The organism is Youngiibacter multivorans (genome assembly GCF_017873395.1).
In the GTDB taxonomy this organism is placed as follows: domain Bacteria; phylum Bacillota; class Clostridia; order Clostridiales; family Clostridiaceae; genus Youngiibacter; species Youngiibacter multivorans.
Genome location: NZ_JAGGKC010000032.1, coordinates 1 through 43,933, shown reverse-complemented (window position 1 = coordinate 43,933; position 43,933 = coordinate 1). Strand labels below are relative to the sequence as shown.

Below are 43,933 nucleotides of genomic sequence, written 5' to 3'. Positions count from 1 at the left end.
TTTCCCTTGCCTTACTTGCGAAAGGCATCCCTCCTCTCCAATTCCTCCAATTTTTTTAGCAGGTCTCGTTCCATCCTCAACATGTAGTTTTCATGCTCCAGCTTTGCTATTGTTATCTTAGCTTCTTCTTCAGGAGTTCGAGCCTCCTGGTCCTTTTTACGGCGTCCTCTCAGGTCCTTAAGGCCGGAATCGCCCTTCTCGGCATATTTCTTAACCCAAGTATAGACCTGCTGATATCCGACATTGTACTTCTTTGCAATTGATCCATAGTCGTATCCGGATTCAATACAATCCTTGACTATCTGAACACGCTCTTCCAGGGTAGTTTTCCGTGAACTCTTCATGCGGCTTCCTCCACTCATATTTTTGAGATTCTTGCCGCTATTATACAACCTTATCCAATTACGTAGTTGATGTTTTGAACGAATTTTGAATTTTAAGCAGATTGAGTAATAGCTACCTTCCCCTGAAAGATAAGCTTCCACAGCGTCTCTTTTCAGTTCTGGACTATATTCACGGTTCTTCCCTGTGTTGAGCAATCCGCTAAGACCTTCTTGTTTATATAGACGGATCCATTCTCTAAACGACTCCCGATTTACTCCTGCCACCTCGGAAGCCATTGCTGCAGATATTTCCCCCTTCAGGTATCTCTGTATTAAAGCTACCTTCTCTTCTGGAGATCCCTTTGTCCTATGAGACATAATAAAAGCTCCCTTCATGATTAACAGTGGTTTTCTTTTTCACTGTCTCTCATAAAGGGAGCATATCATAAATGATCCGGTCCTTCTTCATCGATTATTTCCAATTTGAGAAATTCAGTGCCATTGAAAATGTCATATTACCCGCCTGAACCAGTTTCCTGAACGGTATCTCGGGTAGCAAAGTGCGAACTTAACCAGGTCCTCTGCTATCGACAGCGAGTATGCCACGGTTACAGGCAGCCTGAAAATAAGTGCGGCAGCTGCCACTGCAGGTACCCCTACGATCCAAAGGCTTATAAGCTCAGCTCCCATGGCAAACCTGGTGTCCCCTCCGCCCCTGAAGAACCCTACCACAAACAGCACATTGAATATCCTAACCGGAATTATTGCTGCAACAATAGTCAGCAGGACACCTGTATTGGCAAGTGTATCAGGAGCTACGCTGTAAAGCGACAGGATGGGTCCCTTCAGCAGAAGCATGAGTCCTGATGTCGATAGCCCCAGAAAGAGTGTTAGCCTCATTATCCGTCTTGAGTAATCCTTGACCAGGTCGTATCTTTCCTCTCCTATCCTGTTGCCGATCATTATTGATGCTGCATTGCAGACTCCGAAGGCGAATACGTAGAATAGCTGACTGACAACATTTGTTATCTGGACAGATGCGAACGCATCAACACCTATCTTAGAGTATGAAAAATTATACATTACAATTCCTGCAGCCCACATGGATTCGTTGATGATTACCGGGGATGCGACCTTGAAGAACTTTGACATGTCTGCCTTTGTGAACGATAAGAGCTCTGAAAGCTTTGCCTTCAGTACATTGTCCCTGCCATAAACCGCCCTTATCAGGATAACGAATTCAATCACCCTGGCAATTACAGTCGCAATGGCTGCTCCTGATACTCCGAGTGCGGGAAATCCCAAATGTCCGTTGATAAGTATGTAATTAAGGACTGTGTTGGTAGCCAGGGCAACTGAGCTTGCTGCCATAGGCACCATCGCCTGGTTTGTCGCCCTAAGCGCAAAGACAAGCGAGAACGAAAGGCTGTTGAGAGCATAGCTCAGACCTACTATCCTCAGGTATGCCGTACCGTCTGCAATGACATCAGGCTCTGTCGTGAATATCCTTAGAAGCGCACCCGGAAAAATGACAGCAGCAGCAGTAAATACCATGGCTGCAGACAATGCGATGGCACTTGCCATTCCAAGGAATCTTCTAAGGCTTGAATAATCCTTGCTTCCATGATGCTGTGCATAGAATATCGAGGCTCCGCTTGAAAGCCCGAAGATTATGAGACTGTATATGAAAAAAACCTGGTTGGCAAGTCCGACAGCAGCTATGGAATTTTCTCCAAGCCTTCCTATCATCAGGTTGTCAACCATATTGAGTGAAGAGCTCAGGAGATTCTGTATTACCACTGGAATGGCAATTGTCATAAGACCCTTGTAGAAGGTCCTCTTTTCATCTCCAGGCTTTCCGAATATCGTATCAATCATGAAATCACCCCGCGTTGTCTATTATAGATTACCTGCAAATAACATTCAAATAAGAATAAAGTGTTAAACAACATCCAAGCTATTGAAAATACGTCTATAAGTACTCTATAATCTATATGAGTTGTTGATTCTTCAATCAATATCAACACGCTACTTTTAAAAGGGAGGGATATGGAATGAAGAGCTATGTTTGTACAGTTTGCGGATATGTATATGATCCTGCAGTAGGTGACGAGGAAAACGGAGTTGCTCCAGGAACAAGCTTCGACGATCTACCAGCAGATTGGGTTTGCCCGCTTTGCGGAGTAGGCAAGGACCAGTTCGAGGAAGAGGCATAGAAAATGTAATGCCCCGGCGTATGCCGGGGCATTTGCTTTATACCCTAATCACTCACTTTTCAGTCATTCCATAGGATCATTTGTTGGATTCGAGATAGTAATCCTCTCCCAGCTCCTCAAACAGGATCTCGGTCAGATGGTTGCACTGTTCCTTGTCCATCGGTTCAACTCCGTCAAGCTTGTACTTGATGTGCATCTCCTCGTACTTGTTCTGACCAAGCGTATGATACGGCAGAAGCTCAACCTTTATCACGCCCTTGATCGGCTTAAGCTTATCAGCCAGGCGTCTTATATGATCCTCTCCGTCTGTTATTCCCGGGACTACAACATGTCTTATCCACATCTTTACCCCAGCCTCCTGGACCGCATCAAGGAACCTAAGTGATGTGCTTCCGGTTCTCCCTGTAAGAAGCATATAGTTTTCAGGGTCGATGTGCTTCATGTCGAACAGAACCATATCTGTATTTTCAAGTATCTCTGAGTATTCTCCGAAGCCGTAGCCTGCAGTGTCTATCACAGTATGGATGCCCTCCTGCCTGCAAAGCTTTAGACATTCCAGGAGAAATTCCGGCTGCATCAGCGGCTCTCCGCCTGAAAATGTGACTCCTCCACCTGATTTCTCGAAATAAGGCTTGAATCTCTTTATCTTTTTAACCAGGTCGGCAGCCTCAATGAGTTCTCCGCCTCCCATAAGCCAAGTATCCGGGTTATGGCAATACAGACATCTCAGCTTGCAGCCCTGCAGGAACACTACAACCCTTATTCCCGGTCCGTCCACAAGACCCATGCTCTCCATCGAATGTATCCTGCCCTTCATATGCCTCACCTCAATAAATCATTATCTGTACATCATACAACAAAATAATACTCATAGAAAGGGGGAAGGACCCCATAAAGGAGCCCTTTTCAATGTTTCTATCTACATCTTTTCGTGGAATGTCCTTGAAATTACTTCCATCTGCTGCTCTCTTGAAAGCCTGTTGAAGTTAACCGCATAACCTGATACCCTGATTGTCAGTGTAGGGTACTTTTCAGGATGCTCCATAGCATCCTCAAGCTTCGCCCTGTTAAGGACATTTACGTTCAGGTGATGAGCCTTCTGTGCAAAATATCCGTCAAGCACTGATGCAAGGTTGTTGACTCTTTCGAGTTCGGTCTTTCCAAGCGCATCTGGAACGATAGAGAATGTATTGGATACTCCATCCTCGCAGTTGCCTACATAAGGTATTTTTGCAACAGAGTTGAGTGATGCAAGCGCACCCTCGAGGTCTCTGCCGTGCATTGGGTTAGCTCCTGGTGCAAGTGCTTCTCCAGCCTTTCTTCCATCAGGTGTCGAGCCTGTCTTCTTTCCATAAACCACGTTTGAAGTGATTGTCAGGACTGAGAGAGTATGCTTTGCATTCCTGTAGGTCGGGTGCTTCTTGAGCTCGCTTGAGAACTTCTCAGTAAGAGCTACCGCTATATCATCAACCCTGTCGTCGTCGTTTCCGAACTTAGGGAATGATCCTTCGATTTCAAAGTCAGTAGCAAGTCCGCCCTCGTTCCTTATTGCCTTTACCTTAGCGTACTTGATAGCAGACAGTGAATCCGCCGCAACAGACAATCCTGCCACTCCGAATGCCATCAGTCTCTGTACGTCAGTATCATGAAGGGCAAGCTGTCCTGCCTCATACGCATACTTGTCATGCATATAGTGGATTATATTCATTGTGTTGACATACAGGTCTGCAACATACTCAAGTACTGTGTTGAACTTTTCAGCAACTGTCTCGTAATCGAGCTCGTCGCCCTTTATCGGTTCAAGTCCCTTGATTACAGTCTTTCCGGTCTTTTCATCCACTCCGCCGTTTATAGCATATAGAAGGGACTTCGCAAGGTTGCACCTTGCACCGAAGAACTGCATCTGCTTTCCAACTGTCATCGCAGATACGCAGCACGCTATCGCATAGTCGTCGCCATATCCGGGTCTCATTATGTCATCATTCTCATACTGAATTGAATCAGTCTTTATCGACATGTCTGCACAGTACTTCTTGAAGTTTTCTGGGAGGTCCTGTGACCAGAGAACTGTCATGTTTGGCTCAGGTGAAGTTCCCAGGTTGATGAGTGTGTGCAGGAACCTGAATGAAGACTTTGTAACAAGAGGCCTTCCGTCTATTCCTACTCCTCCTATTGACTCAGTTACCCATGTTGGGTCTCCGGCAAACAGGTCATTGTACTCAGGGGTCCTGAGGTGCCTGACAAGTCTGAGCTTTATTACGAACTGGTCTATGTACTCCTGAGCTTCAGCTTCAGTTATCACGCCATCCTTCAGGTCTTTCTCCAGGTAAACATCAAGGAACGTGCTTGTTCTTCCGAGAGACATTGCAGCGCCGTTATTTTCCTTGACAGCTGCAAGATATCCGAAATAGAGCCACTGTACAGCTTCCTTGGCGTTCTTTGCAGGAACTGATATGTCACAGCCGTACTTCGCTGCCATTGCCTTGATGTCTCCAAGTGCGATGATCTGCTCATTCAGCTCTTCTCTCTGCCTTATAAGGTCATCGAGCATTGCGCCTCTGGCATTCTTCAGGTCCTTCTTCTTCTCAGCTATCAGCTTGTCTATACCATAGAGAGCTATCCTTCTGTAGTCACCTATTATTCTTCCCCTTCCATATGCATCAGGGAGTCCGGTCAGAAGTCCTGAGGATCTCGCTGCCTTTGTCTCATCACTGTATGCATGGAATACGCCCTGGTTGTGAGTCTTCCTGAATGCAGGGAAGTACTTCGCTACATCCGGGTTTACCTCGTAGCCGTATGCTTCAAGGGACTGTTCAACCATCCTGTATCCACCGTAAGGATTCATCATTCTCTTCAGCGGTGCATCGGTCTGAAGTCCAACTATACTTTCATGGTCCTTGTCAATGTAGCCTGCTTCAAAATTGTTAATTCCGGAAACCTTGTCTGTATCTACACCAAGTATTCCTTCCTTTATTTCCTTGACTATGAGCTTCGAGGATATTTCCCAGACCTTCTTTGTGTTCTCAGTCGGTCCTGCGAGGAACTTGTCGTCACCCTCATATACTGTGTAGTTCTTCTGTATGAAATCTCTGACATTGATTTCGTTCTGCCAATCTCCGGCAACAAAACCTTCCCATTCTTTGAACAATTGAATTCCTCCTATACCCATTCCCGGGCTCATTCACCAAGTGTCTTTTGCTTACAATGAAAGTATACAATAACTTCAAGCCTTTGTTAAGCTTTTTTCACGCGCTCGAAATATTCCGACAACTATAAAATATCCGATATACTCTTGACAAATCAAAATATATATTTTCTTAATCATAGCTCAAAAACAGTTCGATACAGTTTTTATAACAGATTGACGCTTATTTATGGCTATTTTCTGCTCTGTACTAAAATTAGTAACAGTTTTCAAGTAAAATAAAGTTTCCGACAAACACCAATTTTTATTGAAAATCTCATTAAAATGCGAAATATTACAACTGATAATTATATTCATTCTAAAAAAGTGTAATTGTAACGTTTTCATGATAAATACTTAACATTCAATTGTATTAAGAAAGCAGTATCTTGCGATACTGCTTTTTGAAAGTTAATTGACCTGGTCTTTGACCCCACACTCGCCTGCTGGAGCTTTTGCTACCCGGACTCAACCTCTCACTACTAACCCTCTCATTTCTGGCAGGACTAACATCTAAACCGCACCATGATTGTCGGGCCATTAGCCTGACTTACGTGGATCCTTTTGCCTGCGACTGGCTTGGACTTTCAACCACAAACTTAACTTTCATTTACCCATTATAGATAATGGATTGTTAATTTTCAAGAAGTTTTTTTTGTCTGAAGCTTTTTTTGCCTGCAAGCCGCTTTTCACATACGGTCTGAAAAACTGTTCAATCCCTACTTTACTGATGCAAGTGCGAATCTCAAAGTATCTACATTGACGATGAAACCAACAAATGGAATATACCTTGTGACTTTCCCCACGATCATATCCTCTACTACAGGAACTTCATCCTCAGCAGCCATTCCATCACCCTGGGTTATTAGCAATATCTTGCCTTCAGCTGAGACTTCTACCCTAACTACCCTGTGACATTCGATGGTTCCCTGAGAATCCCCGGCTTTGAAGGTTATAATGTCATTCTCATTGATATCCTCAACTGAAGCATCAACTGAAATTACTAAGTCTCCTAGTCTCAGCGTCGGCTCCATCGCTATCGTCCTTACGGCTGTAAGCTTATACCCTGCAATCGCAGGCACTCCATCGCCTATGTTTGATGCGGCATAGAAATATGCTGTAGTACCTGCAATAAGCACCAGCATGAATGCCATTACTCTTGCAATAAGTGTGAATATTCCCCTACCGCTCTTTGAAGCGGTTTTTTCCTTTTCAGCTACAGCCTTTTTCTGTTTTTTCTCTTTCTTGAGGCCGATCTTCTCTACTTTCGATGTCTTTGCTCCATAATCCTTCCTGAGGTGCTTCAGAAGATCAATTTCTTCCTGCAGCTTTTCTTCCTTGACAGACCTTACCTCCGGTTTGGATTCCTTTGCTGGTTCTGCTTTGGGTTCTTCGATTTTCACTTCCTGAATAACTGACATATCTTCAATATTATCAACTGATATCAAATCAACCGGTATTGAAGCTTCCTCACTTGGTATATTCAGTTCCTGCATGTCAACAGAATCAGTTTCGGTCTTTGTAAGCTCAAATATCGGAACGAGCTCCATCTCTTTGTCTTCAAGACTTACCTCTTTCTCTCTCTCAAGCATCTGTTCCCTTTGCCTCAGAAGCTCGTCGTATGACAGCCCGTCAAGAATCATTTCCGGTCCTGTGACTTCTGCTTCCATAGCTTCAGTATCTTCCGAAACAGTATTTGTAATGAACTCCTCTTCAAGGGCTTTTGACTCCGCTTCTCTCTCAAGCATCTGTTCCCTTTGCCTCAGAAGCTCGTCGTATGACATTTCGTCATGTATCATTTCCGGTTCTGTGACTTCTGCTTCCATAGCTTCAGTTTCTTCCGAATCAGAATTTATGATGTGATCCTCTTCAAGGGCTTTCGACTCTGCTTCTCTCTCAAGCATTAGTTCCCTCTGCCTCAGAAGCTCGTCATAAGAAAGGTCATCATGTATTGATTCCAGCTCCACAGCTTCTGCAGCCATAGCTTCTGGCTCTGTCGAATCAGAATTTTTGATGAGATCCTCTTCAAGGGCTTTCGACTCTGCTTCTCTCTCAAGCATTAGTTCCCTTTGTCTCAGAAGCTCATCGTATGACATTTCGTCATACGAGATATTGTTTGTGTCTTCTTCTGCAGTCTGAGCATCTGTACTTTCTTGCCTGCAGGGATCTTCATACTCAGAGCTGCTGACATCCTCTTCATCAACTACCTCCCTGATTGATACATCCGGCAGGTCATCATCAAAAAGCTTTGATGACGGTGATGATACATCATGTATGCGCCCGAATTCAGAAGCCACTGAACCAGTTTCGTTTGAATACCGGTTTTTTGCGCTAGATATTGCCTTCATGAGCCTTAACGCAAACTCATCGCTGTCAACCGGACTTGTGATGAAGTCATCGATATTGTTGAAAAATACAGGTCCCATTTCCTTAAGCGTCTCGCGCCTGAGCACAGCAATACTATAGCTTCCTTTGCTGATCTGCTTGACCTTGTAGAGAAAGTCTTCAACAACATCCTTCAGATATCCCTCAACGCCACAGACCACGAGGTCGAAATCTATGCTGCCGGCGATTTCAAGAGCCAGGTCTTCAGGCATGGCGACAATAACCTCGCCATCCGCTCCGTTCCTGGCAAGGTGTTCCTCGATGAACTCGATTGATATTTCATTGTTTCTAATCAATAAAACCTTCATACGTCACCTACCGACAATCGATTTTAATCATTATTCCTGCTATCTATGTGTTCCTCTGGCAGCCTTGGCAATTCTGAAAATCAGTTCCTCTGTATCCGCCGGACTGGACAAAAAGTCATCAATCAGATTAAGGAAACCAGATCCCATGGCTTTAAGCATATCCTTTCGCACTACCGCCAGCCGGTATGCACTGCTTCCTGCCTCATCAAGCCTTCTCAAAAAGTCAATCGCCACATCCTGTGGGTAATCATCTACTGGACAGATGAGAATGTCGAACGCTGCGCACTTCGCTGTTTCTATGGCAAGGTCGCACATTTTTGCTGAAACGATGCTGGCATCCATACCATTCTCAGAAAATAGCCTTTCGACAACATCAAATGTCAGTTCGCTATTGTGGATAAGCAATACATTCATTTCACACCTCCATAATATATGGATAATTGAATATTTTACATCTCAATACGATTCAATTCTATAGTACCTTTGATTATATACTATCAACAAATGATTTGCCATATATGTTTCAAGGAAAACTTGAATTATTCCAAATATTGTGATAATATTTTTCGCTTTTAACCCTATTCTGATTAAAAAAATTTTTAACCAATTAGAAAAACCAAAAAATAACCTATGAATCACAACGACTAACAAGGAAAATAAACCTGATATGGACACTTTATGAATAGGTGTCCATATCAGGTTTATTGAATAAAATTTACTCGAACTAAAATTATATGACTAAGTATCTTCAATGGCAGCATTGATTACCATGATCATCCAAACTATTCCCCAAAGTATATAATCTGTAGCTTTAGCAAGTAACTTTTCTTATCCATCATATTCAACAAGCGGCTTCATAAGTTTCCTGATGCCGCCTCTCGGGTTTTCAACATCCCCTGCATATCTCGGTATCAGATGGATGTGAAGATGGAATATGGTCTGTCCTGCAGCTTTTCCAACATTTATTCCAATGTTGTAGCCATCAGGATGATACTTTTCGTCTATTACTTTCTTGACTTCCCTGAGCAATCTGTCAAGTGAAATGACTTCTTCGCTCGTTGCATCGAAGTAACCGGAAAAATGCCTTTTGGGAATAATAAGAGCATGTCCTTTTGTCACAGGAAAATTGTCATATATGGCGAAAGCTCCTTCATTTTCTGTTATCAGTGAACCTTTCTCAAGATACGAGCAAAATATGCAATCCACAGGTACACCTCCCATACATTTTTTCTAACTTATCTTGTGCCCTGATACGCGAAAGCAATCGCACCTGCTATTCCCCCGGCTTCATTTATTCTTTCCGTACAGATTAGAAGTGTGCTTCCGGTTGTCGCGACATCATCCACTATGAGTATCTTTCTCCCCTTTATCAGGGGTTTCTTATTTTTGATGAGTCCTATGGTCAAGGCATTTTCCTGTCTCCCAGTCCGCTCAAGACCCTTCTGCTCATATGCCGGTGCAGAGAACAACCTTTTGCATTCAATCCCTTGAAGCCTTGCCACATTCCTTGCGAGAACCTCGCCATGGTCGAATCCAAGCCTTTTCCTTGATATCTTTGACGATGGAGCCCATGTGACCATATCGAAGCTGCGAATGTAGTCTCCATGACTGCTGTGCATTATGGCTGCAATCTCTCTCGCAGCATTGAATGAACCCCTGGATTTGAATGCGGAAATCAGTGCTTTTGCAGAGCCTTCGTATCTGCTGCAATGAAGTATGCCAGCCTCATCGGCTGGTACTATGGTCAATCTGCATACAGGACATAGCCCATCGTAGTATTCGCCGCATACCGGACATCTAAGCCTCGGATAAAGGGTATCAATGATACCTTCTATGATTCTGACGTGTAGCCTTTTTCCCACAGCACCTTGTTGAAGTGCCTTGTCATGTTCTTTGTCCTCTCTATATCCGGTGTTTGAGCCTGGCAAAGAAAAATCACCTCTCCGTTCTCATCATTGCAGTACCCGCTCCTGAGGCAAAGGAAAAGAAGCTCCCTGTAGTTATATTGAGGAGAATCGGCACCGTGAACGATTATCTCGAAGTTCACAGGAACTTTGATGAAATCGTCGATATCATCAGCAAAGAATATATGCGCCCGCGTGGTATCCTTTACCAGTTCAGTCATTCCCAGGGTGCCAACCATATTTACATCAGTGACATAAGACATTATTGAGTCGTCAACCTTTGCGAGGTACCTTGTGAGTCTCCTTGACTTTATCCTGTCCCCGGTGAACACAAGCACATTCTTCATTTCATAGACGAACCACAGGAGATACTCATATATTGAGACTGGTATCTCATCATCGATGTTCACCCTTGTCTCTATTATCCTGGGTTCTGAAACGTATTCCCCGGTGCCCCCCATTGGTATCTCGAAGGACTCCACATTTAGGAGGATTTCCTCGAATGAATAGGCGATCAGCCTTTTGCATCTCGGGAAAATATAGCCTATGAGATTCTGGACTTCTCCCTTTCGACGGAAAGGAAATGAATTGACGTCGTCATAAATTGCGAGGTCATACTCACCTGATGCAGATAAAGCATCCTGGTAGCCGCATATGGTCAGATTCTGCTCCAGCCCTTCAGGCAAGATCCCGTCAAACAGTGTATCAGTAAGCAGCTGGCTGTCCTTCTCATCGCCGGTGATGTAAAGAAGCCTGCCGTCTGATTCAAGGACAGATTCGCAAAGCTCCCTGACAGGCCCTATCCCCATATAAGGGACTGTTACCAGGTTCAAAGCCTTGTTCAATGATTTTTCATACCATTCCTTTAGCCTTTCAGCCAATTCACCTGACAATGTCCTGACCCCCTCCGGAATCTATCAGCCCGTACTCCAATATGCTTTTTATCCTGTACTTAAGCGAAGTGTGCCTCTCAAAGGTCCTGGTGTTCGAAACCATATAGTTCAGGGCCCGTTTGGAGCCGACAAGGACAAGCAGCTGCCTTGCCCTTGTCACGGCAGTGTAGATGAGGTTCCTGCTCATAAGAAGCGGCGGACCCATGAAGACCGGGATTACGACCACCTTGAACTCGCTTCCCTGGCTCTTGTGTATGGTGACTGCGTATGCAAGCTCCAGCTCCTCAAGCTCTCCGCTTTCGTAGGTCACATATCTCTCATCATCGAAGATAACTGTAACCTTCTCGTCCTCTTCATCGATCCGGACCACATAGCCTATGTCCCCGTTGAATACACCCTGGCCGCCATCCCCTTCGAATATCGGGTCCGGATTCCTTGTCCATTTGATCATATAGTTGTTCTTTGTCTGCATTACCTTGTCGCCGATCCTGAAATCAGTGAACTTGTTCTTTTTCCCCTTGGAATTCAGTACGTTCTGGAGAACCTCGTTAAGGTTCAGGACCCCAAGGTCTCCCTTCTTCATTGGAGACAGCACCTGAAAGTCCCTTATCCTATCCCATGACCTGTTGAATCCGGGCAGCCTGTTAAGTATAAGGTCAATTACCTTTTCCAGGCTGTCCTCAGGCCCTTCAGACTCGATGAAGAAGAAATCGCTGTCCTTGACATTCAGGAACGGCATCATACCGCTGTTTATCCTATGGGCATTGATGGTGATGTATGACTCTTTGCCCTGCCTGTAGATGTATTCAAGTTTCACCACCTTGAACGCCCCGCTCTCGATCAGGTCCTCAAGCACTCTGCCAGGGCCAACCGATGGCAGCTGGTCTGCATCGCCGACCAGAATAAGCCTGGTTCCCGGACTTATCGACTTCAGCAGATTATTCATCAGCATAACATCTATCATTGATGCTTCGTCGATTATTACCACATCGCAATTGAGGCTCGAGGCTTCCTCCATCTCGAAGTCTTCTTCACCTTCGTCGGATACTCCAAGCTCGAGGAGCCTGTGTATCGTCTTTGATTCCCTGCCGGTAGCTTCTGACATCCTCTTTGCGGCTCTTCCGGTAGGAGCTCCCATTATGACCTTTCTGCCTTCCTTCTCGAAGATCTCAAGTATGCATTTGATTATTGTGGTCTTTCCAGTTCCCGGACCTCCTGTAATGATTTCTATACCGTTTGTGATTGCCCCTTCTATGGCTTCCTTCTGCTTTTCGTGGAATGCTATTCCATTTGCTTTCTCAAACCATTCTATGTGAGATGCAACATCGGCTTTCATTTCCTTGACACCCTGGAGACTAAGTGCGAGTATCCGCTTTGTTATGGAAGCCTCACTGTAGAGGTAAGGAAGCGTAAACACTGAGTCTATGCCATCCACCTTTTCCAGCACCAGCCGGTTTTCCATTATTGAGTGAACAAGATTGGCCTCTATAAGGTCCTCATTGACCTCAAGGCTTTCTATTCCTTTTGCCACCAGCATGTCCTTCGGCATGCAGGTATTGCCCTGCGAGCAGAATTCATTCACAAGGTACTTGATGCCGCTCTGGATCCTGAAAGGCGAGTCAGTCATTATCCCCAGATTCCTCGCGATCCTGTCAGCTGTCTTGAATCCGATGGTAGGAATCTCTTCTGACAGCACATAAGGGTTTTCCTTCACTCTCCTGATTGAATCCGCCCCGAACACCCTGTATATCTTGAGAGCCTGCTTTGGAGTGACTCCGTAGGACTGCATGAATACCATGATGTTCCTGACCTCTCTACCCTTCTGGTAGGAAGCTGAAATCATCTCGACCTTCTTCTTTCCTATTCCCTCAAGCTCCATAAGCTTCTCAGGCTCATTTTCCATGATATCGAATATCTTGCTGCCAAACTTCTCAACCAGCTTCTTCGCTGTTGCAGGACCAATTCCTGATATGGCACCTGAAGCTAGATATTTTTCAATGCCCAAAAGCGAGTTGGGCAGGATTTCCTCATACTCGGTACACTTGAACTGCTTTCCGAAGGTAGCATGGTTCAGCCACTCCCCCTTCAGCTTCAGGGTTTGCCCCGGAGATACGAAAGGAAATATGCCTACCGCAGTGTGCAGGCTTTTAGCATCCTCTACCCTCAGGACACAATATGCGTTCTCTTCATTCTGGAACACTATGTCCCTTACAGTTCCTTCAAGCACATCCATCAGTTCACCTTCTTTCCATTTCAATAATAAGGTATATCCTGCCAGGTTTCCACATTTTTGCCCTATACACATTATGTTAACAAAATCTATATCTATTCATGAAGCAATTAGATGAAATTTCCAGTATAATGTTCTTAATGAAAATAATTTCCCGATACACTTGTATGCGGGCATGAGGTGACAAATTGATATTTCGGAATTTCAGGCTAATATTTCCCGACAGGATTGAAGCAGGAAGCCTTCAGACTAAGGATGGAAAGATAATCTCCATCAACGGACCTTTCATCGAAGATGATGAAGTGATTGAGGGGGATGGAAAATACCTTTCTCCAGGCTTCATAGACATACATATCCATGGTGCAGGCGGCAAGGATACCATGGACGGAGAAGTGGAATCAATAAACACGATCGCAGGTATCATTGCAGAGCACGGTACCACATCGTTCCTTCCAACCACAATGACCATGGGTGTTCCTGAGATAAGGAAAGCTCTCGGTTCCATTATGGAAGCATCAAAAAATCCAATAGGAGCATCAATACTCGGTGTGCACCTTGAAGGGCCCTTCATAAGCCCTAAAGCCATAGGTGCCCAGAACCCGGGATTTGTCCTTGAACCTTCAATAGAGGCTTACGAGTTGATAACCAGCGGTTATGAGGATCTTGTGACTAGCATAACTATGGCTCCCGAGGTACCCGGTGCTTCAGAGCTGATACCTTACCTGAAGCAAAAGGGAGTAAGGGTATCAATCGGCCACACTGCAGCAACCTATGAGGAAGCAGTAGAGGGAATCGGACTTGGGTGCAGCCATTCAACACATCTGTTCAACGCTATGACCCCGCTCACCCACAGAAGTCCCGGCACAGTCGGAGCGATTTTCGATACTGATATAACCACTGAGACTATTTCGGACGGTATCCACATCTCCTGGCCTTCCCTCAGGATAGCTTACAGGCAGAAGACAAGCGACAAGGTAATGCTTGTCACTGATGCCATGATGGCATGCGGAATGCCTGACGGGAAATACTGGCTCGGTGGACAGGAGGTCCTGACAAAGGACGGTGCAGCAAGGCTGCTAAACGGATCCCTTGCAGGCTCCATACTTACAATGGATGCTGCAGTAAGGAATGTCTCAAAAAATACCTCACTTCCCCTGCATGAGGTAGTGAAGATGGCTTCCCTGAATGGTGCAAAGTTCTGCGGTGCTGATGACAGGAAGGGAAAGCTTGCATCAGGCTACGACGCCGACCTTATCGTATTTGATGAGGATATCAATATTGGTAATGTCTTCATACTAGGAAAAAGATTCAAATGATTTTCGTGAATGCCGGCTTTGCCGGCATTCTTTCTGTAACCGCATTGTTTCACGGTATATGTGCCGGTGTGGTAGAATCAAGGTAGGACAATTACTTATAAGGATGTGCTTGAAATGAAGATGGTTGAAAATGTCAAGAAATCAATGAAAGACCTTAGGACGGGCTTTGAAAGATATCCGGTTACCTTATTAGCTTCAGTCGTGCTGCTTGTCATACTCATTTCACTGAATGAAATGGACATGAAGGACATCGACACTGAGATCCTTGGGAGGATAGCCATGGTTGTCGGACTTTCGCTTCCGCTATCCATATCAGTCGCCCACCTGAATGAGGGTCTGCTTGCAAGGAAGCCACAATTCAAGGCTCTTGCCTTTGCATTTGCAGCTGTTCTGCTAGTCGCATACTACTTCCTGTTTACCGAAGACCAAGACATGGTTACTGGAATGCGCTATGCTGCTACATTGGTTTCTCTCATCATAGGTGTATTCTTCACCCAAAGACTTAATATAAGGCTAAATTATGAGACCTATGTCACCAAGGTATTCTATGCGTTCTTCCTGACAGCTCTGTATTCAGGGGTTCTATATTTTGGAATCTCAGCCATCATATTCACCATCAATTCGCTTTTTGATGCTGAAATACCGGACAAGTACTACATGTACAGCTTCCTTACTGTCGTATTCGTGTTTGCAGCCTCCATGTTCCTTTCAAAGCTGCCGAGAATAGAGGAAACCTTCGAGGACCATAAGTACACTAAAGCCCTCAAGGTACTTCTCCTTTACATTGTCATTCCGCTTATAACCATATATACCGGCATACTCTATGTGTACTTCATAAAGATCATAGTGACCGGTGTGTGGCCAAGAGGACTTGTGTCAAATCTAGTCCTTTGGTATTCGGTGCTTTCAGCCGGGGTCATATTCTTCATATCTCCCCTTGTATCGGAAAATGTGGTTGCCAAAGCATTCCGAAACTTCTTCCCGATAGCTGACCTTCCGATACTTGCAATGATGTTCGTATCAATGGGTCTGAGGATCGACCAGTACGGCTTCACAGAAAACAGGTATCTGGTTGTAATTCTTGGAATATGGGCTCTTGTAGCTATGGTCTGGTTCATTGCAATAAGGAAGCTCAACAACATATTCCTTCCGATATCCCTGACACTTACAGCCCTCATCGCTGTTTTTGGTCCTCTAAGCGCATTCAAGGTATCAGAGATGAGCCAGAACGACAGGCTTGAATCAATCCTTGAAAGGAACAGTATGGTGCAGGCAGGGGCAGTCGTCCCAAATGCATCGATACCTGACGCTGACAAGAGGGAAATCAGCGCCATAGCCTCATTCTTCGAATCACGGGAAACATATGACATGGAATACGTTCCTGAGGGATTCAACACAATGGACATGAAAGTGGTCTTCGGATTCCCTTATGATGATAACAGAGGATACCCCGACGATAATTACTTCTATTTCTTCGTGCCTATTGAAAACCAGGTCCTTGATATAAAAGGCTATGAGCACTTTGTAAAGGCAGTCACGTATCAGACGAACGAGTATTCGCTGGGAACCGTATCGATGAAATATGACTCAGCCAACTCCGAACTCATATTCACCGGCAGCTCAGGTGAATTGCTTAAAGCTGATTTCAAGGCATACTACCAGAAGATGTGGGATGCTTCAAGTACCTCAGCCGGCAAGGGTGAAGTATCAGTTAAGGACGCCACCTTTACGGAAGAGAATGAAAAAATCTCTGTGAAGATAATATTTGAAAGCATGAACGGAAACCTTGAGGATGGAAAGATAAGGATCGATAACGCAGCATACTTTGTCCTTGTACAAGTGAAATAGAACACTTAACCTCACCAAGGACATGAGAATACATAGAGTCAGTTGAAATTAAATGGAGCAGTTCAAATTCGAACTGCTCCATTCTCTCATATAAGCTTCTTTATTTCTTCTACCTTGTCGAGTCTCTCCCATGGCAGGTCCAGGTCAGTCCTTCCGAAATGTCCGTATGCGGCTATCTGCCTGTACAGCGGCCTTCTCAGGTCCAGGTCCCTTATTATCGCACCAGGCCTAAGGTCGAACACCTTGTCGATTATGGAGATTATCTTGTCATCAGGAATCTTGTTCGTCCCGAATGTGAATACCTCTATGGAAAGTGGCTTTGCAACGCCTATGGCATATGCCAGCTCCACTTCAAGCCTGTCTGCCACTCCGGCAGCTACCAGGTTTTTGGCAACCCATCTTGCGGCATATGCTGCAGACCTGTCCACCTTCGTTGGATCCTTCCCAGAGAAGGCTCCACCACCGTGCCTTCCGTATCCGCCGTAGGTATCGACTATGATCTTCCTGCCAGTAAGGCCTGAATCACCGTTAGGTCCTCCTATTACGAATCTTCCCGTTGGATTTATGTAGTACTTCGTATTCTCATCCAGAAGGTGCTCCGGAATCACGGCATTTATGACATGTTCCTTAACATCCCTTTCGATTTCAGCATGCTCTACGACAGGGCTGTGCTGTGTAGAAACTACAATCGCTTCCACCCTTACCGGCTTGTCTTCATCGTACTCCACTGTGACCTGAGTCTTTCCATCCGGCCTCAGGTAAGACAGCGTGCCGTCCTTCCTGACCTCTGCCAGCCTTCTTGCAAGCTTCTGTGCAAGGGAAATCGGCATCGGCATAAGCTCCTCAGTCTCGTTTGAAGCGTAGCCGAACATCATGCCCTGGTCTCCTGCTCCGGTCTTTTCAATAAGGCTTTCTGCATGTCCCCTGGTCTCAAAAGCGTCATCGACACCCATGGCTATATCTGTGGACTGTTCGTTTATGGACGTTATGACAGCACATGTATCAGCATCAAAGCCGTACTTTGCCCTGACGTATCCTATTTCAGTTACAGTCTTCCTGACCAGCTTCGGAATATCAACATAGCAGTTAGTTGTTATCTCTCCCATTACAAGCACCATGCCTGTGGTTACAGCCGTCTCGCAGGCTACCCTCGCCATAGGGTCCTGTTCGAGTATCTTGTCGAGAATCGCGTCGGATATCTGGTCGCATATCTTGTCCGGATGTCCTTCCGTTACAGATTCTGAAGTAAATAGTCTTTTCATAATAACCTCCTGAAAAAAATGAAGCCTCTTCATTAAAAGAAGAGGCGTGTCGTGCACGTTCCTCTTATCTTGCAGCATCGCTGCAGGAATTGGCACCACGTATTTCTACAGGTTGCCGGGTTTCACAGGGCCCATTCCCTCCACCTCTCTTGATAAGAGCAAATATTCTGTTTTACATGAAAAAAGACAGGAATCGTTATACGCAGTTCCGTCTTAATTGGTGGAGGAGAGTGGATTCGAACCACTGAAGCTGAAAGCAACAGATTTACAGTCTGCCCCCTTTGGCCACTCGGGAACTCCTCCATATGAACAGTCTGACAACTGCTTTTTATATATTATATCAGCCCCGCCTCTTTGTCAACATCATTTCATATGCCCTTGAAAATTTGATCCTCTTTTCTTACTTAATGCTTGGTCGGAGTATCCAGATATGCAGTGTAAAAGCTCTGCATATCCGGCATGGGCCTAACCTTTCTTGCTTTCCTTTACCATCAAGGAGAAATACGCATGGAAGGCATTATCCGATGTGAGCTCAGGATGAAATGCCGTAACAAGCATACTTTTCTCTCTTGCTGCAGCGATTCCCTCTCCGGTCCTTAGAAGCACCTCTACGCTATCTCCTGTCCTGACGATTATCGGTGCACGGATATATACAAGCTCCAGAGGTATGCCAGAAACAGAAGGTATCATTTCAATTCTCCTGAAGCTATCGGTCTGACGTCCGTAGGCATTGCGCCTTACGACTATATCCATGGAGCCTATCCAGGGTTCTTCACCCTCAACCTCGCGTGCAAGCAGGATCATACCGGCACAGGTACCCCATACAGGCATCCCGCTTGCAATCCTGTCCCTGAGCGGCTGAAGCAGGTTGAATTCATTGAGAAGCCGGCCGATTGCAGTGCTCTCCCCTCCGGGGATGATTAGCCCGTCAATTCCTGACAGGTCCTTTTCATCTCTTACCCTTACCGGGAACACTCCATCAACCTCCAAAAGCCTTGCGGCATGCTCTGCTACGGATCCCTGTATGCTCAGCACACCAATCCTTATCATTTACCAGCCTCTTGAAGCAAGCAGCCTGTCTGCAGGAATGCTTCCTATTTCGAGCCCCGGCATCGGCTCTCCGATGTTCTCGCTTACCTCAGCCAGTACCTTTGGGTCGTCATAGAATGCAGTAGCCTTGACTATAGCCCTGGCCATCCTAAGAGGATCCGAAGACTTGAATATTCCCGATCCCACGAATACTCCCTCGCTTCCAAGCTGCATCATGAGAGCCGCATCAGCCGGTGTAGCAATGCCGCCTGCCGCAAAATTCACTACTGGAAGCTTCCCGTTTTCTGCAGTCCAGACTACCAGGTCATAGGGTGCACCGATCTCCTTTGAAAAGCTCATGAGCTCTTCCCTCGGCATCCCGGACAACTTTCGTATTTCAGACATCATGGTCCTCATGTGCCTCACGGCCTCGACCACGTTGCCTGTCCCCGCCTCACCCTTCGTCCTTATCATGGCGGCACCTTCTCCGATCCTTCTAAGGGCTTCGCCAAGATTTCTAGCTCCGCATACGAAAGGAACCTTGTAGCTGTGCTTGTCCAGATGGTACATGTCATCAGCCGGGGTCAGCACCTCGCTCTCATCGATGTAGTCAATCTCAAGGTGTTCAAGTATCCTTGCCTCAGCAATATGTCCGATCCTGACCTTCGCCATGACAGGTATGGTCACTGCAGCCTGAATCTCCCTGATCATTTTGGGATTGCTCATCCTCGCCACGCCGCCCTGCTTCCTTATGTCAGAAGGCACTCTCTCAAGAGCCATAACAGCCACTGCCCCTGCCTCTTCCGCAATCTTTGCCTCCGCTGCATTTGTGACGTCCATTATTACTCCGCCTTTAAGCATCTGTGCAAGGTTCCTGTTCAGTTCACTTCTGTTTTCATCCATTCTAGTCCAGCCTCCGATATTATTATTGACAATGTGCTTACACATTGTATTGACAATGTGCTTACAAGCTGATTATGATTGTACCTATATTCTGGCATTAGAAGAACACCCAGATTAAAGAATTTTGATGATGCCAGATTGGAGGAAACTATGGCTAACCTGACTCTTTCATTTGACCAAAATTTGTGCAAACCCTTATATATGCAGCTATATGACCATATACGGAATGAAATACGTAAGGGTCTTCTTGAGGATGGTGAGAAGCTGCCTTCAAAGAGAAGCCTCGCATCGCATCTGAAGATAAGCCAGAACACAGTGGAAACAGCTTATGGTCAGCTTCTTGCTGAAGGATTCATACGTTCCAAACCTAAAAGCGGGTATTATGTCTCAAGATTTGAAGACTATCCTACCGGTACCTCAGATTCAGAAGCAACTGGTTCAGAAGAAGCTGCAAGAGAATACACATCAGAACTTGCTTACGATTTCTCGACCAATACTGTTGATACCAGGTTCTTTCCATTTTCAACCTGGTCGAGGATAACAAGGGAAATCATCCATGATGAAAACAGGGAGCTCCTCAAGACATCACATCCTCAGGGAGAGGCTTCCCTCAGAATGAGCATTGCAAAGCATCTGCACGAGCATAAGGGAGTCAGGTGCACCCATGAACAGGTCATAATCGGCGCTGGCAGCGAATACCTCATCGGACTGCTCGTACAGCTTCTGGGACGTGACAGGATTTATGCAGTCGAGGATCCGGGTTATGTAAAGACAGGTATGCTTTTAAAAAGCAACGGGGCTGATGTAGTTCACATCGGTCTTGACCGGGAGGGCCTGAATATTGGTGAGCTGGAAAAATCGGATGCTAAAATAGTCCATATCACTCCTTCACATCAGTTCCCGATGGGAATGATAATGCCAGCTAAAAGGAGAATGCAGCTTCTTTCGTGGGCTTATGCAGATAAGGACAGGTACCTTATCGAGGACGACTACGACAGTGAATTCAGGTTCGGAGGACGTCCTATACCCTCACTGCAGGGTCTGGACAATTCGGACAGGGTAATATATATCGGGACCTTTTCAAAGAGCCTGGCCCCATCGATAAGAATCGGATATCTTGTACTTCCCCCTCCACTGATTGAAGAGTACAGGAAACGACTCATGTTCAATTCCTCAACCGTTTCAAGGTTTGAACAGCAGACCCTCGCCCGCTTCATTAAAGATGGTCATTTTGAAAGGCATCTCAACAGGATGAGGAAAATCTACAAGGGTAGGAAGGAAAAGCTGGTAGCGGAGATAAGGAAAGCAAGCTTCGGCAGGCAAGCAGAAATCATAGGAGAAAATGCAGGACTCCATCTCCTCCTTGCCCCCCGCAACGGTATGTGTGAAGAAGAGCTGATTGAAAAAGCCACTGCCATGGGAATAAGGCTCAGGGGGCTCTCCGGATACTTCTCTCAAGGTTCTGATACAGGCTTCAAAAGCACAGTACTCCTTGGATATTCTAACCTCACTGAAGATGACATCAGTGAAGCTTTAGCACTCCTGGATCTTGCGTGGCGGTAAAAGCCTATGTGATTACAGCTCCTCTAGGCATCATGGGAGACTGAAGATGTTACACAATTGTAACTCACATTACGCAGTTTCCAGAAAATTTAAAATCTCCGGAAGCGGCGATCCATGCCGTTCTCCGGAGATTTTCTCTCTCTGAAGTGTCAAAGGTATCACAAGTGCTGTTACGTTTTTATTCAACAAAAAACCACCCCTAAACGAGGTGGTTTTCTTGTCAACTAAGGTTGACGTTATGGTGGAGGAGAGTGGATTCGAACCACTGAAGCTGAAAGCAACAGATTTACAGTCTGCCCCCTTTGGCCGCTCGGGAACTCCTCCCTGTTTGTCGGCCCTTCAGAACCGACAAGTATTAGTATACTTTGCTTTTACAAAGATTTCAAGCAAAAAATGAACAAAACAGCTTAAACCAGCGTCAATTTCAGTTCAGATTGCCGTAATCCCTTGGCAATGCTCACTTTTCGTATACGAATCTTTTGAAGTCAGTTTCAATTCCGAAATGAGCTTGAATCGCGTCAAGAATCCTGCCCGATGCCTGTCCATCACCGTAAGGACTTCCGCCTTTCGCCATTTCTGCATATGCCTTGTCGTCGTCCAGCAGCCTTGAGGCTTCGTCTATGATCCTTTGGGTGTCTGTGCCCACAAGTCTGACAACCCCTGCTTCAACCGCCTCAGGCCGTTCTGTGACGTCCCTGAGGACTAGTACAGGCTTCCCGAGATATGGTGCCTCTTCCTGTATGCCTCCCGAGTCTGTCAGTATCAGTTTGGACCTGGCCATCAGGTTATGAGTCTCTTTGGTTCCGAGGGCACCCAGAAGATGCACCCTGTCCGTACCCTTAAGAACTTTCTCAGCTTCCTGTCTGATCTTTGGATTAGGATGCACAAGATACACTATCTGAGCATCCTTCCTCTCAGCTAGGAACTTGAGTGCCATTGAAATATCATGGATACCGTGTTCAAGGTTCTCTCTCCTGTGGGCGGTCACCATGATGATGTCCCTGCTGAAATCGACCTTCTTAAGAAACTCGTCTTCAAATGTGTAATCCTCACTGACAGTGGTCTTCAGAGCATCTATTACCGTATTGCCTGTCACATATATCCTTGATCCAGGAATCCCTTCCTTTAGCAGGTTCTCTTCTGCACCTGCTGTAGGCGCAAAGTGCAGGTCAGCAAGCCTTGATGTAAGTGTCCTGTTCATCTCCTCAGGATAAGGAGCATACTTGTCATGGGTCCGCAGCCCCGCCTCAACATGGCCTACCATCGTCTTCTCGTAGAATGCAGCCAAGGCTCCGGCAAAGCTTGTGGTCGTGTCTCCGTGGACAAGAACGATGTCAGGCTTTACGCTTGCAATTATCCCCGACATGCCCTCCAGGACTGATGTGGTTATGTGCGAGAGTGTCTGGGAACCCTTCATCAGGTCCAGGTCGAAATCCCATCCAATGCCAAAATCATTGAGGACATTCTTCAAAAGCTCCCTGTGCTGGCCAGTGAGTGCGACAATCGATTCAAATTCCCTGCGCTTCCTCATCTCGATCAGAAGCGGAGCCATCTTTATGGCTTCAGGCCTGGTGCCGAACACGCTCATGACTCTAATCATCTTTTCTCCTTTATAAAAAATATACACTCCTTGAAGTGTATATCCTTTGTGCTATTTTGTTCCGAAAAGCCTGTCTCCTGCGTCTCCAAGACCAGGGACAATATAACCCTTCTCATTCAGTCTCTCATCAATTGCTGCGACGTATATGTCCACGTCAGGATGTGCCTTTGTCAGATGAGCTACACCTTCTGGTGCTGCCACAAGGCCTACGAATTTTATGTTTGTTGCGCCCCTTTTCTTAAGCAGGGTTATGGCATCAGCTGCCGAGCCGCCTGTCGCAAGCATAGGGTCGACAACAATGACTTCCCTTTCCTCAATATCCTTGGGAAGCTTGCAGAAGTACTCAACTGGCTGAAGAGTCTCCTCATTTCTGTAGAGTCCTATATGGCCTACCTTTGCAGCCGGTATAAGCTTCAGTATTCCATCAACCATACCCATTCCTGCCCTCAGTATGGGAACAATCGCAAGCTTCTTTCCAGCAAGCATCTTGCAGGTTGCCATGGCTACAGGTGTCTCTACCTGTACATCCTCCACTGCCATATCCCTTGTGACCTCATAAGCCATCAGTGTCGCAATCTCTTCGAGAAGCTCCCTGAAGTCCTTGGACCCTGTATTCTTATCTCTTATTATCGCCAGCTTGTGAAGTATCAGTGGATGCTTTATCTCAGTTACTCTGCCCATCTTATTCTCCCTTGTAATCAATATTTTCCCTCTAGTCCGTTTATCTTATCAACCCTCGCAGCATGTCTTCCACCCAGGAACTCAGCTGCAAGGAATGCATCGACAATATCAAGCGCAAGTCCAGGCCCTATGACCCTTTCACCCATGCAGAGGATATTGGCGTCATTGTGCTCCCTGGAAGCGGTCGCGCTGAATGTGTCGTGGCAAAGAGCCGCTCTGATTCCAGAAATCTTGTTGGCTGCTATGCCGATGCCGATGCCTGTTCCGCAAATCAGTATACCGAAATCAAATTCACCGTTTCTTACAGCAACGCCTACTTTCTCTGATACATCAGGATAATCTATGGAATCCTGATTGAATGTCCCAAAGTCCACTAATTCTATGTTCCTTGACCTTATGTGGTCTGCGACCTTGGCTTTGAGATTCACTCCGCCGTGGTCCGATCCTATTGCTATCTTCATTTCATTCCTCCCTGAACAATCTTATTCTTTCTAGCAATTCCCTGATTTCGCTGAATACACGGCGATATACGAATTCATCCATACCGTATGGATCGATTATGTCGCCCTTTGATCCTGCAAGCTCCTTCAGTGTCCTCACATTGTCCATTCCGTAAAGCCCTGACAGTTCGCGCTTGTGGGCTTCAGTCATTGCAATGACAATATCCGCCTCATTGATGTCCGAGTAAGTGACTTGCTCGGCTATCCTGTTCTCATCGAAGCCATACTCCCTTTTCAGAACCCTCAGCGCATTCGCCTCAATCCTGTCTCCGTGTCTTGTATGAAGTCCCCTTGATTCGGCATGGTGATTTTTGTACATCTCATTGAAGATTACCTCTGCCATGGGACTTCTGCATGTATTTCCGGTACAAACGAATAGAACTTTCATCTGCTTACACCTCGATAATGTTGAATCCCGCAGCTTTTGAAAGCCGGTTCATGACAGCAGCACCCAGACCTTCTTCTTTAACCGCTTCAGAAAGAATTATATCACAGCTTAAGTCATCGAAGGACCTCAGAGCCTCGAAAAGCAGCCTGGCATTCTCATGCGGTCTGTCTTCGCTGCCCATTCCTATGAAGATCGCGTTGCCGCCATCAAAAACATATTCTGCTGCCCTTTGGGATGGAGCAAGTATTCCTACCTTCTTTCCGTCCCTCATATAATTCTGCACCAGTGTACGGATTTTTTCAACAACTTTGTTCTTTTCACCCTTTATTATGATGATGGGAGCCTTTGGCGAATAATGCCTGTATTTCATACCGGGGGCCTTGGGACCTTCGTCAGAGCCTGCTCTGGTGAAGGATTCCATGTATTCGATGGAAGGATCCACCTCATTCAGCATCTCAAGTGTTATTCCGCCAGGCCTCAGAACCCTTGGGGGAACTACAGTGTAATCCACTATGGTTGACTCAAGTCCTACTGTACTTCTGCCGCCTCCGATAATCATGTCCACCTTGCCATCGAGGTCCTCGACACATCTCTCGTAGGTAGTAGGGCTCGGACGCCCTGAAATATTGGCGGAAGGGGCGGCAACCGGCCTTCCGAGCCTTCTTATGATTTCAAGGGCCAATGGCTCGTCTGGCATCCTTATGCCTATGGTATCAAGTCCTGCACTTGTCCTTTCAGGAATAATGTCTTTCTTCCTGAGTATCACAGTCAGCGGACCCGGCCAATATCTGTCCATGAGCTCCCGGGCTTTCAGAGGAATCTTATCAGCATATTCTTCAAGGTTCCTGTCAGAGACGTGGATAATAAGCGGATTGTCCTGAGGTCTCCCCTTTGCCCTGAATATGCCTTCCACAGCCTCTGAATCAAGGGCGTCAGCCCCAAGTCCATAGACAGTCTCTGTGGGGAATGCAACAGTCCCTCCCCGCCTCAGGACATCAGCGGCAGCCTCAAGAAGCTGTTCCTTCACAGCAGGCTCAATATCTTCAGTTATCCTGACCTTAATAGTTTCCATAAGTATCTCCACAGACAGGGCTCAATCAGTTGTCCCTGTCCCCCATGGCCTTAAGCTTCTCAGCCTGGTCATAGTTTATCAGCGCGCTTATCATCTCTTCAATATCACCATTCATGAAGGTATCAAGCTTGTACAGTGTAAGGTTTATCCTATGGTCGGTTACCCTTCCCTGTGGATAGTTGTATGTCCTTATCCTCTCAGACCTGTCTCCGGTTCCGACCTGGCTCTTCCTCTCGTCGGCTATGCCCTTGGCCCTTTCCTGCTCTGCCCTCTCGAAAAGTCTTGACCTGAGTATGTTTATAGCCTTGTCCTTGTTCTTGAGCTGGGATTTCTCATCCTGAACGGCAACTACCAATCCGGATGGCAGATGCGTAACCCTGACTGCCGAGTCTGTCGTATTGACCGACTGTCCACCATTTCCTGATGACCTGTAGACGTCAATCCTCAGGTCGTTGGGGTCAATCTGGACATCAACTTCATCAACCTCAGGCAAAACCGCAACTGTAGCAGTGGAGGTATGCACCCTTCCGCTCGATTCAGTGTCAGGAACCCTCTGCACCCTGTGCACTCCTGATTCGTACTTGAGCTGCGAGTATGCTCCCTGACCCTTTAACAGGAACACCACTTCCTTGTATCCTCCGATGTCGGTCTCATTGAGGCTCATTATCTCGACCTTCCATCTTCTGGATTCAGCGTATTTTGAGTACATCCTGAAAAGGTTATAGGAAAACAGTGCAGCTTCATCTCCGCCTGCTCCACCCCTTATCTCCACAAATACGTTCTTGTCATCATTCGGGTCCTTCGGAAGCAGCATTATCTGAAGGTCGCTCTCTATCTTCTGCATTCCTTCCCTGTTGCTCTTCATGTCTTCCTGGATCATCTCACGCATCTCCTGGTCATCCTCTATCTCGAGCATGTCCATATTATTTGCGAGCTCCTGTTCCAGCTTCTTATACTCCCTGTACATCGTAACTACATTCTGCAGTTCAGCATGTTCCTTGACAAGCCTCTGCCACTCGGACTGGTTAGCCATAACTGAAGGATCACTTATCCTCAGTGTCAGCTCCTCATATTTTCCTTCTACAAAATTCAATCTTTCAAGCATTTCCTTACTCTCCTATCATATTGTTATTTTCAGATGTTCAAGAAAGGTCAGCTACGTTTCCGGAACGAGCTCGCCGAAAACAACCCTCGGTCTTCCCGACAGGTCCCTAAAAAGCTGTATTCCTTTGAATCCGTTCCTCTTCATTATATCCATGACCTCATCACCCTGATCGTATCCGATCTCAAATATCAGCACCCCACCCCTATTGAGATGGGAAATCGCATTTTCAGTTATTTTCCTGTAGAAGTCCAGTCCGTCTTCCCCGCCATAAAGTGCGCCGTGGGGCTCAAAATCCGCAACATCCTTTGGCAGCTTCTCCATGTCCTCTCCGGAAATGTACGGAGGATTTGAAGCTATCAAATCGAAGCTTCCGCTGACACCTTCAAACAGGTCGGATACCACGAATTCTGCCCTGCCCTCAAGGCCAAGCATGAAGGCATTTTCCTTGGATACACCTATGGCTTCCTGACTTATGTCAGCAAGAACCACATGTGATCCACCAACGAATTTCGCTATTGAAAGCCCGATGGCTCCTGAACCGCAGCAGAGGTCGAGAACTTTTGCTTCCTTCCTGTCCCTCAGTATCTCAATGGACTTTTCCACCAGGACCTCAGTATCCGCCCTTGGAATCAAAACTGATTCAGAGACCCTGAAATCCATTCCCATGAACTCCTTCATGCCGGTTATATAGGCAATTGGCGTTCCTTTCTTCCTTCTTTCTATCGCTTCCCTGTACACCCATTCATGGGCTCTTGGTAATACGACATCCCTCTCAGTCATCACATAGATCGAATCCTTGCCAATCACATGAGCGAGAATGACCCTCGCATCGAGCATAGGGGTTTCACTTGTGGACTCAAGTTCCTTCCCCGCCCATAATAACATTTGTGCCACTGTCGCCATATCAGTTAAGCCCCTCAGCTTCCATCAGTGCCCTTATCCCGACCTCGATCATGTCATCAGTCGGTTCCTTTGTTGTCAGCCTCTGCAGCATCATCCCCGGATAGGCGATGATATCCCGCAGTGGTCCGCTTCCTTTTCCAAGCCACCGAATTATCTCATAAGTTATTCCTGAAACCAGAGGAAGAAGTGCCAGCCTCATTCCAATCCTCATAAGCGGAGTTGTCCAGCCAGTGAAAGAGAATATGAATATGCTGACTGCCATGACCAGAAACATGAAGTTTGTTCCGCATCTCGCATGATATCTTGTGCATGACCTTACATTTTCAACAGTCAGCGGCAGCTCCTGTTCATAGCAGGCAATTGCCTTGTGCTCTGCTCCATGGTATTGGAATACCCTGTATATATCCTTCATCAGGCTTATTCCAACAATGTACCCGATGAATATTGATATCCTGAGAACCGCTTCAACCAGGTTCAATCCCAAGTTCGAAAGTCCTTTGGACTTCAGAAGTCCGGTAATCAGCGTAGGGATTATGAAAAATATGAATATGCCTATGGCAAGGCTCACTGCGACAGTGACCCACTCGAGGAACTTTTCACCCTTTTCGCCGAATTTATCCTTCAGGAAGCTTTCGAACCTTGTCGGCTCTTCATCCTGTCCGAATACCGATGCTGAGAAATTAAGGCTCTCCATTCCAATTGCCATTGAATCCACAAGCGCTACCGCACCTCTTACCACAGGCAACTTGAAGAAACTGTATTTCTTGGACAGAGGCAGCTTGTTTGACCTCTCCACGAGAATCTCTCCTCCAGGAGTCCTTACTGCCGTCGCTATTCCAGTTGCGCCCCTCATCATGACGCCTTCTATGACGGCTTGTCCGCCAACCTTGACATTTCTCATCCGATCTCCTTTTTCCTTTTCTTTTCCTCGTACTTCTTCCTAAGCTTGAAGTAGCACTCCGGACAGAGAGACTGGTACTCAACCTCTCCTCCCATGTCTATGGCAACCTGTTCGCCCTCAAAGACAAACTCGCCGTTGACCTTTCTGCCATTCAGAAGCGCCTTCTTTCCGCATGTGCAGATTGTCTTCATTTCCTCTATGCTGTGTGCAAGAAGTAAAAGCCTTTCGCTTCCCTCAAAGCCGTTCATAAGAAAATCCGTCCTGAGTCCGTAACATATTACGGGTACGTTCAGTATGACAGCCACCTTGAGCAGCTGGTCTATTTGTTTCTTCTTAAGGAACTGTACTTCATCCACAAGGATGCAATGTACCTTTCCTTCTTCCTGTATCCACTTCTCAGTCACGTCATACAGGTCGTCATCAACCCTCACTGCGTAGTCGGCATCCCTCGTGACCCCAAGCCTTGAAACCAGCTTCTCTCCACCCTTGGAATCCATCATAGGCTTGAATATCTTGACCTTCATGCCTCTCTCTTCGTAATTATGTGCGACCTGCATAAGGCTGGTCGATTTTCCTGAATTCATAGCTCCATACCTGAAATAAAGCTTCCCCATTAAAAATTCCCCTCCTGCCATATTTCGTCATCTATTATAGCATGAGAGACTGACCTATTCCATAATATTCTTGACTATGCCAATTGACAATGCTAGAATTGAATAGTTAAAAAGGTTTATGACCGTAATTGAAAGGTGTGAAAAAATTGAAAGAAGGCATACATCCAAAGTACAACTCTGAAGTTGTCGTTAAGTGCGCATGTGGAAACACTTTCACCACTGGTTCCGTAAAGAACGAGCTGAAGGTGGAAATATGCTCCCAGTGCCATCCATTCTTCACTGGAAAGCAGAAGATTGTTGATGTCGGCGGTAGGGTTGACAGATTCAAGAAGAAATTCAACCTCAAGAGTGAAGAATAAGATTTTCACAACCTAAAAAGGACCCACGGGTCCTTTTTTTGCTGAGTAAAGCCCGCAGATCAGACTGCGGGCTTTTTCTATTTGTCGAACACCCCTGTTTTCTTTATTGTCTCAACAAACTCCCTGTTATTGGTTGTTGTTGAAAGGAGCTTGATCAGGTCCTCAGTTACCTTGTCAACGCTGCTCTCCCTGTACATCTGACGCCTGAGTCCAAGGGAGATGTTGTACTCATCCTCTGTGAGAAGTGCCTTCTCTTTCCTTGTTCCTGACTTGTATATGTCAATCGCAGGGAAAATCCTTCTCTCCTGAAGTCTTCTGTCAAGATGGACCTCCATGTTACCTGTTCCCTTGAATTCCTCGAAAATCATGTCATCCATCCTGGAACCAGTCTCAACAAGAGCTGTTGCCAGAATGGTCAGGCTTCCGCCCTCTTCCATGTTCCTTGCAGCACCGAAGAACTTCTTTGGCATGATAAGAGCAGCCGGGTCTAGTCCGCCTGAAAGTGTCCTGCCAGAAGGATTGACAGTAAGGTTGTATGCTCTCGCAAGCCTTGTCAGGGAATCCATAAGTATAACGACATCCTGCTTCTGCTCAACCATCCTCTTTGCCCTTTCAAGAACCATCCTTGAAACCTTCGTATGGTGGTCCGGTTCCTCGTCAAATGTCGAGTAGATGACTTCTCCCTTCACGCTTCTCTGAATATCAGTAACCTCTTCAGGACGCTCATCTATAAGAAGCACTATCAGCTTTATCTCCGGATGGTTTACAACTATGTTCTGCGCTATCTTCTTCATTATCGTTGTCTTGCCTGCTTTTGGAGGTGCAACGATCAGACCTCTCTGACCCTTACCAATAGGGCTGAGGATATCCATTATCCTGGTAGTAAGGTCGCCTTCACCTTCCACCTCAAGTTTTATCTTCTTTTCAGGGTATATTGGGGTCAGCCTGTCAAAATAAGGTCTTCTTACAGCCTTCTCAGGGTCCTCACCGTTTATCTTCTCTATGAAGGTTAAAGCGGAAAACTTTTCACCCTCCCTCGGGCTCCTTCCATAGCCTCTGACCTGGTCTCCTGTCCTCAGGTCAAATCTCCTTATCTGACTAGGGGAGACATAGACGTCGTTGGGGCTCGTAAGATAGTTCTCACCCCTAAGGAATCCAAAGCTGTTCATCTCAAGCATCTCAAGAACACCAACGACATCAGTCTCATTCGAATACTTCTGTCTCTTTTCGTTGTCCTGCCTGTCGTAATCCCTTTCCGGCATCCTTCTTATGGTTTCTGCAATGGGCTTTGCTGGCTCAATAATAGCCGGAGCCTCTTCTGCTTTTGCTTCATCAGCAGCTTCATTTATTTCATTGACTGCTGTAATCTTCTGTTCTTCAACTGAAGCGGAATCTTCTACTGGAGCCGCTAATTCATCAGCAACATCCCCTGAATCCTTTAATACGTCCATAAGTTCATGCTTCCTGAATTTCTGGATGTTCTTTATTCCCTTTTCCTTTGCAATCGCTCTTAATTCGACGAGAGACAGCTCTTCCAGATTAATCTGCAAATACATCACTCCTTTACCTTTTATATTCGGAATTTATTGTTATGATTCCCATCTTGAGAATACTGATAGACAATCGGATATCTAAAATGACAATCCATACTGGATCAATAGAATCTACGATTTGAATGCTTGCTGGAACTAAAGAGAATTTCTTTTCCTACTATTTATTATAGGCCAAGAAAAATTAATTATACAGTATTCCGAAAAAAAATGGAATACTCAAGCTCTTTCATCACTACCTATGCACTACCTATGAATATCTAGCCAAAGGTAAAATAATTTGATTTCGCAGGATGTATGTGATAAATATACATTAGGTTGAAAACGATAATATCAGAAGGAAGCGACTAGGAGGTTTTCATTGAAATCTTTTGCAAAATACGAGAATAAAAGAAATTCAATTAATCTGGAGCAGTACTCATATTATGTTACATATTACAAATACAATTGGCACAAGGACATTGAGCTGCTGATCCTTCTGAATGGCGAGATTGAAGTAAACAAGAACGGAGAGAGCCACATACTTTCCAAAGGCGATGTCATTCTGATCAACTCAAACATCGGTCATGCCACAATGGCCAGAAAGCCGGATTCCATCGCAATGGTAATTCATTTTGATCCTGTTTACTTCTCAACTTGGATAAAGGACTACAAAAATATCCATATTAGATGTATTTCTGATGGAACCACGAAGAATCTTCCAATTTTTAGGCGTATCTATAGAACCGTTCTTAAAATGGCTACTTTCGCTGACCGTGATTCAGAAATTGAAACTATGATATACGAATCATTGTTCCATCAGCTTATGGGCGACATCATGCAGAACTTCCCTGTTGAATGGATCTCACAGCTTGATTCAAGCGTAATGTCAAAAAACGAGAATGTCATCAGGATAGTGGATTATCTGAACCATCATTTCAGGGAGAAGATAACTCTGGATGACCTGACTAACGTGACTGGATACAATAAAAGCTACATATCTCAAATAATCAAGCAGAAGCTTGGCATAAACTATTACGAATATCTGACGAGAGTCAGAATGAGGGAGGCTATTTTTGCTCTTACCAACACAGATCAGAAAGTATCCGACATAGCATATGTAAACGGCTTTTCGGATATCAAGGCATTCAACACCGCATTTAGAGAACGGTTCGGCAAAACTCCCACCGAATATAGGAAAATGATCATAAACAGAAACAGTCTTGAAAGCAAGGATGACAAGATCTACACAGATCCAGTTTTACTTAAGCAGATTGTCACTGACGAACTTAGCAGTAAAGAACATAATTTCGAATTCGGACCCCCTGAAAATATCTTAAAAACAAAAAAGGTGTTAGAGGGTGAGGTAGATGAAATAGCCAGGGAGCTTCGCGGAACACTCGAGAAACTAAAAAAGATAAAATCAAAAATAATATAATCCAAAATATGGACTACCCGATTTTTTTGATAAAATTATTGGTCCCAAAATGGGAATCAATCATTCGAACCCAGATGTTAGAACGCATGCGGGAATAACATTCTGGGTTTTTTTACTGCCAATAATTGAATAATCTAAGACTGGAAGCGTCAATGGACACTTCTGGCCAAAAATTATGACAGCAAAAATCGGATAGTGCAATTGATTACATTCCCTTAATATGCAATTAAGACGTCTGATAAATTTAGGGGGAATAATAATGAGTCCACAGATTATCACACTTATTTTCTTGGTTTTTGCAATTGTAATGTTCGCATGGGAAAAACTGCCATTATCCATCACTGCCATGATTGTAGCAATCGGCCTGACTTTAACCGGAGTACTTAAGCCCTCAGATGCGTTTGCAGGCTTTGTCAATAGCAATGTACTCCTGTTCATGGGAATGTTCATTGTTGGAGCGGCTTTCTTTGATACAGGAATGGCTCAGAAGGTTGGAGGTCTGGTAACCAGATTCGCCAAGACTGAGAGACAGCTTATAGTTGCAGTAATGGTCATCACAGGACTGATGTCAGGTGTACTTTCCAATACAGGAACTGCTGCCGTGCTTATACCAGTTATCATCGGTATTTCTGCGAAGTCCGGCTTTGCCAGGTCAAAGCTGATGATTCCTTTGGTTCTTGCTGCCGCAATGGGTGGAAACCTGAGTCTCATCGGGGCTCCGGGAAACATGATTGCACAGTCTGCTCTGGAAGGGCTTGGCATGAAGTTCGGATTTTTCGAGTATGCCAAGGTTGGTCTTCCTATACTGGTAATAGGAATAATCTACTTCGCGCTGATTGGCTATAAGCTCCTTCCAGACCATAAGGATGCTGAACTGGATAAAGATTCTGTTTTTGCAAGACATGATGATTATAGTAATGTCCCGGTATGGAAGCAGTATTTTTCTCTGATTGTTCTGGTTCTGACGGTAATTGCAATGATTTTTGAAGAGCAGATAGGAATCAAGCTGTATGTATCAGCCTGGATTGGAGCCTTGGTTCTTGTAGCATCAGGGGTGCTTACCGAGAAAAAGGCCATGAAGTCCATAGACATGAATACAATATTGTTGTTTGTAGGATCGCTTGCTTTGGCAAAGGCCCTAGAAACCTCAGGAGCTGGTGAATATATTGCTGACACAATCATCAAAACTCTTGGAACCAATCCATCCCCGCTAATATTACTCTTTGTGGTATTGCTGCTGTCCTCAGTAATGACAAACTTCATGTCGAACACAGCTACCACAGCACTTCTTGTCCCAATAAGCCTTTCGCTGGCAAACGCAATGGGTGCGGATCCTAGAGCTGTACTGATGGCTACTGTAATTGGCGGATCCATGGCATATGCTACACCAATCGGAATGCCCGCAAACACAATGGTTTACGGAATCGGGGGCTATAAGTTCAAGGACTATGTTAAGGTTGGAGTCCCACTGATCATAGTTTCATTAGTTGTTTCAATGATTCTGCTGCCAATCCTGTTCCCTTTCTATCCAAACTAAAGTTAAAAGGAGATTGTTATGAGTAAAGTCGATGATGTCAAAAAACTGACAGATCTTATGTCAAAATTCATATCGCTGGTAAGCTACAAATTGCCGGATGATGTGGAAAACAAGCTGAAAGAATTGAAGCAGGAGGAGACAGGCGAACTGGCAACGATAATATATGCTACTATGGAAGAGAACCAGAAGCTTGCCTTAAAATTCAAGAGACCTTCATGTCAGGATACTGGTGTGCTGCAGTTTTTCGTAAAGTGCGGCCAGAACTTCCCGCTTATCGGTCAGCTGAACCAGATCCTAAGGGACGCAACCTACAAATCGACCATGGAAACACCACTCAGGCACAATTCAGTTGAGACCTTCGATGAATACAACACAAAGAAGAACATCGGCAAAGGTACACCTAGTGTATTCTGGGAGATTGAGGAAGATAGCGACAATGTTGAAATATACACTTATATGGCAGGCGGCGGATGCTCATTGCCAGGAGTAGCAACTGTGCTTATGCCAGGAGAAGGCTATGAAGGTGTAGTCAAATTTGTCCTTGACAGGATGACCAGCTATGGACTCAATGCCTGCCCTCCCCTCCTTGTAGGAGTTGGAGTTGGAACATCTGTGGAAACAGCTGCAATGAATTCCAAGCTCGCTCTCATGAGACCGGTAGGAAGCCATAATGACAATGCAAACGCAGCCAAACTGGAAAGGCTTCTCGAGGACGGTATCAATGCCATAGGCCTCGGTCCCCAGGGACTTAAAGGCAAGAAATCAGTTATGGGAGTCAATGTGGTGAATACTGCGAGGCATCCTTCGACCATCGGTGTAGCAGTTAACACAGGCTGCTGGTCACACCGCAGGGGGCTGATTGTATTTGATAAGGATCTGAACTATAAAATCACCACACATGAGGGGGCAGAGTTATGAAGAATGTACTCACGACTCCAATAAAGGACGAAGATCTTAAGGATCTGAAAATTGGGGACATAATATATCTCACAGGAACTATTGTAACCTGCAGGGATGTTGCTCACCGCAGACTTATCGAGGAGCACATAGAGCTTCCAGTGGACCTTAATGGCCTGGCAATATTCCATGCGGGTCCAATAGTGAAGGACCATGGCAACAACAAGTACGAGATGATATCCATAGGGCCTACAACAAGTATGCGAATGGAGAAGTTCGAAAAAGAATTCATAGAGCAGACAGGTGTAAAGCTGATTGTCGGAAAAGGCGGAATGGGTAAGAATACTGAAGAAGGCTGCAAAGAACATAAAGCAATCCATCTTGTATATCCTGCAGGAAATGCAGTATATGCCGCCAACACTGTAGAATACATCAAAGAGGTCCACTGGACCGATCTTGGAATGCCGGAGTCCCTTTGGGTGTGTCAAGTCAAAGAGTTTGGACCACTCATTGTATCCATAGACACAGAGGGAAACAACATCTTTGAAGAGAACAAAATTGAATTCAACAAAAGAAAAGAAGAGCAATATGAAAAAATTGCCAAGGAAGTACGATTCATAAAATAGCAATCTGCTGAAAGGTCCACGTCAAAAGACTGGACCTTTTATTCAGGACATCCATAGGAGGAAAACAAATCATGACGAAAGTACTGCTCAACGACCTGACGGTTCGAGACGGTAACCAAAGTCTATTGGCCACAAGGATGGAAAAAGAGGATATTATCCGACTTGTGGAAAAGCTGGACAAGGTAGGTTACAACGCTCTTGAGGTCTGGGGTGGCGCAACCTTCGACACTGCGCTTAGGTTCCTCAGGGAAAGCCCCTGGGAAATCCTTCGGGAAATCCGAAAAGCCGCCAAGAACACAAAGCTTTCAATGCTGCTTAGAGGCCAGAACCTGGTTGGTTACAGATTATACGACAATGAAACCCTTGAAAGGTTCATAAGACTTTCGATTGAGAACGGTATTGACATAATCCGTGTTTTTGACGCCTTAAACGACATGAACAACATCGAGTACCCTGTTAAATATATAAAGAAATATGGCGGTCACTGCCAATGCGCCATCAGCTATACCGTTAGTCCCGTACACACAGAGTCATATTTTGTGGACCTGGTGAAACAAATGGCAGAGATGGGTGCAGATTCCATCTGCATAAAGGACATGGCAGGAATACTTATGCCTGATGCGGCCTACAGCCTTGTTAAAGCACTAAAGGCCGTTACAGAACTTCCAATCAACATTCATAGCCATACTACAGCCGGATTAACGAACCTGGTTATGCTCCGGGCTATGGAGGCTGGTGTCGACATAGTGGATACAGCCATTTCACCATTTTCTGGCGGAACAAGCCATATAGCTGCAGAAACTATTATCGAATCAGCGGAATATATAGGAAAACAGGTTGCATACAGCGAAGAAGGCCTTGATGAAGCATATGAGCTTGCTGATAAGGTGGCTCAGAAATATATCGACAGCAACCAGTACAATGCCCGCGCACTAGTCATTAACCCAAAGATACTGCAGTACGAAGTTCCTGGCGGCATGCTATCAAACCTTATGAGCCAGCTTCAGGACCAGAACATGTTCCATAAGCTGAATGAGGTAATGAGGGAAATCCCGGTAGTCAGAAAAGATATGGGATACCCGCCTCTGGTCACTCCCCTATCCCAAATGGTTGGAACTCAGGCAATGCTGAATGTGCTGAGGGGGGAACGCTACGCCATGGTTCCAAATGAAATCAAGGAATATCTCAGGGGAAGTTATGGAAAATCCCCCGCACAGGTTGATCCTGCAGTTAGAGCCAAAATTCTTGGTGACGAGCCCGAAATCAAGCCCAGGGCCATTTCGGAACTGACTCCTGTTTTTGCAGAAGCCACCAGGGAACTGAGCGATAAGCTCGGAAGAGAGGCATTGGAAGAAGAGGTTCTTTCGTATATTCTCTTCCCTCAATTTGCTGTGCTGGTCAATGAAAAAGAATCCCGGGACAATAAAGCCCAGGAATCGAACACAAATGAAGTGATAGAATTCGAAATGTTCATTGAAAGGTAGGAGAACCATGGATATAGCAAATTTCTCGTTAATGGATGGCATCAGACTCTCCATCTTTGCAATGCTGGTGGTGTTTCTTATCCTTGTGCTGCTTCAATTTATCATCTATTCGTTCAAGTTCCTTCCCAAGGACTTGGGCATTAAAAAAAGCGAAGTATCAAATCCATCAGGTACAGTACCATCCATAAATTCTCAAGATGAGGATGAAATGGTTGCTATGCTTATGGCTTCAATTCTAGCTAAAGATGATATGAAGGGAAATATCAGAATCAAATCCATAAAAAGAATCAGTTAAGGAGAATACGAATGAAAACCTATAAGATTAAAGTCAATGGAAAAGAATATGTGGTAGAAGTGGAAGAGGTAGCTGCCGGAACCATGCCAAGTAATCCTCAGTACGTTTCCACACCAGCTGGAGCAACTGATTCAAGGGTGGAAGCCCCCCTGCAGGGTAATGTACTGTCGGTGAAAACCCCAGTAGGTACCCATGTCAAAAGAGGCCAGGTTCTGCTTATTCTGGAGGCAATGAAGCTGGAGAATGAAATAGTTGCACCTTCTGACGGTACCATAACTTCAGTCAATGTTAAAGAAGGTCAGGTAGTTGACAGCGGTACCCTTCTCATGACAATTGATACTAAGTAGGTGACAGGATGTTAGATATTCTAAAGGATTTCCTGTCTACAAGCGGAATTGTCGCCATGACCGGGCAGGATCTCATCATGATCGGTATATCGCTATTCTTCCTATATCTCGCAATCTACAAGAAGTACGAACCATACCTGCTGCTTCCCATCGCTTTTGGCATGCTTCTGGTAAACCTTCCCTTGAACGGGCTAATGTCAGATGGAGGACTGCTGAAAACCCTATACAAAGGTATAGAGTATGGGATCTATCCTCCGCTTATTTTCCTTGGTGTTGGAGCTGCCACTGATTTCGGCCCGCTAATTGCAAATCCAAAGAGCATGCTACTGGGTGCGGCAGCTCAGCTTGGAATATTCATCGCTTTTCTGGGTGCCCTGGCTTTAGGATATACGGCGTTGGAAGCATCTTCCATAGGAATCATAGGCGGTGCTGACGGTCCTACTGCCATTTATCTAACCAGCAAGCTGGCTGACCATATGCTCGGCCCCATCGCTCTGGCGGCTTATTCATATATGGCTCTTGTTCCAGTCATTCAACCACCCATAATCAAAGCGCTTACAACAAAGGAAGAGCGCCAGATCAAGATGAAGCAGCTCAGACCTGTCTCAAGGCTTGAAAAGATTCTTTTCCCTATAGTTGTCACAATAGTTGTGATCCTTCTTGTTCCAAGTGCTTCACCACTAGTCGGAATGCTGATGTTCGGAAACCTCATCAAGGAGACAGGAGTAGTACCTAATCTGGTTGAAGTAGCCAAGAACGCCCTTATGTATGGAGTCACCATCTTGATTGGGCTAACAGTCGGCGCAAAGGCAGATGCAGCAACCCTTCTCAATCCAAAGACGCTTGGCATAATAGCTCTGGGCTTGCTGGCATTCTCAATCGGTACCGCTGGAGGCGTGCTGTTCGGAAAGTTGATGTGCAAAGTCACCAAAGGACAGATAAATCCCATGATCGGAGCAGCCGGTGTATCTGCTGTGCCCATGGCGGCAAGGGTTGTGCAGAAGGTTGGGCAGGAAGAGGATCCTACGAACTTTCTTCTGATGCATGCCATGGGACCAAATGTAGCTGGTGTCATAGGATCCGCTATTGCTGCAGGAGTTCTATTGAATTTCTTTGGTTGATAAAAAAATTTAACCGAGCAGATAGAAGTCAGGAATATCCCTGACTTCTTTGCTTTCTCAGACTGATGCAGTTTGGTTTGTTTTGCATCCTTGTATAAAATGTGAATGAGCTAATTATGATTTCCAATCCTGACTTTATTGCCAACAACCTGAATAGCCTAAAGATTCATATGAATAGGATATGGCCCAGACTTTTAGTCCGGGCCATATCCTAAATCCTATTTTTCAAGCGATGCCTTGATGAAGTCTACGAACAATGGGTGTGGATTGTTCGGTCTGCTCTTCAGCTCCGGATGGAACTGGGTAGCTACGAACCACTTGTGGTCCGGAATCTCTATGATCTCAACGAGCCTTTCATCAGGGCTCAGGCCAGCAAATACCATGCCCTTAGCCTCGAAATCAGCCCTATAAACATTATTGAACTCATATCTGTGTCTGTGTCTCTCATAAATGAGGTCTTTGCCGTAGGCAACCCTGGTGAATGTGCCGTCCTTTATCTTTGCTGGATACAGGCCGAGCCTCATGGTTCCTCCCATCTCGCTTATATCCTTCTGTTCAGGCATGAGGTCGATTACCGGATACTTGGTATCAGGATCAATTTCAGAAGTGTTAGCGCATTCCAGGCCGAGTACGTTCCTGCCGAATTCAATGACTGCAGTCTGCATTCCAAGGCAAATCCCCAGGAACGGGACATTATTTTCCCTCGCGAACCTTACTGCCTCTATCTTGCCCTCGACTCCTCTGTAGCCGAAGCCTCCTGGAACCAGTATGCCGTCTACATCGTCTAGGTAGTCCGCTGCATTCTCGCTTGTCAGGTCGTTGGAGTTCACCCACTTGATGTCAACGGAGGAATCGTTCTTCAGTCCTCCATGACCGAGTGCTTCGACAACTGAAAGATATGCATCATGAAGCTCCACGTACTTTCCTACGAGTGCTATCCTTGTATTTTTCTTTGGATTCTTCAGTCTTTCGACCATATCCTCCCACTTTGAATTGTCGATGGTTCCGCAATTCAGTCCGAGCTTTTCACAGACAAGGGTATCAAGTCCTTCCTTATGGAGCATCAGAGGAACCTCATACAGGTTCTCTGCATCAAGGTTCTGGATTACAGCCCTTCCCTCGATGTTGCAGAACAGGCCTATCTTGCTCTTTAGGTCAGATGAAAGTTCCTTCTCAGACCTCGCCACGATAATATCAGGCTGAATTCCTATGCTCCTGAGTTCCTTTACGGAGTGCTGGGTAGGCTTTGTCTTGAGCTCTCCTGCTTTTCCGAGGAAAGGAACCAGAGTCACATGAATGAACAGCACGTTATCCATTCCCGCATCATACTTTATCTGTCTTATAGCCTCAAGGAATGGCTGTGACTCGATGTCGCCGACGGTACCGCCGATTTCAGTGATTACAACATCGACATCTGTCTCCTTTGAGACCCTTATGACCCTTTCCTTGATTTCGTTGGTAATATGGGGAATTACCTGAACCGTGCCTCCGAGATATTCTCCCTTTCTTTCCTTGCTTATTACACTGTGATAAATCTTACCTGTAGTAACATTGCTGCTTTTTGAAAGGTTCTCATCTATGAACCTCTCATAGTGTCCAAGATCGAGGTCCGTCTCTGCTCCGTCATCTGTAACGAAAACTTCCCCATGCTGGTATGGGCTCATTGTTCCCGGGTCCACGTTCAGGTAAGGGTCGAATTTCTGTATGGATACCTTGAGTCCTCTGTTCTTAAGTAGCCTTCCAAGCGATGCTGCAGTTATTCCCTTACCTAGCGACGACACGACTCCACCAGTGACAAAGATAAATTTAGTACTTTTCATGACAAACCTCCAAAAAAGATGTTGACAGTATCATTGCATTTGGTATAATAGTAATTACCCTCTAATTAGAATGGGCGTATTATTTGATCAAATAAATAATAGTAATAGTAACACACATTTACCATGTGTGCTACTATTATTTTTTTCTATTTTGTTTTATTTTTTTCAGCTCTTAACTATCCTTATGGACATGTCGTTCTTATCCTTGTAATCGCCCTTGACTTCCAGGTCATATCGCACAAGGATGTCATATCCGTTTTCGACCTTCCTGATGTCAAGCTTCTCTGTAGATACCTCCATGGCTATGGTTCCGTACTGCATCTTGTACAGAATGCTGTCTATGTAGCCTTCCTTGAACTTCAGCCTTGCATTGAGGTTTCCGGTCCTGACTATCTCCATATGGTCATTGTAGATGTTTATCCTCGTTCTTATGCCTTCCATGCCGGTTAGGTCACTCTCGTCGTATTCAACTACTGAGTGCTCCTTGCCTTCAGAAAACGAACCCTTGTATACAACCTCAATCGGCTCTTCATCAGGTTTCTTGTTGATGATGTATATAGTTGCCTTGCCCATCTCCCACCCCGCATATTGTTAGGTTTATCTTATATTTTGTTTAAGCTTCCGAATATCGAAATCCTCTATGCTATAATTATAACAGAAAACATCACAGGTGTACGGCAAAAGGAGTGTTCCTCATGAGGGCATTGATACTTACTGTATCCGCAGGCAGTGGCCACAACAAAGCTGCGGAAGCCATAAAAGAGGCTGTCCTCAGGAATGAACCAGGTTCAGAGGTCAGGGTGATCAATACAATAAAATACATCAGCCCCACGCTGGACAAGCTGGTTATCGGCACGTACCTGAAAAGCATCAAGTACTACCCGGTATTCTTCAAGTACCTTTATAAATATGCCGACAACAGGGAGTCCATTGCCGTAACGAGGCTTTGGTATGAATATGTGACAAAGGGACTTATACCGACCATTGAGGAATTCGAACCTGACGTCATCGTTGCCACCCACCCCTTCACATCACAAGTCCTTTCCATGCTGAAGAAAAACCATAACCTCATGAAACCAGGCTGTGTTGTCATGACAGACTTCGGAGCACATTCATTCTGGGTACACAGGAACATTGAAGCCTATGTCGTATCTAATGATGACATGATAGATGAGCTCAAGGAAAGAGGCATTGAGGAAGACAGCATATACGTATTGGGGATTCCGACAGGAAGGAAATTCTCGCAGCATCCTGAGAGGTCTGAAACCTTGAAGGAAATGGGACTTTTGGACAAGCGGACCATAACCGTCATGGGAGGAAGCCTTGGACTAGGCAACATAGAGAGCATTGTAAGGGAGCTTCAGTCAATGGATTGCGACTTTCAGCTTATAGTGATCTCCGGCGGAAACCTCAAGCTGCACGAGAAGATGACCGAACTCAATGAAGCTTCAGAGAAAAAATTCCTTAACCTCACATTTGTTGACAACATGGATGATATCCTGAGGATCACTGACCTCCTGGTGACAAAACCAGGTGGATTGACCGTGGCTGAGAGCTTCGTGACAGGTACACCGCTAGCCATATTCTCGGCGGTTCCAGGACAGGAAGCCCAGAATGCATCCTATCTCCTGAAGCATGACCTGGCTATCGATATAGGTGCAGGCATAGACTGCAGGGAAACCATCTGCAGCCTCATGAAGGACGAAATGAGACTATTAAGGATGAAAGCAAGGTCAAGGGACCAATCAAAACCAAATGCCTCAGACGACGTGTATGCGCTCCTGAAGAGGCTGGCCACAAAAAAAGAAGCGATAATATAAAGGACCCGGATTCGGGTCCTTTATATTATCTCGTCTTCGTAAGTATGACTTCTCGGTACTTGTCCTTGAAAAACCCTTCGGCCCTCCCGGCATCCTCAGCATTTTTAAATATTCCGTACACTGTAGGCCCGCTACCGCTCATCAGAGTACCAATGGCATCATGCTCAGAAAGCGACTCTTTTATGGTCTTTAGTATCGGGTGCTTCCTGAGAGTCACATTCTCAAGCAGATTCCTCATGTTGTATGCAACGGCGTCAAGGTCCCTTCTCTCCATGGCAGAAATAAGTCTTCTTGTGGATACGTGTCTCTTGACCTTGTCTATCTCGAATCCCATGTATGCATCCTTTGTTGAGACTCCGAATGCAGGCTTTACCAGAAGGACGTCTATTCCAGAAAATGACTTCAGCGGTTTCACAATTTCCCCTATGCCACTGCAAAGGGCGGTCCCTCCAACGAGGCAGTACGGAACGTCAGCACCTACCTTTAGTCCGAGACCCATCATCTCCTCCTGCGACAATCCGAGAGCATATACCTCGTTCATTCCCCTGATAACCGCTGCAGCGTCTGTGGAGCCTCCGGCAAGTCCTGCAGCTACAGGTATGTTCTTCTCTATCGATATCCTTACTCCACCGTTTATGCCGCATCTTTCGATCATCATAGCTGCTGCCTTGTAGGCAGTGTTCTTGGCATTGCAGGGAATGTACTCCTTGTTGCAGGAAAGGGTTATCCCCTTATCCGCTTTATCAATCTCTACCACATCATGCAGCTCGATTTCCTGCATGACCATTTCAAGAAGATGGTACCCATCCTCCCTCTTTCCGACGATATCAAGGGACAGATTGATTTTCGCGTGCGCTTCAAGCCTCATCTTCGGTATCTCCTTCCGGTATCGGTGCCAATGACACCACTTCAGACTAATCTACCTAGAATTATATCCCAAAAATAGAAAGAAGGCACCCGGATTGTTATCCGGAATGCCTTTAGTTCTTGTATAACAGCTGAACTGTCTTTGTAAGCACATCAGAGTAGCTGAATGTAACAGTCCCCTTGCTTTCGTTGTCCAGTCTTACTAGAAAAATACTGGAATAAGCCTGTTCGATTATGCCGGTACTCTCGTATATCTTCCGTCTGCCAACATTGGCTTTCAATTTGACGTTTTTTCCTACGTTGTTCGAGATTTCCTCACGTATGGCTTCAATGCTCTCTACGCTGGTGTTCCTGTCCATCAAACCACCTTCTTCCTGTACCATTATACCCCAAAGAAGTTCTTATGTCAAATTATAACTTTTAATATTATCACTGCCAATATACAGTGTCAATAGTCTTTGTTAACAATTCATTCATTTTTTAAAAATATTTTTCGGATATTTTTCCTTCAGTTTTTTTCATTAAGAAAGTAGGCCGACTTATTGCTAAGCCAGCCCCTTATCAAACCGCACGTGCGCTACTAACGCATACGGCTTACCAATTTGTATATCAATCAATGAACTCAGGTTAATGCAATTCTCTTTGCATTAGCCATTTTCCTTTTC

General features: G+C 45.5%; 41 protein-coding genes, 2 tRNA genes and 1 riboswitch. Of the genes, 14 read left to right on the top strand and 29 right to left on the bottom strand.

What is annotated here, in order from left to right; translation table 11 throughout:
• Window positions 1-11 precede the first annotated feature (11 nt).
• Window positions 12-719 carry a helix-turn-helix domain-containing protein gene (locus J2Z34_RS15240; RefSeq protein WP_209460729.1) on the bottom strand — a complete coding sequence of 236 codons (708 nt, stop codon included), beginning with the start codon at window positions 717-719 and terminating at the stop codon, window positions 12-14.
• Window positions 720-833: 114 nt separating this feature from the next.
• Window positions 834-2,201 (bottom strand): MATE family efflux transporter, encoded by a 1,368-nt coding sequence (locus J2Z34_RS15235; protein ID WP_209460728.1) that lies wholly within the window; start codon window positions 2,199-2,201, stop codon window positions 834-836.
• Between the two features lie 176 nt (window positions 2,202-2,377).
• Between J2Z34_RS15235 and rd the strand changes: the two genes are divergently transcribed.
• On the top strand, window positions 2,378-2,539 hold the full coding sequence (gene rd / locus J2Z34_RS15230) for a rubredoxin (protein ID WP_023388537.1): 162 nt from the start codon (window positions 2,378-2,380) through the stop codon (window positions 2,537-2,539).
• A gap of 76 nt (window positions 2,540-2,615) precedes the next feature.
• Here the strand turns inward: rd and pflA are convergent, their stop codons facing one another.
• The 8 genes from pflA to recD2 form a co-directional block, all read right to left on the bottom strand.
• Window positions 2,616-3,356 (bottom strand): pyruvate formate-lyase-activating protein, encoded by a 741-nt coding sequence (gene pflA, locus J2Z34_RS15225; RefSeq protein ID WP_209460727.1) that lies wholly within the window; start codon window positions 3,354-3,356, stop codon window positions 2,616-2,618.
• A 102-nt stretch (window positions 3,357-3,458) separates the two neighbouring features.
• Complete coding sequence (pflB, locus tag J2Z34_RS15220) at window positions 3,459-5,687, bottom strand: formate C-acetyltransferase (RefSeq protein ID WP_209460726.1); 2,229 nt, start codon at window positions 5,685-5,687, stop codon at window positions 3,459-3,461.
• A gap of 755 nt (window positions 5,688-6,442) precedes the next feature.
• Window positions 6,443-8,416 (bottom strand): signal peptidase I, encoded by a 1,974-nt coding sequence (locus tag J2Z34_RS15215; RefSeq protein ID WP_209460725.1) that lies wholly within the window; start codon window positions 8,414-8,416, stop codon window positions 6,443-6,445.
• A 39-nt stretch (window positions 8,417-8,455) separates the two neighbouring features.
• Complete coding sequence (locus J2Z34_RS15210; protein WP_209460724.1) at window positions 8,456-8,830, bottom strand: hypothetical protein; 375 nt, start codon at window positions 8,828-8,830, stop codon at window positions 8,456-8,458.
• Between the two features lie 414 nt (window positions 8,831-9,244).
• Entirely contained in the window at window positions 9,245-9,637 is a 393-nt protein-coding gene (locus tag J2Z34_RS15205) for an HIT family protein (protein WP_209460723.1), read from the bottom strand.
• Window positions 9,638-9,651: 14 nt separating this feature from the next.
• Entirely contained in the window at window positions 9,652-10,278 is a 627-nt protein-coding gene (locus J2Z34_RS17915; RefSeq protein WP_209460722.1) for a ComF family protein, read from the bottom strand.
• Window positions 10,248-11,213 (bottom strand): hypothetical protein, encoded by a 966-nt coding sequence (locus J2Z34_RS15195; protein WP_209460721.1) that lies wholly within the window; start codon window positions 11,211-11,213, stop codon window positions 10,248-10,250. The genes J2Z34_RS17915 and J2Z34_RS15195 overlap by 31 nt, the downstream gene beginning before the upstream one ends.
• Window positions 11,203-13,446, bottom strand: coding sequence for an SF1B family DNA helicase RecD2 (gene recD2, locus J2Z34_RS15190; RefSeq protein ID WP_209460730.1), 2,244 nt, complete (start codon window positions 13,444-13,446; stop codon window positions 11,203-11,205). Before recD2 ends, J2Z34_RS15195 begins: the two co-directional genes overlap by 11 nt.
• 185 nt (window positions 13,447-13,631) lie before the next feature.
• Here recD2 and nagA point away from each other — a divergent pair, with 185 nt between their 5' ends.
• Together nagA and J2Z34_RS15180 are read left to right on the top strand one after the other, a co-directional pair.
• A complete protein-coding gene (gene nagA, locus J2Z34_RS15185) occupies window positions 13,632-14,759 on the top strand; it encodes an N-acetylglucosamine-6-phosphate deacetylase (protein WP_209460720.1) in 1,128 nt (375 codons plus the stop codon).
• Window positions 14,760-14,873: 114 nt separating this feature from the next.
• Window positions 14,874-16,607: a DUF4153 domain-containing protein gene (locus J2Z34_RS15180; RefSeq protein ID WP_209460719.1), complete on the top strand. Its 1,734-nt coding sequence runs from the start codon at window positions 14,874-14,876 to the stop codon at window positions 16,605-16,607.
• A gap of 86 nt (window positions 16,608-16,693) precedes the next feature.
• On the opposite strand, the gene metK is transcribed toward J2Z34_RS15180, so the two are convergent.
• The 4 genes from metK to pdxS form a co-directional block, all read right to left on the bottom strand.
• Window positions 16,694-17,869, bottom strand: coding sequence for a methionine adenosyltransferase (gene metK, locus J2Z34_RS15175; protein WP_209460718.1), 1,176 nt, complete (start codon window positions 17,867-17,869; stop codon window positions 16,694-16,696).
• A gap of 61 nt (window positions 17,870-17,930) precedes the next feature.
• A riboswitch (SAM riboswitch) is annotated at window positions 17,931-18,028 on the bottom strand.
• A 59-nt stretch (window positions 18,029-18,087) separates the two neighbouring features.
• Window positions 18,088-18,172, bottom strand: a tRNA-Tyr gene (locus tag J2Z34_RS15170).
• Window positions 18,173-18,334: 162 nt separating this feature from the next.
• Window positions 18,335-18,919 carry a pyridoxal 5'-phosphate synthase glutaminase subunit PdxT gene (gene pdxT / locus J2Z34_RS15165; RefSeq protein WP_209460717.1) on the bottom strand — a complete coding sequence of 195 codons (585 nt, stop codon included), beginning with the start codon at window positions 18,917-18,919 and terminating at the stop codon, window positions 18,335-18,337.
• Window positions 18,920-19,801 carry a pyridoxal 5'-phosphate synthase lyase subunit PdxS gene (gene pdxS, locus J2Z34_RS15160; protein ID WP_209460716.1) on the bottom strand — a complete coding sequence of 294 codons (882 nt, stop codon included), beginning with the start codon at window positions 19,799-19,801 and terminating at the stop codon, window positions 18,920-18,922. It lies immediately after the preceding gene.
• Between the two features lie 201 nt (window positions 19,802-20,002).
• Between pdxS and pdxR the strand changes: the two genes are divergently transcribed.
• The gene (gene pdxR / locus J2Z34_RS15155; protein WP_245250835.1) at window positions 20,003-21,364 is read left to right on the top strand and encodes a MocR-like pyridoxine biosynthesis transcription factor PdxR; all 1,362 of its coding nucleotides are present in this window, start codon (window positions 20,003-20,005) and stop codon (window positions 21,362-21,364) included.
• 239 nt (window positions 21,365-21,603) lie between these two features.
• Here the strand turns inward: pdxR and J2Z34_RS15150 are convergent.
• The 10 genes from J2Z34_RS15150 to J2Z34_RS15105 all read right to left on the bottom strand — a co-directional run bounded on the left by J2Z34_RS15150 (window position 21,604) and on the right by J2Z34_RS15105 (window position 29,128).
• Window positions 21,604-21,688, bottom strand: a tRNA-Tyr gene (locus J2Z34_RS15150).
• Window positions 21,689-21,821: 133 nt separating this feature from the next.
• Window positions 21,822-22,964 (bottom strand): non-hydrolyzing UDP-N-acetylglucosamine 2-epimerase, encoded by a 1,143-nt coding sequence (gene wecB / locus J2Z34_RS15145; protein ID WP_209460714.1) that lies wholly within the window; start codon window positions 22,962-22,964, stop codon window positions 21,822-21,824.
• 51 nt (window positions 22,965-23,015) lie between these two features.
• Window positions 23,016-23,645, bottom strand: a complete 630-nt coding sequence (upp, locus tag J2Z34_RS15140) for a uracil phosphoribosyltransferase (protein WP_209460713.1) — start codon at window positions 23,643-23,645, stop codon at window positions 23,016-23,018.
• Between the two features lie 17 nt (window positions 23,646-23,662).
• Window positions 23,663-24,106, bottom strand: coding sequence for a ribose 5-phosphate isomerase B (gene rpiB / locus J2Z34_RS15135; protein ID WP_209460712.1), 444 nt, complete (start codon window positions 24,104-24,106; stop codon window positions 23,663-23,665).
• Window position 24,107: 1 nt separating this feature from the next.
• Window positions 24,108-24,533 (bottom strand): arsenate reductase/protein-tyrosine-phosphatase family protein, encoded by a 426-nt coding sequence (locus tag J2Z34_RS15130; RefSeq protein ID WP_209460711.1) that lies wholly within the window; start codon window positions 24,531-24,533, stop codon window positions 24,108-24,110.
• 4 nt (window positions 24,534-24,537) lie between these two features.
• Window positions 24,538-25,596: an L-threonylcarbamoyladenylate synthase gene (locus J2Z34_RS15125; protein ID WP_425348056.1), complete on the bottom strand. Its 1,059-nt coding sequence runs from the start codon at window positions 25,594-25,596 to the stop codon at window positions 24,538-24,540.
• Between the two features lie 34 nt (window positions 25,597-25,630).
• Window positions 25,631-26,710, bottom strand: coding sequence for a peptide chain release factor 1 (gene prfA, locus J2Z34_RS15120; protein WP_209460709.1), 1,080 nt, complete (start codon window positions 26,708-26,710; stop codon window positions 25,631-25,633).
• 51 nt (window positions 26,711-26,761) lie between these two features.
• Window positions 26,762-27,613 (bottom strand): peptide chain release factor N(5)-glutamine methyltransferase, encoded by an 852-nt coding sequence (prmC, locus tag J2Z34_RS15115; RefSeq protein WP_209460708.1) that lies wholly within the window; start codon window positions 27,611-27,613, stop codon window positions 26,762-26,764.
• 1 nt (window position 27,614) lies between these two features.
• A complete protein-coding gene (locus J2Z34_RS15110) occupies window positions 27,615-28,514 on the bottom strand; it encodes a DUF1385 domain-containing protein (protein ID WP_209460707.1) in 900 nt (299 codons plus the stop codon).
• Entirely contained in the window at window positions 28,511-29,128 is a 618-nt protein-coding gene (locus tag J2Z34_RS15105) for a thymidine kinase (protein WP_209460706.1), read from the bottom strand. The genes J2Z34_RS15110 and J2Z34_RS15105 overlap by 4 nt, the downstream gene beginning before the upstream one ends.
• A 146-nt stretch (window positions 29,129-29,274) precedes the next feature.
• Between J2Z34_RS15105 and rpmE the strand changes: the two genes are divergently transcribed.
• On the top strand, window positions 29,275-29,487 hold the full coding sequence (rpmE, locus tag J2Z34_RS15100; RefSeq protein WP_023387180.1) for a 50S ribosomal protein L31: 213 nt from the start codon (window positions 29,275-29,277) through the stop codon (window positions 29,485-29,487).
• A 77-nt stretch (window positions 29,488-29,564) separates the two neighbouring features.
• Here rpmE and rho read toward each other — a convergent pair whose 3' ends face one another.
• Window positions 29,565-31,043, bottom strand: coding sequence for a transcription termination factor Rho (rho, locus tag J2Z34_RS15095; protein WP_209460705.1), 1,479 nt, complete (start codon window positions 31,041-31,043; stop codon window positions 29,565-29,567).
• A 355-nt stretch (window positions 31,044-31,398) separates the two neighbouring features.
• On the opposite strand from rho, the gene J2Z34_RS15090 reads away from it, so the two are divergent.
• The 8 genes from J2Z34_RS15090 (at window position 31,399) to J2Z34_RS15055 (ending at window position 38,761) form a co-directional block, all read left to right on the top strand.
• Complete coding sequence (locus J2Z34_RS15090; protein ID WP_209460704.1) at window positions 31,399-32,454, top strand: AraC family transcriptional regulator; 1,056 nt, start codon at window positions 31,399-31,401, stop codon at window positions 32,452-32,454.
• A gap of 259 nt (window positions 32,455-32,713) precedes the next feature.
• Entirely contained in the window at window positions 32,714-33,991 is a 1,278-nt protein-coding gene (locus J2Z34_RS15085; RefSeq protein WP_209460703.1) for an SLC13 family permease, read from the top strand.
• An 18-nt stretch (window positions 33,992-34,009) separates the two neighbouring features.
• Entirely contained in the window at window positions 34,010-34,909 is a 900-nt protein-coding gene (gene ttdA / locus J2Z34_RS15080; protein ID WP_209460702.1) for a L(+)-tartrate dehydratase subunit alpha, read from the top strand.
• Window positions 34,906-35,514 (top strand): L(+)-tartrate dehydratase subunit beta, encoded by a 609-nt coding sequence (gene ttdB, locus J2Z34_RS15075; RefSeq protein WP_209460701.1) that lies wholly within the window; start codon window positions 34,906-34,908, stop codon window positions 35,512-35,514. Before ttdA ends, ttdB begins: the two co-directional genes overlap by 4 nt.
• A gap of 71 nt (window positions 35,515-35,585) precedes the next feature.
• Complete coding sequence (locus J2Z34_RS15070) at window positions 35,586-36,998, top strand: pyruvate carboxylase subunit B (RefSeq protein WP_209460700.1); 1,413 nt, start codon at window positions 35,586-35,588, stop codon at window positions 36,996-36,998.
• Window positions 36,999-37,005: 7 nt separating this feature from the next.
• Entirely contained in the window at window positions 37,006-37,293 is a 288-nt protein-coding gene (locus J2Z34_RS15065; protein ID WP_209460699.1) for an OadG family transporter subunit, read from the top strand.
• An 11-nt stretch (window positions 37,294-37,304) separates the two neighbouring features.
• On the top strand, window positions 37,305-37,640 hold the full coding sequence (locus J2Z34_RS15060) for a biotin/lipoyl-containing protein (protein WP_209460698.1): 336 nt from the start codon (window positions 37,305-37,307) through the stop codon (window positions 37,638-37,640).
• A gap of 8 nt (window positions 37,641-37,648) precedes the next feature.
• Entirely contained in the window at window positions 37,649-38,761 is a 1,113-nt protein-coding gene (locus J2Z34_RS15055; RefSeq protein WP_209460697.1) for a sodium ion-translocating decarboxylase subunit beta, read from the top strand.
• Between the two features lie 218 nt (window positions 38,762-38,979).
• Here the strand turns inward: J2Z34_RS15055 and J2Z34_RS15050 are convergent, their stop codons facing one another.
• The gene (locus J2Z34_RS15050; RefSeq protein ID WP_209460696.1) at window positions 38,980-40,581 is read right to left on the bottom strand and encodes a CTP synthase; all 1,602 of its coding nucleotides are present in this window, start codon (window positions 40,579-40,581) and stop codon (window positions 38,980-38,982) included.
• 165 nt (window positions 40,582-40,746) lie between these two features.
• Window positions 40,747-41,154, bottom strand: a complete 408-nt coding sequence (locus J2Z34_RS15045) for a YwiB family protein (RefSeq protein WP_209460695.1) — start codon at window positions 41,152-41,154, stop codon at window positions 40,747-40,749.
• Between the two features lie 122 nt (window positions 41,155-41,276).
• Between J2Z34_RS15045 and J2Z34_RS15040 the strand changes: the two genes are divergently transcribed.
• Window positions 41,277-42,401, top strand: a complete 1,125-nt coding sequence (locus J2Z34_RS15040) for an MGDG synthase family glycosyltransferase (protein WP_209460694.1) — start codon at window positions 41,277-41,279, stop codon at window positions 42,399-42,401.
• 25 nt (window positions 42,402-42,426) lie between these two features.
• Here J2Z34_RS15040 and ispE read toward each other — a convergent pair whose 3' ends face one another.
• Together ispE and J2Z34_RS15030 are read right to left on the bottom strand one after the other, a co-directional pair.
• Window positions 42,427-43,269: a 4-(cytidine 5'-diphospho)-2-C-methyl-D-erythritol kinase gene (gene ispE, locus J2Z34_RS15035; protein ID WP_209460693.1), complete on the bottom strand. Its 843-nt coding sequence runs from the start codon at window positions 43,267-43,269 to the stop codon at window positions 42,427-42,429.
• 112 nt (window positions 43,270-43,381) lie between these two features.
• On the bottom strand, window positions 43,382-43,627 hold the full coding sequence (locus J2Z34_RS15030; protein WP_023387166.1) for a Veg family protein: 246 nt from the start codon (window positions 43,625-43,627) through the stop codon (window positions 43,382-43,384).
• Between the last annotated feature and the right edge of the window lie 306 nt (window positions 43,628-43,933).

What these genes read in the sequence shown, in the direction of transcription:
- J2Z34_RS15240 (WP_209460729.1), bottom strand. Translation starts at nt 719, where the DNA reads ATGAAGGGAGCTTTTATTATGTCTCATAGGACAAAGGGATCTCCAGAA.
- J2Z34_RS15235 (WP_209460728.1), bottom strand. Translation starts at nt 2,201, where the DNA reads ATGATTGATACGATATTCGGAAAGCCTGGAGATGAAAAGAGGACCTTC.
- rd (WP_023388537.1), top strand. Translation starts at nt 2,378, where the DNA reads ATGAAGAGCTATGTTTGTACAGTTTGCGGATATGTATATGATCCTGCA.
- pflA (WP_209460727.1), bottom strand. Translation starts at nt 3,356, where the DNA reads ATGAAGGGCAGGATACATTCGATGGAGAGCATGGGTCTTGTGGACGGA.
- J2Z34_RS15215 (WP_209460725.1), bottom strand. Translation starts at nt 8,416, where the DNA reads ATGAAGGTTTTATTGATTAGAAACAATGAAATATCAATCGAGTTCATC.
- J2Z34_RS15210 (WP_209460724.1), bottom strand. Translation starts at nt 8,830, where the DNA reads ATGAATGTATTGCTTATCCACAATAGCGAACTGACATTTGATGTTGTC.
- J2Z34_RS15205 (WP_209460723.1), bottom strand. Translation starts at nt 9,637, where the DNA reads ATGGGAGGTGTACCTGTGGATTGCATATTTTGCTCGTATCTTGAGAAA.
- recD2 (WP_209460730.1), bottom strand. Translation starts at nt 13,446, where the DNA reads ATGGATGTGCTTGAAGGAACTGTAAGGGACATAGTGTTCCAGAATGAA.
- J2Z34_RS15180 (WP_209460719.1), top strand. Translation starts at nt 14,874, where the DNA reads ATGAAGATGGTTGAAAATGTCAAGAAATCAATGAAAGACCTTAGGACG.
- metK (WP_209460718.1), bottom strand. Translation starts at nt 17,869, where the DNA reads ATGAAAAGACTATTTACTTCAGAATCTGTAACGGAAGGACATCCGGAC.
- pdxT (WP_209460717.1), bottom strand. Translation starts at nt 18,919, where the DNA reads ATGATAAGGATTGGTGTGCTGAGCATACAGGGATCCGTAGCAGAGCAT.
- pdxS (WP_209460716.1), bottom strand. Translation starts at nt 19,801, where the DNA reads ATGGATGAAAACAGAAGTGAACTGAACAGGAACCTTGCACAGATGCTT.
- pdxR (WP_245250835.1), top strand. Translation starts at nt 20,003, where the DNA reads ATGCAGCTATATGACCATATACGGAATGAAATACGTAAGGGTCTTCTT.
- wecB (WP_209460714.1), bottom strand. Translation starts at nt 22,964, where the DNA reads ATGATTAGAGTCATGAGCGTGTTCGGCACCAGGCCTGAAGCCATAAAG.
- upp (WP_209460713.1), bottom strand. Translation starts at nt 23,645, where the DNA reads ATGGGCAGAGTAACTGAGATAAAGCATCCACTGATACTTCACAAGCTG.
- rpiB (WP_209460712.1), bottom strand. Translation starts at nt 24,106, where the DNA reads ATGAAGATAGCAATAGGATCGGACCACGGCGGAGTGAATCTCAAAGCC.
- J2Z34_RS15130 (WP_209460711.1), bottom strand. Translation starts at nt 24,533, where the DNA reads ATGAAAGTTCTATTCGTTTGTACCGGAAATACATGCAGAAGTCCCATG.
- prfA (WP_209460709.1), bottom strand. Translation starts at nt 26,710, where the DNA reads ATGCTTGAAAGATTGAATTTTGTAGAAGGAAAATATGAGGAGCTGACA.
- prmC (WP_209460708.1), bottom strand. Translation starts at nt 27,613, where the DNA reads ATGGCGACAGTGGCACAAATGTTATTATGGGCGGGGAAGGAACTTGAG.
- J2Z34_RS15110 (WP_209460707.1), bottom strand. Translation starts at nt 28,514, where the DNA reads ATGAGAAATGTCAAGGTTGGCGGACAAGCCGTCATAGAAGGCGTCATG.
- J2Z34_RS15105 (WP_209460706.1), bottom strand. Translation starts at nt 29,128, where the DNA reads ATGGGGAAGCTTTATTTCAGGTATGGAGCTATGAATTCAGGAAAATCG.
- rho (WP_209460705.1), bottom strand. Translation starts at nt 31,043, where the DNA reads ATGTATTTGCAGATTAATCTGGAAGAGCTGTCTCTCGTCGAATTAAGA.
- J2Z34_RS15085 (WP_209460703.1), top strand. Translation starts at nt 32,714, where the DNA reads ATGAGTCCACAGATTATCACACTTATTTTCTTGGTTTTTGCAATTGTA.
- ttdA (WP_209460702.1), top strand. Translation starts at nt 34,010, where the DNA reads ATGAGTAAAGTCGATGATGTCAAAAAACTGACAGATCTTATGTCAAAA.
- ttdB (WP_209460701.1), top strand. Translation starts at nt 34,906, where the DNA reads ATGAAGAATGTACTCACGACTCCAATAAAGGACGAAGATCTTAAGGAT.
- J2Z34_RS15070 (WP_209460700.1), top strand. Translation starts at nt 35,586, where the DNA reads ATGACGAAAGTACTGCTCAACGACCTGACGGTTCGAGACGGTAACCAA.
- J2Z34_RS15065 (WP_209460699.1), top strand. Translation starts at nt 37,006, where the DNA reads ATGGATATAGCAAATTTCTCGTTAATGGATGGCATCAGACTCTCCATC.
- J2Z34_RS15060 (WP_209460698.1), top strand. Translation starts at nt 37,305, where the DNA reads ATGAAAACCTATAAGATTAAAGTCAATGGAAAAGAATATGTGGTAGAA.
- J2Z34_RS15055 (WP_209460697.1), top strand. Translation starts at nt 37,649, where the DNA reads ATGTTAGATATTCTAAAGGATTTCCTGTCTACAAGCGGAATTGTCGCC.
- J2Z34_RS15050 (WP_209460696.1), bottom strand. Translation starts at nt 40,581, where the DNA reads ATGAAAAGTACTAAATTTATCTTTGTCACTGGTGGAGTCGTGTCGTCG.
- J2Z34_RS15045 (WP_209460695.1), bottom strand. Translation starts at nt 41,154, where the DNA reads ATGGGCAAGGCAACTATATACATCATCAACAAGAAACCTGATGAAGAG.
- J2Z34_RS15040 (WP_209460694.1), top strand. Translation starts at nt 41,277, where the DNA reads ATGAGGGCATTGATACTTACTGTATCCGCAGGCAGTGGCCACAACAAA.
- ispE (WP_209460693.1), bottom strand. Translation starts at nt 43,269, where the DNA reads ATGAGGCTTGAAGCGCACGCGAAAATCAATCTGTCCCTTGATATCGTC.
- J2Z34_RS15030 (WP_023387166.1), bottom strand. Translation starts at nt 43,627, where the DNA reads ATGGACAGGAACACCAGCGTAGAGAGCATTGAAGCCATACGTGAGGAA.